General features: G+C 45.0%; 44 protein-coding genes (2 of these 44 only partly in view). 22 read left to right on the top strand and 22 right to left on the bottom strand.

Going from position 1 to position 57,671, the window contains the following annotated elements; genetic code table 11:
- A protein-coding gene (locus ACFQ21_RS04340) for a T9SS type B sorting domain-containing protein (protein WP_377575349.1) crosses the window boundary here: on the top strand, positions 1–729 show its end. The gene continues 10,965 nt to the left of window position 1, outside the view; only the last 729 of its 11,694 coding nucleotides appear in the window; its start codon lies off the left edge, out of view; it ends in the stop codon at positions 727–729.
- Between the two features lie 103 nt (positions 730–832).
- Here the strand turns inward: ACFQ21_RS04340 and ACFQ21_RS04335 are convergent, their stop codons facing one another.
- Entirely contained in the window at positions 833–1,831 is a 999-nt protein-coding gene (locus tag ACFQ21_RS04335; protein ID WP_377575346.1) for an acyl-CoA reductase, read from the bottom strand.
- An 87-nt stretch (positions 1,832–1,918) separates the two neighbouring features.
- Between ACFQ21_RS04335 and ACFQ21_RS04330 the strand changes: the two genes are divergently transcribed.
- Complete coding sequence (locus ACFQ21_RS04330) at positions 1,919–2,275, top strand: 4Fe-4S binding protein (RefSeq protein ID WP_377575344.1); 357 nt, start codon at positions 1,919–1,921, stop codon at positions 2,273–2,275.
- A gap of 86 nt (positions 2,276–2,361) precedes the next feature.
- On the opposite strand, the gene ACFQ21_RS04325 is transcribed toward ACFQ21_RS04330, so the two are convergent.
- Entirely contained in the window at positions 2,362–3,267 is a 906-nt protein-coding gene (locus ACFQ21_RS04325) for a DUF58 domain-containing protein (protein WP_377575342.1), read from the bottom strand.
- 168 nt (positions 3,268–3,435) lie between these two features.
- Here ACFQ21_RS04325 and ACFQ21_RS04320 point away from each other — a divergent pair, with 168 nt between their 5' ends.
- The 3 genes from ACFQ21_RS04320 (at position 3,436) to ACFQ21_RS04310 (ending at position 13,510) form a co-directional block, all read left to right on the top strand.
- The gene (locus ACFQ21_RS04320; RefSeq protein WP_377575340.1) at positions 3,436–3,795 is read left to right on the top strand and encodes a DUF3276 family protein; all 360 of its coding nucleotides are present in this window, start codon (positions 3,436–3,438) and stop codon (positions 3,793–3,795) included.
- 301 nt (positions 3,796–4,096) lie between these two features.
- The gene (locus ACFQ21_RS04315) at positions 4,097–12,451 is read left to right on the top strand and encodes a PKD-like domain-containing protein (RefSeq protein ID WP_377575338.1); all 8,355 of its coding nucleotides are present in this window, start codon (positions 4,097–4,099) and stop codon (positions 12,449–12,451) included.
- A 6-nt stretch (positions 12,452–12,457) separates the two neighbouring features.
- Positions 12,458–13,510: a PorP/SprF family type IX secretion system membrane protein gene (locus tag ACFQ21_RS04310; protein ID WP_377575335.1), complete on the top strand. Its 1,053-nt coding sequence runs from the start codon at positions 12,458–12,460 to the stop codon at positions 13,508–13,510.
- Positions 13,511–13,548: 38 nt separating this feature from the next.
- Here the strand turns inward: ACFQ21_RS04310 and ACFQ21_RS04305 are convergent, their stop codons facing one another.
- The 8 genes from ACFQ21_RS04305 to ACFQ21_RS04270 form a co-directional block, all read right to left on the bottom strand.
- On the bottom strand, positions 13,549–14,334 hold the full coding sequence (locus ACFQ21_RS04305) for a queuosine precursor transporter (RefSeq protein WP_377575333.1): 786 nt from the start codon (positions 14,332–14,334) through the stop codon (positions 13,549–13,551).
- A gap of 54 nt (positions 14,335–14,388) precedes the next feature.
- Positions 14,389–15,306, bottom strand: a complete 918-nt coding sequence (locus ACFQ21_RS04300; protein ID WP_377575330.1) for a ribonuclease Z — start codon at positions 15,304–15,306, stop codon at positions 14,389–14,391.
- A 67-nt stretch (positions 15,307–15,373) separates the two neighbouring features.
- Positions 15,374–15,751 (bottom strand): STAS domain-containing protein, encoded by a 378-nt coding sequence (locus ACFQ21_RS04295; RefSeq protein ID WP_377575327.1) that lies wholly within the window; start codon positions 15,749–15,751, stop codon positions 15,374–15,376.
- A gap of 98 nt (positions 15,752–15,849) precedes the next feature.
- Positions 15,850–16,812, bottom strand: a complete 963-nt coding sequence (locus tag ACFQ21_RS04290) for a phosphoribosylaminoimidazolesuccinocarboxamide synthase (RefSeq protein ID WP_377578263.1) — start codon at positions 16,810–16,812, stop codon at positions 15,850–15,852.
- A gap of 156 nt (positions 16,813–16,968) precedes the next feature.
- Complete coding sequence (locus ACFQ21_RS04285; protein WP_377575324.1) at positions 16,969–20,595, bottom strand: M1 family aminopeptidase; 3,627 nt, start codon at positions 20,593–20,595, stop codon at positions 16,969–16,971.
- A 21-nt stretch (positions 20,596–20,616) separates the two neighbouring features.
- Positions 20,617–21,501 carry an ABC transporter ATP-binding protein gene (locus ACFQ21_RS04280; RefSeq protein WP_377575322.1) on the bottom strand — a complete coding sequence of 295 codons (885 nt, stop codon included), beginning with the start codon at positions 21,499–21,501 and terminating at the stop codon, positions 20,617–20,619.
- 204 nt (positions 21,502–21,705) lie between these two features.
- Positions 21,706–24,498, bottom strand: a complete 2,793-nt coding sequence (leuS, locus tag ACFQ21_RS04275) for a leucine--tRNA ligase (protein WP_377575318.1) — start codon at positions 24,496–24,498, stop codon at positions 21,706–21,708.
- Between the two features lie 72 nt (positions 24,499–24,570).
- A complete protein-coding gene (locus ACFQ21_RS04270) occupies positions 24,571–25,446 on the bottom strand; it encodes a LysR family transcriptional regulator (RefSeq protein WP_377575315.1) in 876 nt (291 codons plus the stop codon).
- Positions 25,447–25,809: 363 nt separating this feature from the next.
- On the opposite strand from ACFQ21_RS04270, the gene ACFQ21_RS04265 reads away from it, so the two are divergent.
- The 8 genes from ACFQ21_RS04265 (at position 25,810) to ACFQ21_RS04230 (ending at position 33,713) form a co-directional block, all read left to right on the top strand.
- On the top strand, positions 25,810–26,820 hold the full coding sequence (locus ACFQ21_RS04265; RefSeq protein WP_377575312.1) for a zinc-dependent alcohol dehydrogenase family protein: 1,011 nt from the start codon (positions 25,810–25,812) through the stop codon (positions 26,818–26,820).
- A 130-nt stretch (positions 26,821–26,950) separates the two neighbouring features.
- A complete protein-coding gene (locus ACFQ21_RS04260) occupies positions 26,951–27,751 on the top strand; it encodes an alpha/beta hydrolase (protein WP_377575309.1) in 801 nt (266 codons plus the stop codon).
- Between the two features lie 117 nt (positions 27,752–27,868).
- Complete coding sequence (locus ACFQ21_RS04255; RefSeq protein ID WP_377575306.1) at positions 27,869–30,022, top strand: TonB-dependent receptor; 2,154 nt, start codon at positions 27,869–27,871, stop codon at positions 30,020–30,022.
- 26 nt (positions 30,023–30,048) lie between these two features.
- The gene (locus ACFQ21_RS04250) at positions 30,049–30,705 is read left to right on the top strand and encodes a hypothetical protein (RefSeq protein WP_377575303.1); all 657 of its coding nucleotides are present in this window, start codon (positions 30,049–30,051) and stop codon (positions 30,703–30,705) included.
- Between the two features lie 196 nt (positions 30,706–30,901).
- A complete protein-coding gene (locus ACFQ21_RS04245) occupies positions 30,902–31,348 on the top strand; it encodes a DoxX family protein (RefSeq protein ID WP_377575300.1) in 447 nt (148 codons plus the stop codon).
- 166 nt (positions 31,349–31,514) lie between these two features.
- Positions 31,515–31,922 carry a hypothetical protein gene (locus tag ACFQ21_RS04240; protein WP_377575298.1) on the top strand — a complete coding sequence of 136 codons (408 nt, stop codon included), beginning with the start codon at positions 31,515–31,517 and terminating at the stop codon, positions 31,920–31,922.
- A 19-nt stretch (positions 31,923–31,941) separates the two neighbouring features.
- A complete protein-coding gene (locus tag ACFQ21_RS04235; protein WP_377575295.1) occupies positions 31,942–32,955 on the top strand; it encodes a sensor histidine kinase in 1,014 nt (337 codons plus the stop codon).
- Positions 32,952–33,713 carry a LytR/AlgR family response regulator transcription factor gene (locus tag ACFQ21_RS04230; protein ID WP_377575292.1) on the top strand — a complete coding sequence of 254 codons (762 nt, stop codon included), beginning with the start codon at positions 32,952–32,954 and terminating at the stop codon, positions 33,711–33,713. The genes ACFQ21_RS04235 and ACFQ21_RS04230 overlap by 4 nt, the downstream gene beginning before the upstream one ends.
- A gap of 25 nt (positions 33,714–33,738) precedes the next feature.
- Here ACFQ21_RS04230 and ACFQ21_RS04225 read toward each other — a convergent pair whose 3' ends face one another.
- Complete coding sequence (locus ACFQ21_RS04225) at positions 33,739–34,143, bottom strand: response regulator (protein WP_377575290.1); 405 nt, start codon at positions 34,141–34,143, stop codon at positions 33,739–33,741.
- 140 nt (positions 34,144–34,283) lie between these two features.
- On the opposite strand from ACFQ21_RS04225, the gene ACFQ21_RS04220 reads away from it, so the two are divergent.
- The 7 genes from ACFQ21_RS04220 to ACFQ21_RS04190 all read left to right on the top strand — a co-directional run bounded on the left by ACFQ21_RS04220 (position 34,284) and on the right by ACFQ21_RS04190 (position 44,036).
- Positions 34,284–35,171: a hypothetical protein gene (locus ACFQ21_RS04220; RefSeq protein ID WP_377575286.1), complete on the top strand. Its 888-nt coding sequence runs from the start codon at positions 34,284–34,286 to the stop codon at positions 35,169–35,171.
- A gap of 106 nt (positions 35,172–35,277) precedes the next feature.
- Positions 35,278–38,343 (top strand): ATP-binding cassette domain-containing protein, encoded by a 3,066-nt coding sequence (locus tag ACFQ21_RS04215; RefSeq protein ID WP_377575283.1) that lies wholly within the window; start codon positions 35,278–35,280, stop codon positions 38,341–38,343.
- 215 nt (positions 38,344–38,558) lie between these two features.
- On the top strand, positions 38,559–40,028 hold the full coding sequence (locus tag ACFQ21_RS04210; protein WP_377575281.1) for a hypothetical protein: 1,470 nt from the start codon (positions 38,559–38,561) through the stop codon (positions 40,026–40,028).
- A gap of 132 nt (positions 40,029–40,160) precedes the next feature.
- Positions 40,161–40,748 (top strand): hypothetical protein, encoded by a 588-nt coding sequence (locus ACFQ21_RS04205; protein ID WP_377575278.1) that lies wholly within the window; start codon positions 40,161–40,163, stop codon positions 40,746–40,748.
- A gap of 81 nt (positions 40,749–40,829) precedes the next feature.
- Complete coding sequence (locus tag ACFQ21_RS04200) at positions 40,830–42,287, top strand: hypothetical protein (RefSeq protein WP_377575275.1); 1,458 nt, start codon at positions 40,830–40,832, stop codon at positions 42,285–42,287.
- A gap of 25 nt (positions 42,288–42,312) precedes the next feature.
- Positions 42,313–42,624, top strand: coding sequence for a hypothetical protein (locus ACFQ21_RS04195; protein ID WP_377575272.1), 312 nt, complete (start codon positions 42,313–42,315; stop codon positions 42,622–42,624).
- Positions 42,625–42,668: 44 nt separating this feature from the next.
- Positions 42,669–44,036 (top strand): GH25 family lysozyme, encoded by a 1,368-nt coding sequence (locus tag ACFQ21_RS04190; protein ID WP_377575269.1) that lies wholly within the window; start codon positions 42,669–42,671, stop codon positions 44,034–44,036.
- A 5-nt stretch (positions 44,037–44,041) separates the two neighbouring features.
- On the opposite strand, the gene ACFQ21_RS04185 is transcribed toward ACFQ21_RS04190, so the two are convergent.
- From ACFQ21_RS04185 to ACFQ21_RS04170, 4 genes are all read right to left on the bottom strand, one after another.
- Positions 44,042–44,725 (bottom strand): response regulator, encoded by a 684-nt coding sequence (locus tag ACFQ21_RS04185; protein ID WP_377575266.1) that lies wholly within the window; start codon positions 44,723–44,725, stop codon positions 44,042–44,044.
- The gene (locus tag ACFQ21_RS04180) at positions 44,722–45,546 is read right to left on the bottom strand and encodes a sensor histidine kinase (protein ID WP_377575263.1); all 825 of its coding nucleotides are present in this window, start codon (positions 45,544–45,546) and stop codon (positions 44,722–44,724) included. Before ACFQ21_RS04180 ends, ACFQ21_RS04185 begins: the two co-directional genes overlap by 4 nt.
- Positions 45,510–46,097, bottom strand: coding sequence for a hypothetical protein (locus ACFQ21_RS04175; protein ID WP_377575260.1), 588 nt, complete (start codon positions 46,095–46,097; stop codon positions 45,510–45,512). Before ACFQ21_RS04175 ends, ACFQ21_RS04180 begins: the two co-directional genes overlap by 37 nt.
- 81 nt (positions 46,098–46,178) lie before the next feature.
- Positions 46,179–46,706: a hypothetical protein gene (locus ACFQ21_RS04170; protein WP_377575258.1), complete on the bottom strand. Its 528-nt coding sequence runs from the start codon at positions 46,704–46,706 to the stop codon at positions 46,179–46,181.
- 312 nt (positions 46,707–47,018) lie between these two features.
- Here ACFQ21_RS04170 and ACFQ21_RS04165 point away from each other — a divergent pair, with 312 nt between their 5' ends.
- Positions 47,019–47,786: a YdcF family protein gene (locus tag ACFQ21_RS04165; RefSeq protein ID WP_377575255.1), complete on the top strand. Its 768-nt coding sequence runs from the start codon at positions 47,019–47,021 to the stop codon at positions 47,784–47,786.
- 79 nt (positions 47,787–47,865) lie between these two features.
- On the opposite strand, the gene ACFQ21_RS04160 is transcribed toward ACFQ21_RS04165, so the two are convergent.
- Both ACFQ21_RS04160 and ACFQ21_RS04155 read right to left on the bottom strand, forming a co-directional pair.
- Entirely contained in the window at positions 47,866–49,437 is a 1,572-nt protein-coding gene (locus ACFQ21_RS04160) for a hypothetical protein (protein ID WP_377575253.1), read from the bottom strand.
- A gap of 20 nt (positions 49,438–49,457) precedes the next feature.
- On the bottom strand, positions 49,458–52,190 hold the full coding sequence (locus ACFQ21_RS04155) for a TonB-dependent receptor (RefSeq protein WP_377575250.1): 2,733 nt from the start codon (positions 52,188–52,190) through the stop codon (positions 49,458–49,460).
- A gap of 115 nt (positions 52,191–52,305) precedes the next feature.
- Here ACFQ21_RS04155 and ACFQ21_RS04150 point away from each other — a divergent pair, with 115 nt between their 5' ends.
- Positions 52,306–52,440, top strand: coding sequence for a hypothetical protein (locus tag ACFQ21_RS04150; protein WP_377575248.1), 135 nt, complete (start codon positions 52,306–52,308; stop codon positions 52,438–52,440).
- A gap of 28 nt (positions 52,441–52,468) precedes the next feature.
- On the opposite strand, the gene gldC is transcribed toward ACFQ21_RS04150, so the two are convergent.
- The 5 genes from gldC to ACFQ21_RS04125 form a co-directional block, all read right to left on the bottom strand.
- Positions 52,469–52,804: a gliding motility protein GldC gene (gene gldC, locus ACFQ21_RS04145; protein WP_377575246.1), complete on the bottom strand. Its 336-nt coding sequence runs from the start codon at positions 52,802–52,804 to the stop codon at positions 52,469–52,471.
- A 102-nt stretch (positions 52,805–52,906) separates the two neighbouring features.
- Positions 52,907–53,941: a cytochrome d ubiquinol oxidase subunit II gene (gene cydB / locus ACFQ21_RS04140; RefSeq protein ID WP_377575243.1), complete on the bottom strand. Its 1,035-nt coding sequence runs from the start codon at positions 53,939–53,941 to the stop codon at positions 52,907–52,909.
- Between the two features lie 20 nt (positions 53,942–53,961).
- On the bottom strand, positions 53,962–55,392 hold the full coding sequence (locus ACFQ21_RS04135; RefSeq protein WP_377575241.1) for a cytochrome ubiquinol oxidase subunit I: 1,431 nt from the start codon (positions 55,390–55,392) through the stop codon (positions 53,962–53,964).
- A 100-nt stretch (positions 55,393–55,492) separates the two neighbouring features.
- Entirely contained in the window at positions 55,493–55,651 is a 159-nt protein-coding gene (locus ACFQ21_RS04130) for a hypothetical protein (protein ID WP_377575238.1), read from the bottom strand.
- A gap of 142 nt (positions 55,652–55,793) precedes the next feature.
- Positions 55,794–57,671, bottom strand: partial view of an acetoacetate--CoA ligase gene (locus ACFQ21_RS04125; RefSeq protein WP_377575235.1) — the 3' portion only. It continues 66 nt past the right edge of the window; the window shows 1,878 of its 1,944 coding nt (coding positions 67–1,944); its start codon lies off the right edge, out of view; its stop codon occupies positions 55,794–55,796.

Below are 57,671 nucleotides of genomic sequence, written 5' to 3'. Positions count from 1 at the left end.
ACTGCGATGGAAACTACTCCGGTTGCTTCCATACCGGTAACAAACAGTGTGCTCCTCGATTACGATGATCATACGTTCCTGCAACTTCCGGATGAATACCAGATCCAGATAACACAGGTACAGTCTTCATCATTCTGCTTGTTGTCTTCTGAACTGGTTGACTATAAAGTAACACCTCATCTCTTCGCACAGGTAGGCGTTACCAGCGAGTCTTATCCGGATATACTTACGGGTAAAATGCAGGTGACCCGATTTACCGGAGGTCAGATACCATACGAAGTCCGTATTGAGCTCGACTCAGCTTCAGTAGGTGGTCAGGCATTTCAGACGGATTGGGAAGAAGTATTGCTTAACAATAATCTACAGTACGAGAAAAACTATAGCAACATTCCGGCAGGTCGCTACAATGTTCAGGTACGTGATTCGATCGGATGCGTGATTGAAGTTGTAGGGCGTGTGCCGCTGGATACAGACATCTATATACCAAACATCTTTACTCCGAACGAAGATGGTTCAAACGATGTGTTCTTCATTCGTAATTTGCCAGATGCAGACGCGAAGCTTGTCATTACCGATCGTTGGGGTAAACAGGTATACTCAACAAACAGCTACCAGAATAACTGGGATGCAGAAGGAGTGTCCGATGGTATATATTTCTACCGCCTCAAGATAGCCGATGGATCTGCTATAACCGGTTGGGTTGAAGTACTTCGTGGTGCGAAGCCTTAGTAAACATAGCGTGTATAATTAAAACAGAAACACCGGGCTTAATAGTCCGGTGTTTTCTTTTTGTGGAGGTTGTGAATTCTGGATATATACTTGAAGCTATCCATTATAGATTCGTGAGGAATTTCAACGTATCAACGCCATCTGCATAATCCCACAAATCAGGATACTGTGCTTTGCCGAATGGTATAGCATGATTTCCATTGCCTACAATACACTGGATCTTGTCTTTAGCCTCCGTTAACTTTTTTGACAAGTCTGCTTCATCGGTATACCGTTCATAGTAGACAACTGAGATAGGAGAGACCATCCTGGCATTTTCATGAAGCATAACAAAACCATTATCCAGAAAAGGAATCAGATTTATCAGCATGATGGATTTCTGGTAATCATAATTGTTGCAGTATTTATGATGATTAATAATAGGCTGATATACTTCCCACGTTGAAAATAGTTTGTTGAATGAATACCCGGCCGGTACAAGAAGCTTGGATATATTTCTGCATCCTAATCCGAAGTAACTGAATACATCTATGCCGAGTGTTCTTAAGTCATCTTCACTTTCATTTCCGTGAAGTATAGCAACAGATGTTCTGTTCTTGCGAATGATGCTGGGATATTTACCAAAGTAGTAATCGAAGTAGCGCGCGGAGTTATCACTGCCCGTAGCGATCACGGCATCAAAATTCCTGAGCTGCTCTGCCAACTCGATCTTATCACGAAATGCAGGTTCAATGTCGTTCAGTTTTTGAATAACAAACTTCAGCAATACCGAATCTTTGGAACTTGGTTTTATCAGGGCGTTGTTCCCGCTGATCAGCACCGAAAGCAGGTCATGAAAACCAACGAGTGGTATATTTCCGGCCAGGACAAGTGCAATTTTTTTAGATTGATCACGTAAGTTGTAGGAAGAAACCCATTGCTCTAGTCTTTCCTTCTGTAGTAATTTTATGATACCATCAATTGCCATACGAACGTTCTCTTTGGTAAACCAGGGATTTTCGCGGGCAACCTGCTCGGTTAACGTTTGAAACTCAGCGTCATCTATGTTTTTTAATGTTTGTCCTAGTAAACTAAAAGCATTTATTCTTACATGTGCATTCATCAGTTGTAAACTTTTATGGAGACGTGTCCGTTTTATGGATGTTTAGATTATTTTTGTATTGGTAAACGGACCAAAATTAGATAAAGCATGGCAATAATTATTACGGACGAGTGCATCAACTGCGGTGCATGCGAACCGGAATGCCCCAACACGGCGATCTACGAAGGCGGCCGCGAGTGGAATTGGGCCGGGGGCACTAAATTGGAAAAAGTAGAATTGGAAGACGGTTCGGCAGTAGATGCTAAGGACTCACAGACTCCTGTGTCCAATGAATTTTATTATATCGTTCCTGGAAAATGTACGGAATGTACAGGCTTCCATGAAGAACCTCAGTGTGCGGCAGTATGTCCTGTAGATTGCTGCGTGCCTGATCCTGACTACGTAGAAACGAAAGAAGAACTGCTCGCGAAGAAAGCCTGGCTTCATCAGGAAGTTGCAGCGTAGTGAATGGTTATCCGTTAATCGTTATCAGTTAGTCGTATCGGAATGTAGCGACTACGTTAATAACGATTAACGGTTAATGAATTACATCATCTCATTTTTGCTCGCTTAATCAGATATGTCTGAAGAACTCCATTGAAGTCGCTTTGAACATCGGCTTCAATGAAGTCTATTTTATACTGATTGCAGCGCATCTTCAGTGCTTTGTGAAATTGATCAGCTTCCTCTCGGTAAGATTGTTTGATGTCTGCAGGATTTAGTTTCAGACGATCGCCGGTTTCAAGATCAATGAATTCCATCGGGCGATCTTCAAAGTTAAAGAGTAACTCTGTCTGGTTATCCATCACATGGAATACGATTACCTCGTGTTTGTTATGCTTCAAATGCTGCAGTGCTTTAAAGAGATCATCGGTACTCTCTTCAGAGTCAAACATATCACTGAATATAATTACCAATGAGCGCTTGTGAATCTTCTCAGCGATCTCATGAAGAACTTTAGCCACTTGCGTTTTAGTCTGCGCAGGCTTTCGATCTTCGAGATCATTCAATAACCGCAGTAATTTATCGAGGTGCGTAGGTGATGATTTTACCGGAGTGAGTTCGTGAATGGTATCTGAGAACAAACACAATCCCACGGCATCCCGTTGGCGATTCAATAGATAAGACAGTGCTGCGGCCGCATATTTACTGAACCGGATTTTTGCCCGAGAATCTGCCGGATAGAACATGGAAGCTGATACATCCAGTGCGATCAGGCATCGAAGGTTCGTCTCCTCTTCATATCTTTTTGTAAATAACCGATCCGTGCGCGCATATACTTTCCAGTCGATATGCCGTGTACTCTCTCCTTCATTGTAGAGCCTGTGTTCGGCGAATTCAACCGAAAAACCGTGATATGGTGACTTATGGAGTCCCGTAATAAAGCCTTCTACGAGCTGATGTGCGAGAAGCTCGAGGCTGCTGTTTTGGTTAATTTGATTAAGGTCTGCCTTCACGTATTTGGAAAAGCCGAATATTGTTGATTATTTGGAGATAGTAAAGCTTTATTAGCACTATAAACCGAAATCGTTAACGAAATAGTATTTGGTTAGTTTGGAATGAATGACCAAAGTACTAACTTAGTTGGAACCAAACTTGAACCTAACCCTAAAAACTGAAGGATTGTGGAAGAGAACAAGCAAAACGGCAGAGACGAAATTTACTCAGCGAAAGTAAAGGCCGGAAAGAGGACGTATTTCTTTGATGTGAAATCGACTCGCTCGAATGATTACTATCTCACGATAACGGAGAGTAAGAAACGCTTTAAAGAAGATGGTTTCTCCTACGAGAAGCACAAGATCTTTTTGTACAAGGAAGACTTTAATAAATTCCTGGAAGCTTTGACAAACACAGTAAATCACGTGAAGAATGAATTGATGCCAACCGTGGACTTCAGTCAATTCGATCACATGCATGAAGCTGAAGAACCAGCAGAAGCTTCTTCGAAGCCCTCAACGTTAGATACAGAACTTAAATGGGATTGATTTTTTTACCTAACCCGACCTATACCTAACTGAAAGCCCTTCATGAATATGGAGGGCTTTCGTTTTTTAAAGTAATTTCATTTGCATATCTCAATCTGTGTGTAGCTACTCCGTTGTGTAAATCAATACATGCGTTCTCTTGCTGATAATCTCGTTGAAAAAAGTCTCCCTAAAGGTTACATTCCCTCAAGGATCATTAATTAAACACACGAATCTGCTACCCTTATCGTGGTAGTAATTCTTTGGCAGGACTGCTTTAATGTTTAATTTCGGGCTTAAAACCTAACTGATTTCTATCGAGATGAATTTTCTTTACCCGGTAAGAGGTATACTACTGTCACCTTTTTTTGCTCTGCTACTGTTCACCTGCTCAACCAATGCATATGCGCAGGCATGCTTCGGTGTTGGTGGTAGTGGGATAACCGGTGGAGCGGTAAGTACCAGCGCTGGTCTACCATGTGCCAATATAGATGTGTTGGGCGGTCCAGGTACCGGTGCCGAACTTATGATCACTGCCGGTAATGTGATTGACGGTGACATAGTTTCATTTACAGTAGACTGGGATGACGGGACAGCACCTCAAGTAGTACCTGCAACGAAGACAGGCCCCAATACTTGGCAGGTAGTAAATCTGAAACATTACTTTCCGACAACGGGTAACGATGTTCAATGCGAATATATACCTCGTGTTGCTTTGCTTGTCAATGGAGTTCAGTGTACTCCGAACTTTGGTGCATCACCAAAATTCACGCGATGGAATGTAGATGATGAGAACTCGGGTGAACTGCGACTAGAAGAAACTACAACCAATGTAAACACATATCTCGTTTGTCGCGGAACGGAAACGACTGTCACATTTACCGACAGGAGTATATTAAACTGTGTACCCCCAGAGTATACATTACCCAACCCGATCAACCAGGCGCAACGCTGGAGACGTTTTACATACGGCACAGTAAACACCGTTACATCAGCAACAGGCGTTGAAGTAAACGGGACAGTTCAGGCATATCCTTTTCAGGGAGCAGTTGTTACCGATAACCCATCCATCGCTCCGCTTACACCAACTGTTACCTTGCCTATAACAATTCCGGCAGATGCACAGGTAGGACAGGAGTTCGAGATCACAATGGAATACTGGAATACCTGTAATCCATTTCCAGGAACTCCGGTAACAGAGACGGCAAGAATCCGCGTGGTTGATCAACCGCCGGCTCCCACAGCTAACAATAATTTAGTTTGTAACGGAGTGAGTCCGTTACCCGATTTTTCAATTACGATACCTGGTGCATTTCCGGGTTCTGTTGTTACATGGTTTCGGGATAACGCTGGTGTACCGGGAACTGTAATTGCTGGTTACACAACGGCATCCCTACCCGCATCGGCTATTGGCGTAAACAATGCTGTAGCCGGTGTATATAGAGTGTGGGCGAGCTACTATGCAGTTAATAATGCTGATGGAGTTTCCTGCGAAAGTCCACGGATACCTGTTACGCTGACGATACGGGAAGATCTACCAATCGTTCCTATACCTGCCGGGTATATTAACCAGATCTGTAACGATGCTACCATGACGCTGACATTGCCAGCGGCTGCTACCGAAACAATAGGCGGAGCTACACAATATGTATGGACCGTAGGCGGTGGTGGCGGTGTAACGTTCACATCAACGGCAACCAGTGCTACGTTTAATTTCTCAGGTATAAATTTTGGTGGCGCTGCTTCGGTAACGAGAATTATACGCGTTAACAGAAGATACACTGCTAATCCAACCTGTACATCACCGAATAGAAATTTAAGTGTACAGATTTTTGCACCAAGTGTAGGAGGGACGCTTTCAACAACCCCGGATGTCTGTGAGACAACAGGAGTAGGTACTATAAACTTAACCGGAGAGTTGGGCACCGTTCAGCGCTGGGAAGTCTCTTTTAATAACGGACCCTTTTTGCCCAATGCTGCTTTAGGCACGGGTAATTCTATAACACCCGGTATAGTAACTGCGGGTAACTATAGATTCCGCGCGGTAGTTGCCAACGGTGTGTGTGCAGAAGCTGTAAGTTCGATTGAGACAGTAGATGTTTTTCCGAATCCTACAGCGGCAAGTGTTGGTGCAGATCAATCATTCTGTCAGACCTTGTTGACTTCAACAGCATTAGGTGGAAGTGACCCTACGCCTGGCACAGGTGCGTGGACAGTAACGTCACGACCTGCAGGCTCTTCCGCATCAGCGGCAAATTTTTCAAATGCAACGAGTGGTAATTCAATCTTTACCGGAGATGTATACGGTATATATACCTTGCGTTGGACGGTAACGAGTGGATCCTGCGTAAGCTTTGCTGAATTGAATGTGGAGTTTGGTACAGACCCCGGTGTACAGAATGCCGGTACTGACAATGCCTTCTGCGGAACGAATGGTTCCCTCAATGCTACAGCTCCTGCTATAGGAACTGGCAGGTGGACACAAATTGCAGGCCCTATAGCGGGTAATACTTCTTTTGATAATGACGAGCAGGCTGCTACAAATATCGCGTTGCTGGATACGTCACCGGCTGCGTACGGCAGTTACACTTATCGCTGGACGGTGGTTAGCGGAAACTGTACACCGCGCACCGATGATGTTATCATTACTTTTAACGAACCGGGTTCTGCATCTGTACCGGCTGATTTTGTATCCTGCGTTGATCAGACAACATTAGCTCCCATTACCTTAACCGGTGCTGCCGTAGCCGGTGGTGCTGCGCAAGGTCGCTGGGAAGTTGTGAGTGGTTCGGGTACATTTACCAGCAACAACGGTAACCCGGGAGCTGCATTGCCAGCCGCCAATACGGATGATGCGTATAGACCTTCCGTTGCAGATTTTACAGCAGGCTCTGTACAACTTCGTTTTGTAGCAATCGATCCGGATGGTGCCGGACCTTGCGGAAATGTAAACAGTCCAACCAATCTTACCATTACATTCGATCGTAAACCAGCTGATGCTGATGCCGGTGCTGACTTCGCTATATGCGAAGGTGATGTTGCCAACCTGAATGCTGTGGCTGTTAACAATGGCGGTATAGGTATATGGTCTCCTGCGACTGGTGTTGCAGATGTAAATGATGAGACAACAACGGTAACAGGTCTCACGACTACAACAACATTTACGTGGACTGTATATAGTGCCATGGGTAACCTCGCGACACCACCGAACGGTTCTTGTGCTGCTACCACCAATGATGTAATCGTTACGGTAAATCCGCTGCCGGAAGCTAACGATCCAGCACCGAACGATCTTTGTGAAACCATAGCCGGTACACTTACCACTACGAATGTTACGCTCTCGGTATACGATGCTGCTATAATCGGTGCTGCTGCTCCTGCCGACAGAACGGTGAAGTGGTATGCCAACGCATTCGACCAGGTAAATGATATCAACCCGATAACAACGGTTGATATTCATGACGGTGATAAACTTTTTGTAAGAGTAATTGATATAACAACAGCTCCGCTGAATTGCCACACGCTGCAGGAAGTAAACTTCACGGTTAATCCGAAGCCTGTAGTGATGGCGACAAGTTTTTATTACTGCGAAGAAGCCCCGGCCGGTACAGGTCGTGTAGATGACATAGATCTGACACTCGCTACGGTAGGAGATGACATTACTGCGTTACCCGCAGCTGATCGTACCATTACCTGGTACACCTCACAGCTTGATGCCGAAGGTGCCGTTAACCTGCTGGCCAATCCTAATGATATAGACATCACTGCTAGCACTATATATTTCGCGCGTGTTGAAAATATACATACCGGGTGCTTCAATGTTGTACAGGTAAACCTGATTGTGAAACCATTGCCGGCTGATCCGGTGATTACCGGTAAAGGAGATCCTTGTAAAAATGGCTCAGAATTATACCGCGTAGGACAGATCGCAGGAGCAACCTATACATGGACTTACCCGCCTACGTTCCAATACCTCGGTGGAGGTGGTGCCAACGACTTTTATATACTGTTGAGTTTCCCGAATGCTGTATCCGATGACCTGTCGGTAAAGGTAACGGTTAATGGATGTGAGAGTAACGTTGTTACCAAAACAATCCAGGTATCGGATGATCCGCAGGGATATTCGATTGTGCCGCCTAACGTAGATATATGCGAGAATGGTATATACCAATTCTCCGTTTCTCCGAACAATACTGGTAGCTCAACCTATAACTGGCAGGTATTGAAACAAAGCGATGGTTTACCCGGAGGCGGTATTGTAGCCGATGGACAAACTACTGGTGTGGTACAGATACAATTCCTGAGTGAAGATGTATTTGTAAAAGTATCGGAGAGTAACGCATCCGGATGTACCGGACCTCCAACACAAATTCCGGTTGCTGTTAACAAGCGACCTACTATGGATAATGCAACTACAGCCATTTGTAGTGGTGATGTTACCGGAATTATACTTTCAGAGAACGCAACGAGTCCGGTTGTAGCAACAACATTTGATGTGCAGGTGCCTGCCGTGTTACCGGGGATAACTCCCGTAAGCGGACCAACACAAGGTGTACTGGCACCAACCGGCATCACGAACGACAGCTATAAAAATCAAACCATTGCACCGGTTCTCTCTTTGTTATACCGCGTTAAGCCGATCAGCGCAGTAGGTTGCGTGGGTGAAGAGAAGAGTATAACACTGGATATAAAAGCAGAGCCCGTGATGGATATAACCCTGGGTAAAGCTGTATGTAGTGACAACCCGATTGAAGTTACATTGAAGTCGGCTATCGGATTTTTACCAGCAGATAAATTTGTTATCGAATCTATAGTCTACGATGCAGCAGTACTGACACCGCTCACACCGTTGCCGGCAACCGGGGCAACACTTTATAATCCGGATATAATTTATAATCATCGCTGGGAAAATATTACCGGCAGTGATGCGAACGTAACCTATAACATCCGTCCTTATAATTCTACAACGGGTTGTTATGGAAATCCTGCCGTGCCGGTGGTAATAACCATTCAGCGTAAGCCGTTGGTAACTCCGGTTTCTTTACCCCCGGTTTGTAGTGGCGATGTGTTGAATATACCGCTCACATCTGTCAATGTTAATAATGCAACGTTTACCTGGACGGTGTCGCAGGTAAATGGAAATATAACCGGGGCTACCGGTTCGACAACGAATGTCATTAACGATAAACTTGTAAACAACAGTCTTGCAGTAGGCACTGTAGTATACGAAGTACGGGCAACCAATCCTTCTTCAGCACCGCTGTGTAGCGGCCCGGCCGAGTATATTACCATTACCGTAAGACCTTCTCCAGCCATTACAACTCCGCTGAATGAGACAGCCTGCTCGGATGGATATGGTGGCAATACGGTTGTTAAAGATCTTACTTCATATCATACACAAGTCAGTACAGAGCCCGGTGTAACCTATACCTGGTTTACGAATGAAAATGATTTTGCCGGATCACAGATTCCGCCTGCACAAATTACGGCATATACTCTTACGGATGCGTTGCCGGTATATGTACGCGTACTGAATCCTGCGGCAACCAGCGGATGTTATAAAGATGCAACCGTAACATTTGATGTGCGTCCTACACCGCAGCTTACGGTTGATCCGATTGAGACAACTGATCCGCGATTCAATATTACCTGTAACGGTTTGGCGAATGGTCAGATCGCTGTATGGGCACAGTATGGTACCAATCATACGTTTAGTAAAGACGGTACTACGTTTGTGCCTGCCGTGTTGTTCTCAAACCTCGGTGCCGGTAACTATATCATCTATACCAAAAATGCTGAAGGTTGCCAGGACTCTGCACCGGTTAGCATTATTCAGCCCGATCCGATTGTGGCGGGTACCCCGTCCGTTGTAGACGTGAGCTGCTTTAACGATCCTACTCCGGATGGGGAGATCCATATAGCGGCTACAGGTGGAACAGCGGCAGGTGGAGGCGATGCGTTGATCTTCTCGTTGCTGCAGGACTCCAATGTACCGTATGATGCCGTTAATGAACGCTTCATCGGACTACGGGCTACAACCTATACTGTTCGCATCGAAGACAAGAATGGTTGTACACTATATGTTCCGAACATTGTTGTGAAGCAACCGGGAGATATAGCCTTCACAATTGATATCACTTCCGATTACAACGGTTACGATGTGAGCTGTGCAGGACAAAGTGATGGCGAGATCAGTGTAGATATAGCAAACATCACCGGAGGCAACCCGGGTTATACATACGTACTGGATCAGGACCCGCTCAACCTGAGTGGCACTACAGACGGAAGCTTCCAGGGATTGTCAGCAAATATACTATATACGGTTACGGTTACCGATACCAAGGGATGTCAGAAAACGTCATTGCCTGAATTACTGATCGACCCGATACCGTTGTTCGCGGGTGTGGTTGGTTTTGATAAAGATATATGCGAAGGTGCAGATCCAACCGCGTTTCAGGAATTGTCTCAACCGTTCGGAGGTATCGGCAACTATGTATACCGATGGGAAGAGTCAGCCGACAATATAGCGTATGCTCCGGCAGCGGGTATAAATAATAATCCTACGTACGATCCGCCTCCATTAACAGACCTGATGTACTACCGCAGGGTAGTGGCTTCGGGTACATGTGCGGAAGATATTACAGATGTTGTGAAGGTAGTGGTGCATACATTGCCACAGGCAACACTCACAGCTCCGAGCGAAATTTGTGAGAATGGTTTCTTTACGCTCGATTTCAAATTCACCAATGGACAAGCTCCGTACTTCTTCGATTACTCCGATGGTACTACTACCTATAGCCTGGTGGGTGGAGAAGACAGGCCTGTGCCGATACTAAACTATACTGCAACCAAAACATTTACGCTTACACATCTGAAAGATTTTTATGGATGTGAACCGGTGTCTTATCCGCAACCTGTAACGGTAAAGATGATCAATATGAACACAAGCTTTACGGTTGCACCGGTAACACCGCAGTGTAGCGGAGGCGAATATACCTTTACCTGGACGGTTAATCCGGATGTGGAATATGTATGGAACTGGAACGATGGTTCACCGGAAGAAGTAATTCCGGCAATACCGGGGCCGGCAAGTCCGGTGGTAATGCAGGTGAAGCACATCTTTACCAGCGCCAACGTAGGTGGCAATACCGTTATACCGGTAACACTGACTGCGCGTAGCACGACCGTTGCAGCATGTATCAAACAGTCGGTAGCACAGAACATTACCATCTATCCGAATATATTCATTAACGTGGCGCCTGATCGCACACAAATATGCAGTGGTGAGAAAGTGAAATTTGTGAACTCGACTGTGGGCGGTTCGGTGCATCGCTGGTTCTATCGCACACAAGGTGGTGATCCGAGTGAAGTTCGCGAGGAGCGAACCTTTGCAACGGCAGCAACGCAGGAATATACCTTGACGAACACAACCAACCAGACGGTAGTATATGAAATCGTATACCAGGTAACGAATGGTTCATGTTCCGATGAGATCGTGATGCCGGTAACGGTATACCGTTCAATGATAGCCGACTTCAATGCTACTTCTATTACAGCGTATACCGGTGGCGAGGCCTTTGCAGATTTCCTCGATACATCGCTGCCTGTGAACGATCCGGATTTCCGTTATGAATGGGATTTCGGTACAGCTTCAACGCCAACTACATTTGATGGGTATACACCACCGCAGATTCGCTATACAGCGATCGGTGAAAAATATATTCGTCTCGTTGTTACCAATAAATTGGCAGAAGCGGCAGGTCTCTCATGCTTTAAAGACAAGTCTTTGCGCATAGAGGTATTGTTGCCTCCATTGGGTGCATCATTCAAATATACTCCACAGGCTACCTGTTTCCCGGCTGCTATAACGATCACTGAAAACAATGCTACAGGTGACCTGTACGAATGGACACTGAAAGATAAAGCAGGCAACACGCTGGTGATAACCAATGAGACACTGCCGGTATTTAAAGTCGCTGCGCCCGGAGAATATACTATATTCCTGAAGACCACGAATTCCATTACAGGGCAAACCGCTGAATCAGATAACCGTAATACACCGGTACAAATTATGGATAACCCGTATGCTGCTTTTGAAGTGGTGCCGGATTCGGTTGTGTTTGTGCCGGACGAGACCGGTATACAGATGCGTAATAATACGCTTCGTGCCAATAACTATTACTGGGATTTTAACGATGGCGGTACATCTGCCGAGTTTCAGCCGGAACATCATTATCAACTGGCGGGTAATTATCTGATCGTGCTCTCCGCTTCTCATAATTACGGTCCGAAGGATTTTGATGGCGATGGTATAATTGATGGTGACCTGATTTGTTACGACACGGCTACACAAGTAATCATCGCGAAGAAGGGTGGTCGTATTCGTATACCAAATGCTTTTACACCGAATATTACCGGTCCGAATGGCGGATATAGCGATGGACTCTTTAACGATGTGTTCCGTCCGATCATGGATGGTGTTGAAGAATTCCAGATGCAGATCTTCGATCGTTGGGGTAACCTGATCTTCGAGAGTAATGATAAAAACCAGGGATGGGATGGCTATGATAAAAACGGACGATTGTTGCCGGCAGGAGTATATGTATATAAAATTGTCATGCGTTTGTCCGATGATCAGCGCACAACACAACTAGGGGACGTAACACTTATCCGATAACACCAGATGAAGAACACGATGAAACGATGGATGGGCGTTGCTATGATTGTAATGGCGTATGGAGCAGCCGTTGCGCAAGACCCGCAGTTCTCGCAATATTACCAGGCTCCGCTATATTTGAATCCGGGCTTTACCGGTGTTACTCCGCAGCAGCGGGTGGCCATGAATTACCGGATACAATGGCCGAGTTTGCCGAAAGCTTTTACAACGTACGCAGCTTCGTATGATATATTTGTAGAGGAACTGCGCAGTGGTTTTGGTTTGTTGCTGACCACCGACCAGATGGGATCTGCCGGATGGCGCACCACAACGGCTGGGCTATTGTATTCGTACAAAGTAAAGATCACTGATAAGGTTGTTTTCTCTCCTGGACTATATTTCGGTTATGGTACCAATGGTATCGATCGAAGTAAAGTACGGTTGGGAAAAGATCTCGATGTAGAATACGATGTGCCCGGATCATCGCTTGACCCGGATGTAGCGCGCATCGGTAACAGTTCCTATTTTGATTTTGGATCAGGCTTTCTCATCTATAGCCGACAACTCTGGTTTGGTGCTTCGTTTACACACATGAATCGACCGAGTATATCCGTGTTGAATGAGTCAAGTCGTTTGCCGATGAAGACTGCTATACATGCCGGGGCGCGCATTGATCTGAGCGGAGGTCCTCACAACGGAGGACGGGTTTCGTATCTCACACCTTCGTTTATATACCGCATGCAAGGCAAATCATTCTCACAGCTTGATCTCGGTGTAAACTATCACATAGACCCGGTTTCTGTTGGACTCTGGTATCGTGGTAAGCCGTTTGAGAAGACAGTGGTTAACTCGATTGCGCAAGATGCTTTGATCTTAACCCTCGGACTATATTTCAAACAACTTTCGATCGGGTATAGCTATGATTTTACAATCTCCGAGATGGAGACTGCTTCCGGAGGTGCGCATGAAATTTCACTGGTGTGGGAATTCTCATCCAAACCGAGCAACCGCAGTTCGAAGAAGAAGTATAAACTGATACCGTGTCCTACCTTTAACAGTAAAGAAGGATTCTGGAATTAGACTGCAATATATTTTAAGTATAAAATGAAGGGCTTCTGTTACAGGAAGCCCTTGCTTTTTGTTGCTGCTTCTTCGGAAAGCTTATCTGCATTTTCTTTACCGAGGTAGTTATCGATCAGGGAATGTCCGAAGTAAATAAGTGGTGTAAGCAGTATCGCTACGGCGAATTTGTATATATAGTTCGTGATACCAATGGCGATGATCTGCTGGTTGGAGAATATTCCTGCAAAGGCAATGTATAGCACCACAAAGCTGTCAACAAACTGCGATACGAGGGTAGAACCTGTTGCACGCAGCCATAGGTACTTACTGCCGGTAGCATGGCGCAGTTTATGGAATACAAAAACATCTACAAGCTGTCCTAAAATAAAAGCTGTGAGTGAACCTATAATAATACGCTGGCCTTGTCCGAAGATCTTGCCAAACGCATAGTCAATATTGAAGTAATTGCCCTGCGGATCTTTGCTATAGGCATCAATCCACCAGCCGGCAGGAGGGAGCTTTATTGTGAGGAACAACACAACGAATGCATACGTGATGAGTATAGCGGTAAAGTAACTGATCCGTTTAACACCAGGCTTCCCGAAGTATTCATTGATAAGATCGGTGGTGATAAAAACAACCGGCCAGATAATGACACCCGCTGTCAGGTTGAAATCCATGGTAAAGCCCAGGATGTTGAGGTGCGCAGGCTGTAGCCCGACCGTTGTTTCGGCAGAGAATATTTTAACACCGATCATCTCGGCCATCAGTGCGTTCGTAATGAAGATTCCTGCCAGGATCACAAACAGGCGACTTCGTTTTTGTTCAAGTGTACTCTCCATGGGTATGTATATATCTGCTTGAGCAGAGGGTCTTCTGTTCTACGTTCAAATATATTATTCCTGTAAAGTGAACTCGTCACCTTCCAGGGCTAACTGTACATTTGGAAAAATCGGTTTAGCCTCTTCCAATATAGGAGCCAGATCTTTATAGCGTGCTGAAAAATGTCCGAGCAGCAGTTTGCTTACGTTGGCCATTTTAGCAATGATCGCTGCCTGTGCCGCGGTGCTGTGCAGGGTGTCATTCGCTTTCGATTCTTCATCGGTAGCGAATGTAGCTTCGTGGTATAGTAAATCTATACCCTTGATCTGGTCAACCATGGTAGGTTGTATGGCTGTATCGGAGCAATATGCATAGCTTCTGGATTTTCGGGCGGGCAATGTATGATCTTCGTTCTTATACTTTACATTTCCGTTTTCATCGAGTACATCTTCACCTCGTTTCAAAGAGGCGATCTGCTGGATCAATATACCGGCAGGCAATTTATCCTTGTCGATACGTTTCTGTTTAGGCTTTTCGCGAAACAGAAAACCCGAGCAACGAATTTTATGACGAAGCGGTATAGTCTCAACCGTTACAGCATCATCTTCAAAAATGATTTTGCGCTCATCTTTTTCAAGACGGTGAAAGATGATCCTGAAAGACGGTGACGACTGCGAGTAGCGAAGTTGCGTGGTAATGATCTCATCGAGCCCGCGGTGACTATATAAATGCAGATCGTTGGTTCTGCGTTGCAGGTGCATGGTAAAGATCAGTCCCATAAGACCGAGGTAATGATCGCCATGCAAGTGACTGATGAAAATATGATTGATGCGATGGTAGCTTACGTCCAGGCGCATCAGTTGCATCTGGGCGGCTTCACCACAATCGATCATAAAATACCGGTTCTGAATTTCCACCAACTGTGCACTGGGGTGCCGACCATAAGCCGGCATGGCACCGCTGGAACCGAGTATCGTAACTTTAAAGCTCATGCCTGAAGAAATAAAAAGACCAAAACCCGGAGAGCTTTGGTCGTGTAGACGTTACGTTGCTAAAAGATTAATGATCTCCGCTCTTAAGATCTTTTTCAATCTCGTGCATATAAACAGCATCTATAGCTTCTTCAGCGGTAGGAAGAATGTTGAGTACACTGTCAAGCTGCGAGATTTTGATAAGCTTCAGAGTATGATCAGAAAGCGAAGCCAGTACAAAGATACCTCCGTCTTCCTGCATAATGCGGTTTCCCACGAGTAAAGCACTGAGACCGGATGAATCAGTATATTTTACATCGGCCAGGTCCAGGATGATGTTCTTCATGCCCTCTGCGTGCAACGTGATCAACTCTGATTTAAGGCCGGGTGCTACACTGGAATCCAGCTTTTCTTCATGCAGCTTCAGCATGCAGTACTTCTCTTGCTTGTCTATAGTATATTTCATCGCTGTATATAATTTTCTTGTATGCGTCCTGATGGAAACTACGATGATCCGTCTTGTGTCTTCAGGACTCACCAATATGTCCACCTTTATTTAAAACTTCAGATTTTCTGACTTTCCAAGTTAACGGAATTTATTGAATTGAGAATGCTTTGCTCAATTCTTTGCGTGATGCCGGTATAATCAACAGAGTCCAGTGCTTCGCCACGTACCTGTTGGTAAAGTTCCTTGTAGCGGGCAGAAATTGAATTCACAATCTCGTCCGTCATTTCAGGTATTTGCTGTCCGTCTTTTCCCTGGAAACCATTTTCAATAAGCCATTGACGAACAAATTCCTTCGAAAGTTGCTTCTGTGGTTCACCGGCTTTCTGGCGCGCTTCATAACCTTCCTTATAAAAATAGCGTGATGAATCCGGAGTGTGTACTTCATCGATCAGGTAAATCGTGCCCTGATGTTTACCGAATTCATACTTGGTATCTACGAGAATGAGCCCGCGCTCGGCTGCCAGTTCGGTTCCCTTCTGGAAAAGTTTAAAGGTATATTCTTCCAGTATTTTATAGTCGCTCTCGCTTACAATGCCGCGCTTCAGAATGTCTTCCCTGGAAATATCTTCATCGTGTCCTACATGCGCTTTGGTAGTAGGGGTGATGATCGGAGTCGGAAGCTTGTCATTTTCTTTCAAGCCTTCCGGAAGCGGTACACCACATACCGATCTTTTCCCGGCTTTATACTCACGCCATGCATGGCCGGCCAGGTAACCGCGCACCACCATCTCCACCGCGAAAGGCTCACACCGGAAGCCAATGGTAACGTTCGGGTCAGGCGTAGCAATAACCCAGTTGGGAACAAGATGTTTGGTAGCCTCCAGGTTAAAGGCAGCAATCTGGTTTAAAACCCTTCCTTTATCCGGAATGGCGCGGGGCAGAATAACATCGAAGGCCGAGATCCGGTCGCTGGCAACCATCGCCATACGATCTCCGAAATAATAAACATCGCGAACTTTGCCCTTATAAAAGCCCGTTTGCCCGGGAAATTTGAAGTTGGTTTCCTTGATTGCCTGCATACTCATGTACTAGATCGGGGGCAAATTAACGAAAGAATTCGAAGATCGGAGCGAACATTTACAAAGGGATTTGTCTTTCTTGATGCCCTATAAAACGAACGATACCAGGTGTTTGAAGCCTGGTATCTTGTATCGTGATGTTTCCCCCCGGGGAAATTATTTGCTTTCCACGGTTTTCATATTGTCATCCGGAATGCGGTCGATCAGTTTATTGTACGGATCGATGCCGGCCTTAACCGGCTTGCCCTTCACGGTAAAGGTAAACGTATGCTCGCCTTCGTCAAGCCAGTGCTTCTTTAAATACAGCGGCACTTTCTTTACCATACCCTTTTCATTCTTGCCATCATCGGTAAAGATGCCGATGTCGATCAGGTCTTTGCCGGTGCCTTTACCGGTTTCTTTTCCAAGACCATCATAGTACAGCTTACGCGTTTGTACGGTGAGTGTGACTTTATACTCATCATCTTTCAACGGTTCCGATACTGCTTTTGTAATCCGGTTCTCGTACAACGCTATCTTTTCGAACGAGTCGTCTATGAAGTATTGCAATGAATCCGGAGTGGCCGCTTTGATATAGCTATACCATTCGCGCGATGTGGCGAACGGAGGTTTCTGGCGGAAGGCAGCCGTATCAATGAATTTACGGAACGCACCATTCAACCGCTCTTCACCAATCAGGTCTTGCAGCGCATAGAGTATAAGCGATCCTTTTTCATACCATATATACGAACGCGAATCATTCTCCAGCAGGGTGGCTTCAAACTTATCTTCGCCAGAACGACCGCGCAGGTAACGATCAAGACTATATTTTAAACGGTTCTGCATGCAGTCAACACCATACTCGTGGTGCAACACCATGAGTGACGAATATTCTGCCATCGACTCCGATATCTGGTTCGCTCCACGTGTAGCAGAAGGTGTTACCTGGTGGCCCCACCACTGGTGTGCCACTTCGTGAGCCGTAACATAAAAGGTATAGTCTGTATCATTCGGATCGCTATAGTCGGCAACCCATCCGAAGCTTTCGGTATAGGGTACTGTATTCGGAAATGACTGCGCGAAACCAGCGTAACGCGGAAACTCCAGTATACGCATCTGTTTATATTGATACGGACGGAAGTTACTTGAGAAATAATCCATCGATGCCTTCACAGAATTTACAAAGCGATCGAGGTTATAGGCATGATCAGGATGATGGTATATTTCGATGTTAACAGCTTCTCCATTTTTACCTTTCCATACATCGCGGTGTACGGCATAGCGTGCAGAGGATATATTGAAGAAAAGATCCATCTCACCATCCATTTTATAGTGGTAATACTTTCTTCCGTTCTCAACCCATTCTTTCTGAAGATAGCCGGGAGCCAGTGCGATCTGGTCTTCATCGGTGCTAACAGTGGCTTCGAACGTTACATAGTCTGCATCATCATTGAAGAGTAAATTACTCAAACCATGCGGATCGGTTTGAGGCGGAAGGGTATAGTCTTTCTTCGGCAAGCCATGCTTTTTTCGTTCTTTGTCACTGTCGAGCGGATCGCCCGGGTATCCGAACGAAGGAAATATGCTCAGGTCAAAGAAGGTACCGTTGTAAACAATTTGTCTGCCGAGACCGCTGTTTGTAAAACCTTTATAGCCAGCGTCCATCGTGATGTCCATCGTCATGGTATCGCCTGGGTGCATCGTCTTCGGCATTTTGTAAATGAAGAAGCGGTTCACTTTGTCTTCCATCAGGAGCTGGGGCTCGCTTCCATCAATCGAAAGTTTTTCAATAATGGTATGATCCACCGGACTGCTGATGTTGAGGATGAGTGAATCGATTGGCTTTGTACTTTTATTCACGATCGTAAATATACCGGAAGCTTTTGTGGTGCGATCTTTTGGGTATATATCGATGTTGACTTTTACATCGGTTACTTTCGGCTGCGCTGCGAACTCATACTTCTTGTATTTTTTTTCAAAGTCAGCACCGATGTTCCGGCTTTCCTTCGCAGTGTAGTAGTTGTTGAGTACGCTTACGTTGTAGTATATAAATATACCGCTGCCGATCCACAGCACGGTAAATATTGTGAGCGATGTAGCCGAGAGTCCGCTAAACCGTTGTTTGGCAATCTGCCAGCGTGTTACAAAGCTCGTTTCAGCTCCACGATTCCAGAAAAGGTTACCAATGACTACAAATATCGCCCCGAGACTTAGCCAGTATACATTGAACCATGTGGTGGACTTCAGAAAATGTCCAAAGCCATTCATGTCGGATATTCTGTATTCCGGAATATAGCTGTAGAAGAAAAGATTATAGTTAAGCTCGGCAAAATTACGCAGGCCGAACAACGCAACCCATATACCGATGGATACCACGTGCCCGATAAATTTATTGTTGATCAGGATGTGTACGATGAATGCGAGCATCACCAGCTGAATGTACTCTGGGAATTCGATCAGGTACAGATCGGTAAAATACATGCCGAACTCAAAATTGAAATATCCTTTTACAACCTGGTTCAGCACTCCGCAGATCACCACAAGATTTACCAATACAAAGCTGATCAAGACAAGCGAGAGAAATTTAGAGCCATATACAACCCAGTTAGGAATCGGTAAGGCATCGGCAATGTTGGAGTAATTCACGCTTTTATCGCGATGTACCACTTCACCGGTATAGAAGATTATAATGATAAAAACAAAGATGATATAGTTATAATCTTTTACCTCAAGCATGTAGTACGTTAGCGGGAGGGAAGGTGTACCAAAGATGGGCGAGCCGAACCAGCCATCCAGGAAGAGGAACAATACACCGGCCAGTAATATGGCGATAAAGTAAAAGTCTTTTATAATGTTACTGAATTCCAGTAATCCCAACCGGAACGTCTTACGGAGATATATACTTTGTGAATATACTTTCTGAACAACCGGGAGATCGGACAGCGATCGTCCTTTGCGTTCAATCTCGTCATCTTTTCTAATCTTGCCGGCAGCTACTTCGAGCATGCTGCGGAACGAGAACCGGAAGAAAGTAAAAGCAAACAAAAGCAGACTGATGCCGATCCACAGCATACGGTTCAGAAGGAAATTACCTTCCAGCGGAATCAGTCCTGTATTTTGTTCAGTAGGTGTCCAGTACTTGGTAGCGTTGATATAGGTGGTGAGTGCATACGGATCGAGTATATCTACAAGGTCTTTGTTGTCGAGATCCTGCGTAAGTGCGTTGGCGAGCAGGTACCCGATAAAGAGAATTACACTTCCTACATACGTCACTACAATTTTTCGTGTGAGTGCCACCAGTGCAAAGAACACTGTGCCTGTAAAGAACAGGTTGGGTATATTTAATACCAGCGTGTTGTAGATATAGTGATAGAGTATAAACGGACCAAAGCGCTCCGGTTCCACTTCACCCGTGGCGACACCCAGCGGCCCACCAAGCCAGGTACCAACGTGATATCCGAAGCTGATAAAAATAAGAATGACAAATGATCCGAAGAACCTGCCGAGTAAATATGATTTCTCGGTGATGGGGTAGGTAAAGAAGTAATCCTTGGTGCGGTATTCAATATCACGATATACCGGTACACCCATCACAGCAGAAGCGATCAGGGTTTCAAATATACTGAGTATGATCATGAAGTAGCCGATGGCATACGCCGAGTTTACATATACTTTCTCGGACGCAGGACTGTTTCCATATATACCGCTCACAAAAGCGAAGAGGAACAATACAAAGAAGTATGCATAGGTAGCAGGCCGTTTAAAGCGATACCTTACCTCGAAAAGAAATATTTTCCAGTACATAAAGATGTTGGTAAGGTTAGGTTAAACGGTAATGGTATCCATCTTCTCCGCTATCTTTGAGAAGTATACATCTTCCAGGCTGGCTTCCTCCGGCTTGAAATCATCTGGACGAAAATCGTTGATTATATGTATCTGTGTTTTACCTGCTTTGAGCTGGGTAGAGATTACGTTGAATGAATTACGGAAGAAGGATAGTTCGTTCTTCTCTATAATGCGGCTCCATACTTTGCCTTGCAGCGATTCAACCAGGTCGGCCGGGTGTCCTTGTGCTATAACTTCACCGAGACAAATAATAGCCATGTTGCTGCAGAGGTTTGTTACATCTTCTACAATGTGGGTGGAGAGTATAACAATAGTATTCTCACCAATCTCGCTAAGTAAATTATAGAAGCGGTTTCGCTCGGCCGGATCAAGACCTGCTGTTGGCTCATCTACAATAATAAGTTTAGGATTGCCGATGAGTGCCTGTGCAACACCAAAGCGTTGTTTCATACCACCGGAGAATGTACCGAGGTTCTTGTTACGAACATGAATGAGATTTACTTTTTCCAGCAGTGTATGTACAATTTCCTTGCGCTGTTTTTTATCTACTATACCTTTCAGATCGGCAATGTGATCGAGCATCGTTTCGGCTGTTACACGCGGATATACACCGAACTCCTGCGGAAGATAGCCGAGTACTTTTCGTACTTCATGTTTCTCGCGCAGTACATCGAGGTTGCCCAGCGTAATGGAACCACTGCTGGCCTCCTGTAATGTAGCGATAGTACGCATGAGTGAAGATTTACCGGCACCGTTAGGACCGAGCAGTCCGAACATTCCCTGGTTAATGGTAAGCGAAACGTTCTTCAAAGCCTGTACGCCATTGGCATACGTCTTCGAAAGGTTGTCAATAACAAGCTGCATGGATAAAGATTAGGTTAAGAGTTAGTTTGGTGGCGGCCAATATTTTTTAAGATAGACAGTCCACAGCAAACGTCCAACGGTTTGCATGACGATGGGGATATATTTTTGTTACAGGCTGATATTTAATTTCTGTATTTTCTGTACAAAAAAAAGAGGCTACCTTTTTACAGCAGCCTCCGGTATGTATAATTATGTGAATGGTATCTATACCACCACGTTTACAATTCTGCCGGGTACAACGATTACTTTTTTCGGAGCTTTACCTTCCGTCCATTTTTGAACGGCTTCGGACGCAACGACCAACTTCTCAATGTCTTCCTTCGGCATATCAAGGGCGAAGTTCATTTTTACACGAACCTTTCCATTGATAGAGATCGGGTATTCGAATGAACTCTCAACCAGGTACTGCTCATCAAATTTAGGGAAGCTCGCATTCAACACAGAGGTTGCATGACCGAGTTTCTCCCACAGTTCTTCCGTGATGTGTGGTGCATACGGAGAAAGTGCGATCACCAGCGGCTCCAGTATAGCGCGCTTGTTACACTTCATTGAGCTCAGTTCATTGCAGCAGATCATAAACTCACTTACCGATGTATTGAACGAGAAACGCTCGATATCTTCTTCAATCTTCCTGATGGTTTTGTGCAGGATCTTCAACTCCTCGCGCGTAGCTTCTTCATCGCTGATCACGAAGTTCTCATTCTTGTCGTGGAAGAGATTCCAGAACCTGCGCAGGAATTTATATACACCATCTATACCGTTGGTATTCCAGGGCTTCGATAATTCCAGCGGACCAAGGAACATCTCATACATACGCAGCGTATCAGCACCGTAGTTCACTACAATGTCATCCGGGTTAACCACGTTGTATTTTGACTTCGACATTTTTTCAATTTCTGTTCCGCAGATATACTTGCCATCTTCGAGTATAAATTCGGCATCGCTGAAATCATCACGCCATTTCCTGAATGCTTCTACATCCAGTACATCATTGTCTACCATGCTTACATCGGCATGCAACGGTGTTACATCGTATTGTTTACGCAAGCCATGCGACACAAACTTGTTGGTGCCGTTAACGCGGTATACAAACTTCGACATACCTTGTATATGCCCCTGGTTGATCAGCTTCTTGAAAGGTTCTTCAGCATCTACATAGCCTAAATCTTTCAGCACCTTGCACCAGAAACGCGAGTATAGCAAGTGACCTGTAGCGTGTTCGCTGCCGCCCATATACAGGTCTACATCTTTCCAGTAATCTATTTTGTTCTTGGCAGCAAACTCGTTTTCATTCTTCGGATCCATATAGCGGAACCAGTACCAGCTAGAACCAGCCCAGCCCGGCATCGTAGTCAGCTCATACGCATGGCCTTTATAGTTCCAGTCTTTGGCGCGGCCCAGTGGAGGTTCACCATTCTCAGTAGGTTTATACTGATCGATCTCCGGTAAAGTTACCGGCAGATCTTTATCGGCTACGAGCTTCGGTATTCCTTTATCGAAATATACCGGGAACGGCTCGCCCCAGTAACGTTGTCTTCCGAAGATCGCATCGCGCATCCGGAAATTTACCTTGCGTATACCTATACCAAGTTCTTCTACACGCTGCAATGCTTTTTCGATGGCTTCGTTCCATACTAATCCATTCAGAAAGTCTGAATTGATCATCGTGCCCGATTTCGGTTCGAAGTTATCTTTCGTTATATCACTGGTGGGGCCTTCCAATACATCAATGATCGGCAGGTTGAAATGTTTGGCGAATGCATAATCGCGTGTATCGCTGGATGGTACCGCCATTACAGCACCGGTACCATAGCCTGCCAATACATAGTCGGCAATCCATACCGGTACTTTTTCATGGTTGAACGGGTTGATCACATACGCACCGGTAAAGGCACCCGTAATTCTTTTTACTTCGCTCATGCGATCGCGCTCACTGCGGTTCTTCGCGATCTCTACATACTTCGTCACTTCTTCACGTTGTTCCGGTGTGGTGATCTTGTCCACAAGCTCGTGCTCCGGAGCAATCACCATGAAGCTTACGCCATATATAGTATCAATGCGCGTAGTGAATACACGAATGGACAAGTCCTGTGCAGCGTCAACTTTAAAATCAAGTTCGCAGCCAACGCTTTTACCAATCCAGTTGCGCTGCATTTCTTTTACCGGCTCGGGCCAGTCGATCGTATCCAGTCCTCTCAGCAGGCGTTCAGCGTATGCAGTAATGCGCATACTCCACTGCATCATCTTGATGCGTTCTACCGGGTAGCCACCGCGTTCGCTTACACCGTCTTTTACTTCATCGTTGGAAAGTACTGTGCCTAATGCAGCACACCAGTTTACCATGGTTTCGCTCAGGTATGCAATGCGATACTTCTGCAGAAAATCTTCTTTCGCTTTCTCGTTAAAACTTTTCCATTGTTCAGCAGTTATAGCCGGCGTATCTTCATCGGTAACAGCCACTATATTTTTATTGCCGTTCTTTTCCAGTTCAGCGATCAGTGCAGTGATGGGTTCTGCTTTTCCTTCAGCGCCAGCTTTTTTATTATACCATGCGTTGAACAATTGCGAGAAGATCCACTGTGTCCATTTATAGTATGCCGGATCCGATGTTTGCACTTCGCGATCCCAGTCGTACGAAAATCCGATCTGGCGTAACTGGCGTTTATAGGTCTCTATATTTTTAGCCGTTGTAACAGCAGGATGCTGCCCGGTTTGTATAGCATATTGTTCAGCAGGCAACCCGAAAGCATCGAAGCCCATCGGGTGCAATACATTAAATCCTTTTATGCGCTTGTAGCGAGAAACAATATCGGAGGCAATATACCCGAGGGGGTGTCCAACGTGGAGGCCGGCTCCGGAAGGGTAGGGGAACATATCGAGTACATAATATTTAGGTTTGGAAGTATCATCCTTTACCTTGTAAATACCCTCAGCGGCCCATTTATCCTGCCACTTCTTTTCAATGCGTTTGATCTCGTCTTTGCTGTAATCGGCCATGTTGTAGTTCGTTCTGTTAGGCGAACGGCAAAAATAAGCCTTTTGTGAAAATTACCGGCCTGAATGAAAGGCTTACTGCATACTTTTTTGAAAGGCTTCGATCATGGTTTTCAGCGCCTTATTGCTTTTATTCCGCTTTCGCAGCATGCCTACGGAAACAGGTTTGAGCGAATCGAGCGGACGGAACGAAACATGCGGATACTCTTCCTGCAGGGAAGCCGGGGCAAAGGTTAGTCCGAGTCCCTGGTGAACAAGCAGCACACGCGTGCGCGGAGATGACAGTTCGCTGACGATAACAGGCTCGCGATCGTTCCACTTCAATTGTTGCATAACGGCATCGTGAAGCCAGGGCTGGTCCTGGCGTTTGTATAAAATGAACGGCTGATCCTGCAGATCTTCGCGCGATAATGTTTTACGTTTTGCTAAAGCATGATCAGCCGGCAATACAACATGATATTCTTCCTCGGTGATAGCAGTCCATTCAAGAGCGTCATCCTGTACCGGACCAAACACTAATGCGAGGTCGAGCTGGTTTTCTTTTACCTGTTGTATCAGCGTGGAAGTGCAATGTTCGGTAAACGTTACCTGCATCTCCGGGTATACCTGCTGAAACTGTTGTATCGTTTGGGCTATACGCAGCGGACGTATACCGGGCACAAGTCCCATCGCTAATTTACCAGCTTTCTTCTCGCGTATCGCGCGGATGCGTTCTTCGGCTTCTTCAACCTTCTCGAATATTTCAAGTGTATATTGATAGAGTAATTTTCCGGCATCGGTAAGTTCATTGCCTTGCTTGAGCCGGTGAAACAAAGGTATACCAAGCGATTCTTCCAGCTCTTTGATCTGCTGACTCAGCGGAGGCTGCGATATATTCAGTCGCGCAGCCGCCTTGCGAAAGTTCAACTCCTCTGCCAATACTTTAAAATAACGAAGATGCTTGAGTTCCATTCTTTTTTCAGATCAATGCGATAGGAATTACGAATTACAAAGATAGCATTGTCGCGACCAGTACTGCGTTCTTTGTAAAAGGTTCTAGCTACCAGCTGCGAGCTTCCAGGGTGTTACTGCTTAACGAGATGTTACCGCTCCCTGGCTAAGTTGAAGTAAAAATAGAATATATACTTAGATAATTGTGTAACATCTCAAACACACCCACTTACCAAACTCACACGTCTGGAAGCTAGTAGCCCGCAGCTTAGACGGCACTCCAAACACACCCTCTCCCAACCCCACACCTCTGGCAGCTAGCAGCTCACAGTTTTTTAAAAAAGCCTGCGCTATTGCAATCAGGCAGTCATCAACTTAATAAATATGAAGTCATTACAACTAAAATTCCCCGGTTCGTTAGAAGGTATCCAATGGACTGACGCTGCTGCTCCTGTTGTAGGAGAGTATGATGTTTTGGTGCGCGTGAAAGCGACATCGCTTAATTATCGTGATTATGCTTTTATTATCGGAAAGTATCCGGTGGTAAAGCCGCTGCCTGTGGTGTTGGGCTCGGATGCGGCTGGTATTGTTGAACGTGTGGGTAGTAAAGTTACGCGCTTTGTACCGGGCGATCGCGTGATCAGTTTACTGCGACAACGCTGGTATGGCGGTAAGCTGGATGCTTTCAAAGCTTCGCTTCAGTTGGGGGCATCGGTAGATGGTGTCTTTACCGAATATATATCGTTCCATGAACAAAGTATAGCCAAGGCACCTTCAACATTGTCGTTTGAGGAAGCGGCTACGGTGCCAACGGCCGGGCTAACAGCTTTTCGTGTGTTGACGCAGTCGGGTATACAGGCGGGCGATACGGTGCTTATTCAGGGTACGGGCGGTGTGTCGCTATATGCACTGCAGCTTGCCAAGCGCATGGGACTGCGCACGATTGTAACCACCGGTAAAAAAGACAATGAAGAGTTTTTGAGACAGCTTGGCGCGGATGTGATTGTCAACTATAAACTACATCCGCATTGGTCACAGCAGGTATTGGAATTGACGCATAGCCGCGGGGTTGACCTGGTGATCGATGTGGCCGGTGGTTCATCGGTACAGGAATCAATTCATGCAACGGCTGTCAATGGGGAAGTGGCGCTGATCGGATTCCTGGAAGACACCAAAACAGCGATCGACCTGGTGAGTGTGATTCGCAGAAATATACGGTTGCAGGCCTATACTACCGGAAGCCGCGAAGACCTGGAACAGTTTGTAAAGTTCCTCGAAGTAAATCCGGTTCGGCCGGTTATTGCCGGGGTATATGACGATTATTATACCGCGTTCAAAGTCTTTGAAGGCAATAAAACTCCCGGAAAGATCATTGTACGCACGCCCGGGGTATAAATTTCGGTAACGGTTCATTACAGTTGGTCGGGCATGTTCTACAGTTCAGTAAGGTCTTTTTGAGGATGTGGGAACGGAAGTGAATTTTTGACTCATGATTCACACAAACCCAAATAAAAACACATCCTATATGAAATCATTCTCTTTACTTCTGCTGGTAACATTCCTGACCATTTCTTTTGCAAACGCTCAGTTCGATGACAAATTCTATTTCCCGGTAAAGGCGTGGAAGCCGATGGAAGGTATTGCGTTCGAAGAAGTCAGCATCAAGACAGATACCGTTACACTCAATGGTATATTTTTGAAACCAACCGGCAAACCGAAAGCAACCGTGCTGTTCTTTCACGGAGCCGGTGGTAATGTCTCAACCTATACATTCATGACCAAGCCACTGGTTGATCGCGGCTTCCAGGTATTCATGATCGACTTCCGCGGCTATGGTAAATCTACCGGCAAACCTACGCACATCAATGTTGCTCAGGACGGACAGGTTGTATTTGATTACCTCATCAATCGTAAGGATGTAAAGAATACTAAACTCATCGTATTCGGAGCTTCGTTAGGTTCGCAGATCGCTACCAAGATCGCGAAAGACAATCAGTCAAAAGTAAATGCATTGGTGCTGGAAGGTTCACTCAGTTCATTCACCGATATAGCATTGCTATATGCTCCGGAGGAACAACATGCTGTGATCAAACAATACCTCGTGTCGCCTTATGCAGCGAAAGAAGACGTGAAGGCTTTAACCAACATGCCGAAGCTGATCGTGCACAGCAAAGAAGATAAAGAAGCACCCATCGTTGGCAGTGAAATAATCTATAACAATGCGGTTGGCCAGAAAGAGTTCTGGACATTTGAAGGACAACACCTGGGCGGTATGAAGGCTGATGCCAATACCTATATCACCAAAATCGAAGCACTCGTAAAATAAAAGCAAAAAATTCAGGATGGGCTTTCTACAGTTCATCCTGATCTCCTTACAGTTCAGTAACTCCTTTTTTCAAAGGACTATTCTTTCCAGAATCTTTACAGCATAATCCTCTCAACGATGAAACTATTCTACTCCGCTTTTCTCGCATGCACACTGGTAACGGGCTATAGCCAGACCCGCATCTCCGGTAAGATAACAGACGAACGCGGTGTCGCTGTACCGCTGGCCAACATTGTACTCGTAGATACTTACGATGGTACTACCTCTGACACCGAAGGCAACTTTGAATTCACCACCACAGAAACCGGCACCAAAATATTGCTGGTGAAATTTATAGGCTACAAAGATTTTCAGCGTGAAGTTGTGCTGGAAGGAAAGCCGGTAAACATAGCAGTGCCACTCGAAGAAATGATCAACGAACTCGAAGCCGTGATGATTACAGCCGGTGCTTTTGCAGCAAGCGATGAGTCGCGAAGAACCGTTTTCAAAGCGCTGGATATAGCGACCACTGCCGGTGCAACAGCCGATATAGCAGGTGCACTGAATACATTGCCCGGTACACAAAAAGTAGGGGAGAGCGGCAGACTCTTTGTACGCGGTGGTGATGGCAACGAAGCAAAGACCTTTATTGATGGTATGATTGTGCTGGATGCGTATAGTCCTTCTGCACCGAATACACCGTCACGCGGTCGCTTTCTTCCTTTCATGTTTAAAGGTACAAGCTTCAGCACCGGTGGATATTCTGCCGAGTACGGTCAGGCACTTTCTTCTGCACTTGTACTCGATTCAAAAGATCAATCAGAAATGACGCGTACAGATATAGGTATACTTTCGGTGGGTGGCGATGTAGCACACACACAGGCCTGGTCAGGCGGATCCATCATTGGTAAAATTCAATACACCAACATCCGTCCGTATTTCGGTTTGATCAATCAGGAAGTAGACTGGGAAAAAGCTCCGGTATCGCTGGAGGGCAGCAGTGCGTTTCGTCAGCAGATCGGTAAAGATGGCATGCTGAAAGTATACGGTAACTTTAATCACACAAACTACTCCCTTTACCAGCACAGCATCGATGACTATAATTCAAAATTCCTGTACGAGTTAACGAATAACTACCGCTACCTCAATGGTTTTTACAAGCAGTCTTTGAATGATAAGTGGATGGTACGCGGAGGTGTTTCCTATACCTATCAGCAAAATGACGCTTTCGCGGATCACGATAATATTGTTGAGACTGAAAAAGGTATACATGCCAAAACAGTGTTTGAAGGATCGCTCTCCGATAAAGTGGAGTTGAAGACCGGTGTTGAAGTATTGCAGCGTTCGTACGATCAGGAGTACATCATCAGTGATGGTGATGATTATGCACGCTCGTTCGATGAAACGATTGCCGGAGGTTTCGCGGAGGCCGATCTGTATACCAGCAATAAATTTGTAACACGTGCCGGTGCCCGCTTGGAGTATAATGACCTGATGAATCAGTTCTCGGTAGATCCGCGCATTTCACTGGCCTATAAAACCGGAACGTATAGCCAGGTATCATTTGCCTATGGTAAATTCCGCCAGACCGCGAAGAACGAGCTCGTGCGCATAAACCCTACGTTAGATCCTGAAAAAGCTGAACACTTTATTCTGAACTACCAGCGCATTGAAAACAACCGTACGTTCCGCGTTGAGACTTACTACAAGAAATATAGCGACCTGGTAAAATACGAGAACGGAAACGCTGCTGCAGTAAACAATGCAGGTTCTGGCTATGCGAAAGGTATAGAGTTGTTCTGGCGCGATAACCGCTCCCTGCGCAATACCGACTACTGGATTTCGTACTCGTTCCTGGATACCAAACGCAATTACCTGAACTATCCATACCGCTCAACACCAACATTTGCTTCGAAACACAACTTCTCGGTAGTATATAAATATTTTGTGCAGTCCATTAAGAGTCAGTTGGGCTTTACCTACTCCTATACTTCAGGTCGCCCGTATAACAACCCTAATGCTGATAAATTCAATGGTGGTAAAACACCGGCTTACAGCGATCTGAGTTTTAACTGGAGCTACTTGCCAAAGCCATACCTGATCGTTTACCTGTCGTGTACCAACCTGCTGGGGCGTGATAATATTTTCGGCTACGAATATAGCACACAGCAAAATGCAGAAGGTATATATAACGGCAGACCGATCCGCCAGGCAGCACCGCGATTTCTTTTCGTAGGTATATTCATCACTTTGTCAAAAGATAAATCTGTAAACCAGTTACCAAGTCTATAAATCGTAAACCTTAAACACATATATACATGAAAACATTAAACATCATTCCTTTCCTGATCGCTGTGGTGATCGTATCTGTATCCAACCTCGTATTTGCCAATGACAGCAAGTACATGGAAGCGATGCAAAAGAATATACACAGTGTTTATACAGCACAGTCTATTGCAGACCTCCAGACCGCTGTCAATACTTTTGAACGTATCGGTGCAGCCGAGAAAACAAAATGGGAACCATTCTATTATGCATCGTTCGGGTATATTATGATGAGCACAAAAGAAAAGGAAGCAGCTAAAAAAGATGCATACCTCGACTTGGCAACAACATCATTGAACAAAGCGAAAGAAATTCTTCCCAACGATTCAGAAATAATTGCGATGGAAGGCTTCATCAACATGATCCGTGTTTCGGTAGACCCTGCTTCCCGCGGACCACAATATGCAGCGCTCACCATGCAAACCCTGAACAAAGCTATAGCGATCGATGGCAACAACCCGCGTGCGTTAGCATTGCTGGCACAAATGCAATTGGGTATTGCACAGTTTTCCGGTTTATCGACAGCCGAAGCATGCGCTACAACCGATCGCTCCCTCGAAAAATTTGCTACCTTCAAATCAGACAACCCGCTGGCACCACAATGGGGACAGCAGATGGCGGAAGGAATGAAGAGTAAATGTCAGAAATAGCTTCGAGCTATGAGCCCTGAGCCACGAGAGGAAAAAGCCACAGGCTTCTGGCTGCCAGCTGCTGATAGATTATGTTGCTGACTGCTACATAGTAAGTACACATCAACGAATTACAGTCAACAGCCGTAGCCTTTAACTCGCAGCTCAAAGCTCGCAACTTAAAAAAGTACTACTAATAAAGATAAATCTCCATGCTATGGCGCCTCTGTTTGTGTTGATTGGTTCGTTTGGATTGTTCTGGTTTGTTAACCGGTTTGTGTTGAAAGAAAAGCATTCGGCTAGTTTCATGGGGCGTGTGGCCCTGGCGTTGATGTTGCTCATGACGGGATCGGCACATTTCTTCAAGACGGATGTAATGGTACAGTCTATGCCCGATATACTTCCCTATAAAACGGAGTTGGTATATTTCACTGGTATAGTGGAACTGCTCGCTGCCATCGCACTGCTGTTCGATCGCATCGCGAAACTAACCGGTATACTTCTCATTGTATTCTTTATATGTATACTTCCCGCCAACATCATAGGCTCACTCAAACACGTAGAACTGGGCGGCATGGAAAACGGACCGATGTACCTGGTGTTTCGCATTCCTCTCCAGGTGTTTTTTATCGGGTGGGCGTATTGGTTTTCGGTGAGACATTGAGTAAGTAGCTGCTAGCTGCTAGTAGATGTCGGTGAGGTTTAACTTGTAACTATAAATATAATTTTCATAATGGCAGCGGGCGCTGCAGTAACGTCTCGCAGCTCAAAGCTCGAAACTTCTAAGTAAAGTTCGCAGCTTTTCTTGCAGCCAGTAACCAATTTAGCGTATGACAGTCGAATCAAAACTCATGTGTGGAATTATACTGATCACGATTCCGTCTATTGAATATGGCGGGTATTTTTTGTTGATGGTATTGTCGGGTAAGTTTACCAAAATTGAATTCAATGCTTTCCAGAAGTCCATGTTCAGGGCAGGGCATGCGCATGCCGGTGTTATTGTTATTCTGTCGCTGGTATGCCAGTTGCTCGCAGATCACGTAGCCCTACCGTTGGGTGCTACGTGGTTTGTGCGGGCTTCAATTCCGGCATCCGCGTTGCTTATCTCCGGAGGATTTTTCTTTTCATCGATGAGTCCCAATGCAACCCGTCCGAGTAAACTTGTAGCATTAATTTATACCGGTGCATTGCTATTGGCAGCCGGGCTTATTACGTTAGGGGTTGGATTACTCATATAAAGCACAAGGACTATAGCGTATGGCCATCGACCGGAGTCTGGTTATTAAGGAAATGAAGAGTGTTTTCGTTCTGATCATTCTCGGGATGCTGTTTGCATGGTCGGGACTGGGATGTAACGAATGTACTTTTAATTCGCCTCGCTTCTGGAAGATAGGCTCGCTCAATGCCCTGATGTGGGTCGCGCTCTGGAAAGGTAATTCATACCTGGCCAATTTTATTTCCTGGAAATGGCCGTGGATCAAATTTCCGATGAAGCGCTTCATCATCGGGCTCATCGTTACCATTGTATACTCGCTCGCGGCCATGTATGGCATCATCGCTTTATACTCGTGGAGTCTGCAGGTAGCGATCAACTATAGCACGGGGTATTCTATTCTTATTACGATCATCATTTCCCTGTTTATGCACGGAAGAGAATTTTTAATTAACTGGCGGCAGGTCGCGATCGATGCAGAACGCCTTCAGAAAGAAAATATAGCGGCTCATTACGAGAGTCTCAAAAGTCAGATCAATCCGCATTTCCTCTTTAATACATTAAACGTTTTAACCAACGTGGTATACGAAGATCAGGATAAAGCTGCCAAGTTCATCAAGCAGTTATCCGAAGTATACCGGTATGTATTGGACACACGCGATCGCGAGGTGGTAACGCTGGACGAAGAGTTGAAATTCCTGATGTCTTATTTATACCTGCAGCAAATCCGTTTCGGGGACAAACTGAAATTGAATATTCAACTGGAAGGCGTGAAGAGTATGGTGGCTCCGCTCGTGGTACAGATGCTTATTGAAAATGCCATCAAGCATAATATAGTATCGGAAGAAAACCCGCTGGAGATCCACGTATATACGATGGATAATTTTATAGTGGTGGAAAATAACCTGCAGAAGAAAATGGTATTTAGCGAAGAGTCAACCGGTATTGGTTTGGAAAACATCTGCAAGCGCTATGAGTTTCTCAGTAACACCCCGGTAGAAATTATTCAAAACGATAAGTTTATAGTAAAGCTTCCTGTTATTCCTGTTCACGCATGAATGTATTGATTATAGAAGATGAGCCGATGGCGGCACAACGGCTGGAGAACCTGGTAAAAAGTCTCGAACCTGCCGTTAATATTCTGAATAAGATAGATACGGTTAAGCGTGCCGTGTTGTGGCTGAAAGACAACCCCGTTCCTGATCTTATCTTCATGGATATACAACTGGCCGATGGTATCAGTTTTATGATCTTCGAGCAATGTACTATCAAGTCGCCTGTGATCTTTACTACTGCGTATGATGAGTATGCACTCAAGGCATTTAAGGTCAACAGTATTGACTATATCCTGAAGCCGGTTGATAAAGACGAACTGGCCGGAGCACTCACCAAGTTCAGGGCGCTTACCCGCCAGGAGCCGGAGACAAACGTGTTGCTGAGCAACATCGAGCAGACTATACAGATGCTCACCAAAAAACATAAGTCGCGGTTCGTTATTAAAGTAGGGGAGCATCTCAAGACCGTGGAGGTTGAAAATATACTCTATTTCTTCAGTCAGGATAAGACAACGTTTTGCTGCACGACCGACAACCGGAACCTGATTCTCGATTATACCTTGGAGCAACTCGAAGAGATGGTAGACCCCGCACGTTTTTTCCGGATCAACCGAAAGTATCTTATCGCTGCCACGGCCATGCAGGACATTATCAGCTATACCAACAGCCGGCTAAAGTTATTGTTGAAAGGATCGCAGGATCAAGACATTATTGTAGCACGCGAGCGTGTGCAGGAATTTAAAGACTGGCTGGACCGATAAGAAAAATAGCGGGGGAGATATACTGTTAATTTTGGTTGATGATCTTCTTAAGATCTTCTATATCAGCTTGTTTGAGAGGCTTGGTGATATACTGAATAACATTTTTATTCTCGAATACGAGGTCACGGTCTTTAATGTTATTCGAGCTGGTGAGCACCACAATGCGCGACTTGGAAGTGACCTTTTCAGGGAGGTCCATAAATGTTTTCAGGAAAGAGAAGCCGTCTGTTTCAGGCATGTTCAGGTCAAGGAAGATAATGTCCGGGGCAGGTTCACCGTTGATGTTCTTGAGCCAGTCGAGGGCTTCGTTGGCTGACTTGTAAAGTACCAACTGGTTTGAGAAGTTGTACACTTCCAGGAACCTGCGCTGGATGAAGAGATCTATATCGCTGTCATCAATCAGGAGTGTCTTGTCAACCAATCTGGCCATAACATTTTTTAGAATGTGCATTACTAAATTTAATAAAAAGTAACCGAAGGCAGAAAAAATTACCCGCTATCCTTCAAAATTAATTTTCATACACATGAAAAATGTGTTAAACTTGGAACTCAAAACCTAAGCTTCACACTATGAAATTGAATCGTCTTACTAACTTCTGTGTATGTGTTGTGCTGGCCGCAGGGTTAGCTTCATGCGGATCTTCTACCAGCGATAAAGACAAAAACGCTGCTGATTTTCAGTCGGCTGACAGTCTGAAACAACAAATCGAAGAAGTAGTTTACAATATACCTTCTCCATCCGAAATACCTTACCTGTTACAAGCTACCGGTGCTGAATTCAATGAGAGTCTCATCAATTCACGTACAAAAGTTGATCAGTATGCTTCACGCACAGACAAGGCTGCATTAAACCTTGGTGTTTATGCTGCTGATATCGGGTACCTGGCTTCTTATGAAAAAACACAGGAGGCGATCGATTACCTGAATGCCTGCAAAACACTGGCAGATAACCTGGGTGTGATCGGTTCATTCGATGTTGAGATCCTGAAGAGATTCGAGACGAACATCGGTAACAAAGATTCATTAACGCATTTACTGGATGCTGCTATCAAGAAGACTGAGAACTTCCTGAAAGATGATAGCCGTAACAAACTGTCGTCACTGGTAGTAGCCGGTAGCTTCATCGAAGGCCTCTATATTTCAACCGGTCTTATCAAAACATATCCGAAGAACCTGTTGCCGGAAGATAACCGTAACCAGGTACTTACTCCGCTGATGCGCATTATACTTCAGCAGAAAAAATCAGTAAGTGAATTGCTGAAGATGTTGCAAACTGTTGAACAGACTGAGCCTGTAACAACTTTGGTTGGTGATCTTACTGCACTTGAAAAAGCATACGCTGCCTTGAACATTGAAGAGCAAATCAAAAACAACCGCGGTGACCTCGTGTTGTCTGACAAGAACCTCGAAGAAATTACAAAGGTGGTTGAGAAGATGCGTAAAAATATAACTGAATAAACTGTAAAAGTTTATGTAAGAAGAATACAAAGGGACTGGTTCAAGCCAGTCCTTTTCTTTTGGTGCCTGTCTTTCGATTATATTTAGAATCATGTAATTCAGTTTTATGAGTGAACCTCTACTTAAAGCCATTCTGCGGTTGTTCGCGGTAGTTGCTAAAGAAGATCAAGTTACCCACCAGGAGCGTGAACAGATCCGGAAGTTTTTGCAGGATCACCTCAGTCGTTCGGCTGTTGATACCTATGTAAAAAAGTTTGATGGCTATGTAGAAGCGTTGCCTGCAACGGGTGAGCTAGGCGTAGAACTGCAGCGCATCGAAAAGCTTTGTTCGGAAGTAAACCAGGAGCTTACGCAGAAACAGAAAGTAGTTATCCTGCTGGAGCTTCTCACCATTGTGCATGCTGATGAACAGATTACCCCGCGCGAAGAGGAACTCGTTAATGCCATTGGTGCAAACCTGAAAATATCACAGAACGAGATCGAAGCGATCAAGGTATTTGTAGACGGTAAAAATGCTGCTGCGCTGGACCACGACCATATCCTGATCATTGATGCCATGCCGGAAGGCTCGCTGAAGAAGGCGCATCACATCCAGCGTTCCGAGCTGCACGGATTTATAGCGATAGTATATATCGAGCAGGCTGAAATATACTTTATCAAATACCATGGCGGTTCAGATGTATACCTGAACGGTGTGCCGGTAAAGAGCGGCAAGATCGGTGTGCTGGGTGTAGGCAGTATGCTGCGCTGGGACAAAGATGAACCGGTATATTACGGAGACCTGCTGAACCGCTTCAAGAAGTTTGGTGATTTTCCACGACTATCGTTCGAAGGGAAAGGCATTAGCTTCAAATTCAAGAACGGAAGGTTAGGACTGCGTGATGTACATTTAGCAGAAGAGTCGGGTAATCTTATCGCGTTGATGGGCGCGAGCGGTGCCGGTAAATCGACTTTGTTGCATGTGTTGAACGGATCGGAGAAACCGTCACAAGGACAGGTGCTCATCAATGGTCTGGATATACATAACAACCCACAGGCTATAGAAGGTGTGATCGGTTTTGTACCGCAGGACGATCTGTTGATTGAAGACCTCACGGTATATGAAAATATGTACTATGCCGCGAAGTTGTGCTTCAGCAATAAAGCAGAAGACGAGATTAACAAGCTGGTGATGAAAGTACTCGAAGATCTTGGACTGGAAGAAACCAAAGATCTGAAGGTGGGCTCTCCGTTGCGTAAAACCATCAGCGGTGGTCAGCGCAAGCGACTGAATATAGGACTTGAATTATTGCGTGAGCCCGCGGTGCTGTTTTGTGATGAACCGACAAGTGGTCTTTCGTCACGCGACTCGGAAAATATCATCGATCTGCTCAAAGAACTTTCGTTGAAAGGCAAGCTTGTGTTTGCTGTAATTCACCAGCCGTCATCGGATATCTTCAAGATGTTTGATAAACTTCTTATACTCGATACCGGTGGCTACCAGATATACTATGGTAACCCGGTTGACGCTGTGGTGTATTTCAAGAAGAGTATAAATCTGGTGAACAGTGAAGAAGGTGAGTGCCACGACTGCGGCAATGTAAACCCGGAGCAGATCTTCAACATCATTGAAACGAAGGTGATCAATGAGTACGGACATTTCACAAATGAACGGAAGATCTCGGCCGAGCAGTGGAATGCTATCTATAAACAAAATTACCGTCCGTTTGCCGTGGAGACTTCGAGCGAAGTGCCGCATTCGACTTTGCGTATACCCACCCGGTTGAAGCAGGCGCATTTGTTTTCGCTGCGCGATATACAGGCCAAGATTCACAATCGCCAGTATATGATTATCAATTTGCTGGAGGCACCGGTGCTGGCTTTTATACTGGCGTTCATCGTGCGCTATTACAACGTGGATGATTCTGTAAATATAGGCTATGTATTCGGCAAGAACCTGAATATACCCGCGTACCTGTTTATGAGTGTTATTGTTGCACTCTTTATGGGATTAACGGTGAGTGCCGAAGAGATTATTCGCGATCGCAAGATTTTGAAGCGCGAAGCCTTTCTGCACCTGAGCCGCAGCAGCTATATCCTGTCTAAAATATCCATCTTGTTTATACTCTCCGCTATACAGACGTTTACGTTTGTGCTGGTGGGAAATTATGTGTTGGAGATACAAGGGATGTTGTTCCATCACTGGTTTATACTCTTTACAACGTCATGTTTTGCAAACCTGCTGGGACTGAATATATCCTCCGGTTTTAACTCCGCTGTTACGATCTATATATTGATTCCACTGCTGCTTATTCCACAGTTGATTCTGAGTGGCGTGGTAGTGAAGTTTGATAAACTGAATCCTGCGATTGGTAATACTGCAACCGTACCGCTGGTAGGGGACCTGATGGCTTCACGCTGGGCCTTCGAAGCAGCCATGGTGTCGCAGTTTAAGGACAACAGCTTCGAACGCGAATTCTATCGGTTTGACAAAGCGATGGCTAATGCAGACTATAAGAAAGTATATTTGATACCGGAGATAGAGAGCAGACTCCAGCATACCATCAACAATTATAAATCAACCGATCCGCAGGTACGAAGCAAAGTGGAGAACAACATGGTGTTGATGCAAAGCGAGATCAAGCGTGAACTCGAAGAGACCGGACAAACGCTGCCCGCGCTGGATAATCTAACCCTGGCTAAATTTGATTCTGCTGTGTACACCGCTATATCTGACTACCTGGTAAATCTGAAGCGATACTATATCAAACGGTATAACACAGCGGATGAACAGCGTGAGAGGAAGATATTCAATTATACCAGCACTCCGGAAAAAGAAGACGCTTTCAGCCGTTACCGCGAAGCGTATCATAACGATGCCATTACCGAACTGGTAAAGAATACATCGGAGACACACCGTATCATTGAGCAGGATGGTAAGCTGATCCAGAAGATATACCCGGTTTACAAAGAGCCGAACCCGGAGCACGCGATTGATTTCAACGCGCAGTTCTACATGCCGCAGAAACATTTTCTGAATCGTAACATCGACACATTCTTTTTCAATACCGGAGTGATCTGGTCCATGTCGCTCACGCTGGCACTGATGCTATATTTCGATGTGCTGCGCAGGGTTATCGATGGCATCAGTAATATTTCCAATCCATTGTACAGGCGAAATCCTAAATCCTGAAACGCAACGTTCAGGGCATCCCATAAAGTAATAGCGACCAGAACCGGTCGCTATTTTTTTTGCATCCGGGTAAAAATACCTGTTTTTGAAATCAGGTAATTATGCTCTGTATCCCGCCATGCTTTTCAAACATCTTTGATCTATCAAAAGCTTTTGACCGAAAGGCGCAAACCGAAAAGCCTTAACAGAGTAGGTGTAATTATATTTTTATAACGATGCCATCCACTATTCCATACGATCCTTCCCTGGTGTTGGGTAATATTGTTCACCAGGAGCGACTTGATAATCTCACCGCCATCAGCGCATTGCAAGCTCCGGTTGATGCTGCCGAAGACACGTTGAACTCTTTCATATCCATGAAGCGGAGCATTGATATGACGATCCAGGAGTTGATCAATATGCAGATTGATACAACCGAGTTAATTAAAGAAAGTGCCGAGGTTGGTAAGAAGATACAGGAATCGGCTATAGTCTATGCCAAGGCCAAGCTTGACGCCGAAACCAAGATGCAACCACTACGCGCCAAAATTATAGGTGTGCATGATGATATTGAAAGTCCCATAGACTATAACAAGACCGACATCAAGAAGATGCAGCTTTCGGCCGACTCACTGAAAATGAATGTGCAGTATTTTGCCTTTGACGAGAATCAACAAAGCTCCGATACGCACGCTGCCACTATCAAATCGTTTGTGAGTGAAGAAGTAAGCTATATGGGCGAATCATATCAGTCGCAGGCCAGCAGCGCTGTGCAGGCACAAATGAATAGCCAGCACTCGCGGCATAGTATATCCGGTACACTGGTAATCAGCGTTACATGTACACATCGTGATGCATCACTTCTGGCTCCTTTTATACTTGATGTTGATAAAGCTGTGCGCGTTTGGAATCGCGTCTATAAAAGTGATATGATCAAAACGGATAGCATTACGAACATGGCGCAGATTGCAGCGCAGTCGGGAACAGAAAAAGAAAAATCACTCACCATTCTTTCCGGTGCTACGTACGGTTCATGTTTTATAGGCATGGTACATATACTCGATACAACGGACACGCGTTCGAGCGAAGCGATGTATTCTGTAGCGGCTTCGTTGCAAACTCAATTTAAGGTTGGTAACTGGCTGGCAAAGGCGTCCGGAGGAATGGGTGTCGATAGCAGTTTCTCCAATGACGCCAAGAACTTATTGAGTTCGCAGAATGTGACATCGCATTGTACACTGGTAGCCATGGGATCTATACCTTCCATTAAGTCCAATACCGTGCAGATGGGAGTGAAGGGATTCGCGGATGATGACGGGGCAAAGTCCATGGCGGCTGTTCAGAAACTACAGAATGCAACGGCGACTGAAAATGATTCGGTGGATTCTTCCGCAGAAGCTGCCCGCACCGGCGGACAACTGGTAGCAATGAAGAGCTCGCAGATATCGGCTACACTAAGTGCGTTGTCGGATATAGATAAGCAATCCAACAAGGTGATCGACACGAATTCGATGATGGATGCGCTGGAAGACTATATCAATAAATGTCTTCAGGGAAATGTAGGCGTACCGATCAATTACTATCTCAAGCCTATAACCAAATCGCAGATCGCACAGATGTGGATGACTAAATACTATCCCGGACAGTATCTGGCTATATCGGGTGATGATAGTGCTCCAGCAAATAACAATGCACCTAAGTCTTGATATTCATTAGCTAAAATATAGGTCATTCATTCTATAGAATAGAACGGAGTTCCTTGAAAATCCTTCAAGAGAGTAAAGCGTGGATGCCGAAAAACGATATGAGTAAGCTGAAAAACTAAAATCTTAAATACAATGGAAGCGTCTAAATTAAATCAAAACAAATGGGGTGTTTGTGGTTTTGTCGCTGCGATTCAGGCGGCCTCTGATACCGGTGTTGTTAATTTGCTAAAGGACACAGACTATAATACATTGTTCCCGGTGATCGATAAATTCTGCGGCAGCAATGCCGATATTGAGAAAGAGCTTTTGGATTTCTCTGCGGTGTTTGGTGTGCAGTATGCCTATAAAAATCTGGCAGAGGTAGTTGGCAAAATGAAAACTGATACAACGTTGCTGGGAGATAATATGGGAATTGCAATGACTGCCAACGGAGTAAGCAGGCTTTGTAAAAGTCTTGGGCTGAAAAATTCAGACTTCCATGGCACGACCGCCACAACCAACTCGCTGGCGAGTAACCTGAAAAGCAAAAAGACGATATATGGCTTGGGACGAGCTACTGGTAAACCAGGCGGTTATCGAAATGGTCTGCTGCACTGGGTATATATTGATTCCAATGGAAATTTGTTGACCTGGGGGCAATCTGTTTCCCCCGATAAAACTGTCGATTTCTTGACCTCAAACGGGTACGATAAAGTTACTCACTATATACCGCTCAATTAAAGAATACCTATATCATATACCCGCCTGCTAAGGCATTGGCAGGCGGGATGTTTTACTTTTCTTTTACGAAAGCAAAAAAACGTGGCTTCATCCATACCATACGATCATCCGTCCCTTGTTCTCGGAAATATAGTGGATACTTCTATTCTGAACCGGATGAAGAAGATTGGTAGCCTTCAGGCGAAGACCGATGCTGCCATGGATAAACTGAACTCGCACATCGCCATGAAACGGAGTCTTGGTATGATGCTGAATGAGTTGGTGAACCTGAATATTGATGTAGCGGATGTAAATACCAGGATCGCGGAAGTAGATACCGCTATTACGCAGGCTGCTGTCGACTATATGACAGTACGCCTTGCCAATGAAACGGGCATTCAGCAACTACGCGAAGAAATTACTGAGCAAGAGGTAAGTGATACAATGGAGAGTCCGATTGACTATACCTTGAGCAGTATAAAGCGATTGCCGCTATCTTCTGAATCACTGAAATTGGATGCACAGTATTTTTCGTATGGGAGCAACGAAGAAGACGCTTCCGCCAGTATAGAGAACTACATTCGCGAATCAACACGAAATATAGGAGCAAAGTCTGATGAGGTAGCAAAAGCTGCAACGGAACAGATAAGGCAGCAACGCAAAAATCACAGCCTTGCCGGTACACTGATCATCACAGCAAGTTGTACACATCGGAACGTAGCCATCATCGAACCGTTTATACTCGATGTCGATAAAGCTATACAAACCTGGAACGCAATATATAGGGATGAGCCGATCAACGTTGATGAAGAAGAAGGTGTCCAGACAATAGCAAAAGGTTCCGAGGCAAGTGGAGATAAATCGCTCAGTATACTTTCCGGAGTTGCGTATGGGTCAAGCTTTGTAGGCATGGTACATATACTGAACAAGACACTCACCGATTCGGCATCGATGGTCTCGCTGGCATCTGATATACAGGGCAGGCTAAAGATCGGGAGCTGGCTGGAAGATGCGTCCGGAGGTTTTGGTGTTGATTCATCCATCGCCAATGAAGTAAAAAATTTACTCAGTACACAGAATATAACGTCTCACATCAGTGTGATTGTTATGGGCGTGCTGCCTTCGATTGCCTCAAAACAATTGAGCCTGGGGTTGAGTAAACTGGTTGATTCCGATTCTGAAAAAATGACTAATTATTTATCAGCTATATCTGCTGCAACCAGCGCAGAAGCAGAAACACTGGAGACAGGAGCTACCGGTGCCAGGACAGGAGCGCGGTTGTTGAACATGCAAAGCGCAACTATAAAAAGCGTAATGCAGGGGCTGGATAAAATTGACCAGGGCGCAAACCAAATGCTTGATATTAATTCGATGATGGCGGCCTTCGAAAATTACCTGGATCAGATCAAAGCGAAAGACCGTGACGTTGGTGTGCCCGTGAGTTTCTACTTAAAGAATATCAATCGAAAGCAGTTAGCGAAGTTGTGGCTGGATAAATATTATCCCGACAAGGAAAAGCCTGCTGCGAACAACGTGCCTCCGGTAACTGATGTAAAATAAATTTCTTTTAAACTATATACCTGTTATGAATCATCGTGATAAAACTGAAGAAGAGATATCCAGAATTGTAGGTCACGTTTATGATGGTTCTATAGCGTTGCTGAGTGCGTGTATTTTGATTATTACGTTGTTTGAGGTTGCAGATAAACGCCAGGCATATTTTATAGATGAAGTGCTTTGTGTTTCATCTCTTTTCTTTACAATCTCCATGATGCTGTCATACTTTTATTTACGGGGAGTTTGTGGTATTCGGTATCGCATTATTGCGAACGTCATTTTTGTCATCGGCCTGGTTAGCATATTGGTAGCCGGTATATTTCTGATCATGGAATATTAGCAGTGTATGTTTTTATTTTCAGTGTTACTCTGTAATAATCTGGTATGCGTGCTTTTACCGAAATAGAGAAGAGGTTTATTCGCAGGCTTGTTTCCATGCCGGCCGATGGTGTCTTTTCGATCAGTCAGCTACTGGCGCAAACACTGTTTACGAAACGCTACAGACGTGCCCTTATTCTTCAGACGGAAGCGCGGTTTGCTGTGCTTTACATCCATGCAGAAATCTTTAAGGATGAAAATCTTCGGAAAAAAGAAACTGCTTTATTCCTGGATATACTTTCTTTGATACGTTACCTGCGCGATCAGCGGTATATATCTTTGTTCATCGGCACCACAACCCGGCTGAAGCCGATGTACTTTTGGCAGGATGTTGTTACCTATCCCGTTCCTAAAAAGGATAAAGTTGTGTTGAATGATAATGGCTACTATACTGCGCATCCTGAATTTATTTGTGATAAGAATGATCGCGTTGTATACCAGGGAATTTTATTTGATACCGATGCATACGACATGATGGCTGAAAACCTGGTGGGATCAGTATATATATCCCGCGCGCTTCGAGAGCTTGTGCAGCGAAATTTCAGATCGAAGGAAGATATCCGGTTTGAAAAATTGAAGCGTGTACTGATGGGATGTATCGCGGTAATGAGCTTGTTTACTATATCTGTCGTGATAGCGGCCTTCCGGTATAATGTTCCGGAGCGTGGAGTACAGGAGCCAATCAATACAGAGATCATCATACACGATACGGTGTCGCAGCACGATGAGCAGATTGATCATTCTGATTACAACACTATATCCACGCTATACGGCATTGATGTCTCAAAATATAATGGAGATGTGATAACAGAAATTAATGCAGAGGATAGTCTTAGTTTTATGATCTGTAAGGCTACAGAAGGCGTAACGATTACTGATCCTGATTTTTTGAGCAACTGGCAGGCGATGAAAACGAAGGGAATGATCAAAGGCGCCTATCATTTTTATCGTGTAAATGATGATCCGCGTAAGCAAGCTAATCACTTCTGGAAAACAATACAAAAGATCGATTCACTGGATATAGCCCCCATTGTGGATATTGAGCAGGGAAGTATAGCACGTTCTGGAGTTGTAGATATGATGAAACTGGAGCGTGAGCTGTTTCAGTTCCTGAACTATATAGAAACAAAAAGCGGCCGTATACCGATGATCTATACGGACCTCAGTTTTGCGAATACATATCTGAAACACGATGTCTTTGCACGGTACCCATTGTGGCTTGCCGAGTATACCAGTGACGATGTTCCTGTTGTACCCCACACCTGGAATAAGAAAGGGGTGAGGATATGGCAAAAGAAGGACAGCTATAACATTGCATCGCACCCGACAGACTTTGATGTTTTCTTTGGGAGCAAGACTGAATTATATAAATAGGGTCATCACAATGTATACCGGTCAACATCCACAAGATTATTTTTCAATGCAAAAACCACCAGGCCCGCTGTATTTCTTACGCCCGTTTTTTGTAGCAGATTGTTCCGGTGTCCATTAACCGTTTTTACACTGATATATAATTTCTCCGCGATCTCTTCTGCTGTTAGCTGGCGGCATACCAGGTCGAGTATTTCCTTTTCGCGTGACGTGAGATAGGTTGTGTCGTTAAGTGATATCTTACTTTTCTTTTTTTTTGAAAGACCATTCTGAATGGCATACATCGTGCGTTCGTTCAGGTAAAATCCTTTAATGGTTACTGCATGAATGGCTTCCCGTACTTCTTCGGGGTCGGTATCTTTTACCAGGTAGCCGTGCGCACCTTGCTCGATGAGATGTGAAATATAGTCTTCGTGTTGATGAACAGACAAAATTATAATTTTGATTTCCGGGTATGCAGACCGGATATGTATAGTCAGATCAATTCCGTTTAATGCAGGTTCTTTATCCGTTGGCAAGCCGAGGTCGAGCAGTATTACATCGGGTTTCTCAATCGCTTCCTTTAACAAAGTAACAGCCTCAACGCCTGTACTGGCTTCCAGGGTAACTTTCATTCCGGTCCACTCGTGAATAATAGCCTTCATTCCTTTTCTAAAAAGCAATTGGTCTTCAATCAGTCCGATGCGTATCATACTCGTGGTATATTTTCGGTGTGATGAGAATTTTGCATTTCCTTTACAGGCAGTATGATGGTTACAGCCATGCCCGTGGTATGTTGCGTTGTGAATGACACCGAGCCATTCAATACCGCCACTCTGCTCTCAATATTCTTTATGCCTAGTCCTTTTGCCGGTTCTGTCGTTTGAAACCCGCGACCGTCATCACAATAGCGTATATGCAGCGCGCTGTTAATCAGCTGAAATGTGATTGCTATACTCTTGGCGTTGGCATGTTTGATTGTATTGTTGATCAGCTCCATCAAGATTCTATATATACCCAGTTCCACTAAGGCAGGAACACGCTCGAAAGCTTCGTAATGTAGTGTCATATCGATGCCGCCTTGTTGTAGTATAGATGCTTGTCCCTCCATGACGTGAATCAATCCAAAAGTCTCCAGGGCAGGAGGAATTAACTCGTGGCTTATTCTCCTGGAGCTGTTCAACGCTGCAATTGTAAGTTCCTCTAGCGACACCAGGTAATTTCTTTGTTCATCGGAATAACATCCGGATTTGTTCAGTTGAATGAGGTTCATTTTTAGCATGGAAAGCACCGCGCCCACTTCATCATGCAGGTCGCGTGAAAAACGCATGCGCTCTCGTTCCTGTGTCTGAATGTTGCTTCGTAAAAGATCGAGTTGGTAATGATGTTTCAGCTCCTCAGTCTTTAGTCTTTCTTTTAGCAACGTATTCCGATATCGGGTATATAGCATAATGATAAAAATAACAGTCAACAGGAAACCCATTGTGCCGATCAATACTAAATGGAAGATAGCTTTTTCCTCTGCAGCTCCCATAGTGCTATTGATAGTAATATATTATAAAGTATGATGATAAAACCATGAATGCTCCAGATCGCCCGGTTGAGGTCTTTGGATAGCCCCTGTATATACTGACCAAAGGAAAATATCAGCAGGCATGTAGCCGAGTATATCAGGATGGCGTAAATAATCAGGCGGATCGATCTGCTGCCTGCGTAGGTGTCACCTTTTAAGGAACCAAGAAGATAGCGTAAGGCATAGAGTATAAATGCCGAACTGGCTACGCTTCTGCTGATGGTGTTATACCGGTATATTTCATGTTTATTGAATATAAAAGGTGTAAGCCATATAATAGTAAAGATGAAGCTTAACAAAAGCGCAGTTTTTTTGGATAAGAACGTTGTAATCGATCTGAAGAACAGCGTAATCAAAATAAACTCTACTAAGGTGTGAATGTGAAACAGCGGCATATTGTTCAGACTCAATGTCCAAAGTATTTTACTTACTATTTCCAGTATGAGCGTAACAATCACACTAACCGATAGCCAGTAGAAGGGAGGCGGTATCTTTCCGGGCAAGAGTTTCATAACAATAAAAGGAAAGGACACAGATATACTGCACGCCCATAGAACCAGTTTGGTGAATGAAATTTCCACCGGTGTTTGCTTTTATTGTTTTTGAACTTTACTGCTGCTGTTACTAATATATAGCGGACTTCCGGAGTCGCATGTGTTGGGACAAGGACTTGTCAGATCAAAAATGAAATCTTGCTCCCGGGAATTGGGAGCGATCATGTCGACCCCGGTCTCCAATACACCAACCATGAGTAGCTTGAACTCTTTATTCTGGGTGGAATCATTTTTACCAATAGCGAGGTATAAACGTATACCGATGGCCGGCACCTTCGAAGATTCAGCTTCTTTGATAAACTGTTTCAGATCTTCGATGGGGATGAAAAATCCCTGAAGCGCTTTGAGCGAGTCGATGACACAATTTTTTCGTTTGTTGTCGTTGGATGTTAGCTGGTTGATAAAACTCTTCCAGTCTTTTCGCCATTCAATCGCTAACGACTTGGGAATTTTATTGGAATTTTTAGGCTGAGCATACACGTGAACCGATGGTAACATCGTAACGATAAGCAATAAAAGAATGATGGTGCTGGCGCGTGCAGCGTTGAGGTAGATTGAGTGTAGCATGATAACATTTGTTATATGCTAATTTATAAATTAGAACGGATAGAATATACTCTGTATTTTTTTGTTTGTGAAAACTTTATACTGGATATATACTATATATGTTTTAACGTTTAAGTGAATGTTATGATAAACCAGCGCACCGGGCGCTGCGGACTTTCGTGAAAAATGTATATTTTATAGATCCGGGATCTGTTTGTTGCGTGACTTTATAGAGCTGTGTCGTGTTTTGGAATCCCTTTGATATCCCTTTGATATAAAAACGCGTCTTCGAGTGTTCAGATATTTGTACATTTGAGTTTAACCAAATGATCAATGTTCTTCATCATTTCCAAATTAGTCAACAACCTGATATTGCCGCTTGCTATTATAATGTTACTGCTGGTTCTTTCGATTGTATTGAAGAATCCGAAGTGGAAGAAGCGTCTGCAATACAGTGGAGTAATCCTGCTGTTCCTGTTTTCAAATGATTTTCTGGCTAATGAGGCGATGCTGGCCTGGGAGATCAAGCCGGTTGCATATAAAGATATGGCGCCCTATAAATTGGGAATTGTACTGACCGGAACCACTATTCCGGGACTCGAACCGAATGACCGTATATATTTCAGTCGCGGGGCCGATCGTGTTACCCATACTGTTGAGCTATACAAGAAGGGATTGGTTGGTACAATCCTGATCAGCGGTGGCACGGGCCGTTTGATTGCCGAAGACGAACCGGAAGCCGATAAATACAGGCGGGCTATGATGATGATGGGAGTTGATTCTACCGATATCATTATCGAGAATGAGACACGCAACACAGCTGAGTCTGCACAGCAGGTAGTAAAGATGCTCGATTCACTGAAGTATAAACCGGAGGAATGCCTGTTGATTACATCTGCTTTTCATATGAGACGTTCGCTTGCCTGCTATAAAAAAGTAGGTTTGAATATCCAGCCTTTTACAACGGATTTCTATTCGCATCCGCGGGAATATTATCCCGATGCTTTTATTATACCCAAGCTGGATGCGCTACATGTGTGGCATAAATTATTCAAGGAATGGGTCGGGATGGTTGCCTATAATTTTGCAGGGTATATCTGATGGAATTTCGATCTAGACTGTGCAAAAAAAAGAAAGCTGCCCTGCGGCAGCTTCTTCGGTTTAGGTTGTGTTATATCTTTTACTGTGGACTTACTGGAAGGCCAGTGCCTTTGTATAGTCCCAGATTTACTTGCGGAACTGTAGATCCAAATTTAGCATTTATTGCGTTAATAAAAATATTGGCAACATACGCATAGCCTCTGCTGTTCGGATGGATACCATCTTCCGAGAAGGCCCCGGTAGGAGGAGTCAGTGTAGGTGTAATCGTCACGCCACTCTTAACCTCGGCTGTAGCTGTTACAAGGGCTGAGAATGTTGCATTCACATCTGCCAATGCCAGGCGACTGTTGCTCTCTACAGTTCCTTTAATAATGTTGTTGAGGGCCGTAGTACGCGTGCGTATCTCGGTAACTTCCGTTGAAGTAAGTATATATTTATCTTCAAGCGGTACCGTAACACCATATACCATTTGTGCATTACCACCCACGGTAGTACCCAATATAGCTCCGGCGGATAAAGGTACGAGATCCGTATTTTTAGTCTGACGTGCTTTTGCATACGGTAAAAGTGCTGCAGCTTCTCCCTGCATATAGGGGCTGAGATCGGTAAGTGTCTCATCGGTTAACAAGATTGAATTTTGTCCTGCGGCATATGATACCTTGCGCAGATCACGTTCTGCTGCAGTGATGATACCCAGGGACGCAATCTGATCCAGAAAGCCATTATAGTTATTTGCTAAGTTCGTTGTAACAGTAGCTGCGGTGGCAGCATCCAACGGTATGGCATTCCATTTCACGGTTGTAAAATGTGGAATCGTAGCCACATCCGGTATATTTCCAACCACACCTTTCAGGTTTGAATTGGAACCGAGTATACCATTCAGTGCAAAATTATACTGCGCAGAGAAATCATCAATAGAAGTAAGTCCTACAGGACCTGATCCACCCGCTACAGCGTATGCGAGTACATCGCCATTACCTGCCCAGAACAGGAAGAATGTTCCCTGCGCTCCGATGGCATCGCCTAATATAGTGGAGGTTCCGGGAACAGAGGCAAAGCGTGCATACAGTCCGTTGTAAGCCGGGTTAGCTTGAGAATTAGGACCTCCTGTTGCAGCGGTAAGTATTTGTCCGAGAATTATACCGGGTACGCCAAAGTTATTCAGCTTCGATTTATCACCGGTATAGGCAGTCGGTAAATCTGCAGTGTTGTAGGGAGCCGGTACTCCGGGATATCCGGCTGGTGTAGGGCTTGCTGTTTTCGAGCCGCTTCCATCAGCATCAAACAATACCAGTCGTCCTAAAATTACACCGGCACCTACGTTCGAGTTGGTGGAGTTGAAACCGTTCACTGAATTTATATCCGGCTGGTTGAAAGTGGCCGAACCGCCAGCGCATTCAAACTGCTTGTTCAGAATTTTACCAAGCGAGTTGTTTTGTCCTTCGGTAAACAAGGCACCCGCCTGAAAGCCGGCCGTGAGAGCATCGCCAATCACAACAAATTTAGAGAAGTCAGCGGAACCAGCCGTTGCATCTTCACACGAAGTGTCTGTTGTTGTTTCGGGTGCTTGCAGATCTATATCTTCCTGCGAGCATGCGCCCAGCAACAGAAGCAATGAAAGTGTATATCCTCTATAATTAATCTTTTTCATGGTAAGTCAAGGTTTGGTTCTTACTTAAAGAATTCGTCAAAGGTCAATGATATATAGTACATCTGGCCTACGAATGGTCCACCGAAGTTAGTTCTGTAGTCACCGCCAAACAGGTTTGTACCACCGAGCTTCGCTGTCGTTTTGATGGAAGATATTTTGTAGCTCAGCTGTGCATCAAATACACCAAACTCAGGAATTTCAGCTTCCCCGAAATCAGACTGCCACAGGAAATTTTCCTGCCAGCGGTACGTAACGTTAAAGCCTAAGTTCTTGGTAACTTTACGATTGCTTAAACCAACTGAGAATTTATTTTCAGGTGTGTTGAAGCCTGCGCGGAAAGAGCTGTTCGCATCACGGTTGTCTTCGAACGTAGCGTAGTTGTAACCACCGCTCAAGGTATATCCTTTGAATAAGCTATAGTTGATACCAATACCGATACCGTATGAAGTAACATCATCCGGGAAGTTTACATACGGAGAATATATAGTTCCCGCAGCAACGGTTTTACCCTGGTGTGTTGTTGCTTTCTTCAATGCATAGTTGTCGCCACCGATGAAGTCCGTATAGGTTGTGTAGTATCCCGTAAGGTCTACAAACACTTTGTTGCTGAAGGTTCCGCGATAACCAACTTCCCACGACTTCAATTGCTCCGGACCAACGTATGGTATATTTGCTTCTACGAGTAGAGAAGGATTACCACCACTTGTAGTTCCGTCTGCATTTAATGTACCACCGGAACTTCTGAAGGCACGATATGAAGCTTCGGTATAGGCGCCACCATTATGTAATCCATAACGCGATGCATTGGCTTCTGTACTTCCCAGGAGGATGTTTGTACCTAAATCAAAGTATATAAACTGGGCTTGTGTATCCGGGTTGCGAAAACCAGTCTGGTAAGAAGCCCTGATGTTATGATTTTCGCTGAAGGTATATACCGCCGAGATGCGTGGTGTAATGCGGCCATCGAAGTTTTCGTTCTTGTCATAGCGAAGTGAACCGGTAAGTTTCAGAGCCTCTGCTATAGTTTTGGAGATCTGTCCATAGAAACCAAACTCGTTAATGGTAATGCGTTTGAAATCAGTTCCGTCATCCGGATCTTCATTGAAGATCGTTCCATCGGAGAACAAGCTATATTGACGGAAGTTACCGCCTACCTGTATCTCGGCAAATTTGATCTGGTCAGCAAAGTTATAGTTGAACTGGGCGTGATATAGTCTGGAGTTATCTTTGAATTTAGCTCCGGGAGGGTTGCGCTGGAATAAATCGTTGCGTACGGATTCAAGCAATGAATTATACTCGGCACTTCCTACAGCTGGTCTGTTACGATCAGCAAAGGCACGTGCTGCTGTGTGACTTCCGCCCGGTATACCCTGGTCTATAAAATATCCCTGCATAGCCAGTACATATTCCTGCGCCCAGGTTTGTGAAGGCTTGATGCGCTCATTTACATAAGAACCTAACGCAGCTACGTTGTATGAATCACCTGCGTTAGTCTCCGTCATATAGGCACGCACGAAGAAGTTGTTGTTACGTAATTCCAGTTTATGAAACTGTTGTGTGAAGTCGCGCAATGCATATTTCTGTGAGCCCTGGTATACGGAGCTACCACCACCGTAACGATAGTTATAGAGTATCTCTAAGTTATCAGTAATGCGATAGTGAAGCGCTACATCACCTTTTATACTTTTAGCATCGCGGTTATCAAGCAGGTCGCCTTCTTTCCAACCGGTTCTGTGAATGTTACCAACGCTGGGTACACCAGTGGGCAGTTCAATTTCATCACCATATAGGTTTAAGCCATCAAAATCAGGAGTACCGCTGAGGTCCGTTTCTGACGATGGTCTGTTGACATCTGTTTTATAGTCGTTACCATACCAGTCTTCGGCATCAAGCAATGACAGGTTTATCTTAAACGCGAACTTGTTGTTGAATGATTTTGCATAGCGTATAGCTACGTTATAATATGGAAATGCTTTATCCTGTGCATCGGATGTTGTAGCACCTCCTTTGAATTGCACACTCAATCCCGGGTAGTCAAACGGACTCTTGCTGTTCATGAGCAACAATCCGTTAAATGCGTTTGGTCCGTATAGGGCAGAAGCAGCTCCCGGAAGTAACTCCATACTTTCCATATCCAGTTCACCTATACCTACAATGTTACCGGTAGGGAAGTTGAGCAGGGGAGCTGAGCAATCCATACCATCAATGAGCTGTACAAATCTTGTGTTTGCTATCGTAGCAAATCCGCGTGTATTGATCTGCGGAAAATTTAAACTGCTGGAAGTCATCTGTACTCCTTTTACCTGCGCGAGTCCTTCATAGAATTCAGGAGCAGCGGTTGCCTGTATAGCCAGGCGATCAACGTGTTCAACCGCAGTGGGTGCTTTTGTAAGACTCTCCGGATAGAAACTTCCGGTTACAATTACTTCTCCCAGAACACTTTCTTCAGGCTCTAATTTTACATCCAGTCCTGTGGTGTTGGCATCGGTGATCTGCAGCTCGATCTTCCGATATCCAGCATAAGAAATTTCAAGCGTAAGCGGAGGCTGACTGTTTACAGACAACGAAAAATTTCCTTCCACATCGGCTGTGGTCCCGGCAACAGTTCCCTTTACTTTGATACTTGCCATAGGCATGGCTTCGCCCTGAGCATCTGTTACCTTACCCGAGATGGTAGTCTGCGCAAAGACCATCGAGCCAGACAACAGCATCACTAGCACGGTCGCTAACGAAGCCTTGTAAAAGTTTTTCATAGATACAATTTGGTTTGGTTCTTAGGATTATGACTTCCGTTTTTCAGAAACCCGAAATAGTATGCATACCGAGTTTCTTATCGAAAAGTACAAAAATTCTACAAAAAACAAACGTTTGAAATCACTTGTTGTAACGCTGGACCAATTAAAGGAGGGAAAAGAAGAGGTTTTTCAGGCTTTCTTTTTAAAAGAAAAAGTATCAGAAAAGACGAGTGGAGCGGTAAAAATCCGCGACTCTATCTATACCTGATACTTTTCTGACAGCGGGAGGGTGCTGTTTATTCGTCTTTTGTATTCTGGATGTGCTTTACAAGGCGCTCACACAACGCGTTGATCTCGTTCGCTATATATTCATCACCCGTAGCGGTAAGAGCACTTTGTGCCAGACCACCAATGCAATCAATATAAAAACGCTTCATTTCGTGCACGGGCATATCCTTCGTCCACAGATCGATGCGAAGTGTATTCTTATGCTTATGATCCCAAAGTGCCACACTCATGGACTTGGTTTCCGAAAGGCCTGGATCCGGCTTATCAGTAGCATCCCACAGGATTTTATCCGGCACATTATTATGATCCAGCTCGACAGAGAAATTTATGGTTGACTTTTTCATGGGAGCAAAAATAAAGAATTGTGTTGAAGTGTTGAGGTGTTGAAGTGTTGAGGTCGGACGGTATTTAACATCAATACCTTAACACATGAACACTTCAACACATCAGTAACTTGTTTCATCCAGCTTCACCTTCCCCTTAAACGTCCAGAAGACGAAGGTGGTGTAGGCAGCTACCAGCGGGACTCCGATGGCGGCTACGGTGAGCATGATGCCGAGTGTTTTGTTGGAGGAGGCGGAGTTGTATACGGTGAGGCTGTTGGCTGGGGTTTGTGGTGAATAAATTATGGTCGGGTATAATTCCAGCGATACTATGATCAGGGCTACACTGATGACTACTGCGGAAGACAGGAAGGCCAGCAGGTATTTTCGTTTGGAGATCTGGCGCGTGATGTTGGCAATGGCGAGGACCATGATCACGGGAAGTATAAACATGCCGGGACTATCATGAATCTGATCGACCAGGTGTGGTATATATAGCAGGGTATAGAAGGATGTGATGACAAAACTGATCACAAAGAATATGGTGGTTCTGCGTACGATGATGGTGAGCTTGGCGTATAACCGGTCTTCTGTTTTCATAACCAGGTATATAGCTCCGTGCATCATAAACAATGCGAGTGAAGTTATACCGACCATGATCGAGTAGGGGTTGATAAAGTCTGCGAAGTCGCCACGGTAGATGTGGTCTTTATCAAGTGGTATACCGATGGCTACATTGCCGAGTATAAATCCTAACAGAAATGCAAGCAGTCCGCTGGAGAGACAGTAACTGATGTCCCACATCTTGCGCCACCAGAGCATCGGTTCTTTACTTCTGAATTCGATGGAGACTGCACGAAAGATCAATGCTACTAGAAATATCATGAACGGTATATAGAACGCAGAGAGGAGTGAGGCATAAACTTCCGGGAAACCGGCAAACAGTGCACCACCTCCGATAACCAACCATACTTCGTTACCATCCCACACGGGGCCTATAGCATTGAGTGCCGTGCGTCTGCTGGTTTCTTTGTTGAAGAATAAATGCAACGCACCGGCACCGAGATCAAAGCCATCGAGAATGGCGTAGCCGGTAAATACTGCTCCGATCACCAGGAACCACCACGTTGGGAAATCTATACCTGCAAATGTGTTCATGCGTTATTCGTTATACGCTGTTATATACTTTCTGAATCTTTACCACGCGTTGCCGGTGTTGCTTCCGTGGGATGTTCGGATGTAAATGATCCTGCCATCTCCATGTGTCGCGGACTGTGTTCGTCATCGTGATGATCGTACGGGCCGTGTGTTATTTTTTTGTTCAGCAGGTATATAAATAAGGCGAAGAGCAGTATATATACCAGTGTGAACATGATGAGCGAGAACATAACCTGGTTGGCCGTGACGGCTTCCGATAAAGCATCGGAAGTTCGAAGCAGTCCATAGACTACCCACGGTTGTCTTCCGACTTCAGCGGTATACCAGCCTACCTGGTTGGCTATCTGAGGTAACAATACGGCCCATACAAAGATCCACAACAGCCAGCGCTTATCGAAAAGTGTTCCGCGCCACCACAGGTAAACAGAATATAGCGACAGGGCGATCAACGCCATACCGATGGCAATCATGAGGTGATACGTTTGAAAGACAAAGTTTACAGCCCCCGGACGTTCATTCTCGGGAAAGCTATTGAGCCCGCGAATGGGCTTGTCAATATCACCATGCACAAAATAGGACAAGCCTCGGGGTATAGCTACACCGGTCGTAGTCTGTTCTTTCTTATTTACCCATCCGAAAAGATATAGGTCTGCCGCTTTCAATGAATCGAAGTGACCTTCCATCGCTGCAAGCTTGGCCGGTTGATAGTGTGCTACAACATCAGCAGATTTGTGCCCGGTAAATAACTGTAGCAGTGAAGTAACTGCCGCCACCGATAAAGCAATCTTGAAAGATGCTTTGGACAGCTCTATATATTTACCCTTTAATATATACCACGCGCTTACACTCGTAACGAGAAATGCGCCTGCGAGAAATGCCCCAGACCAAACGTGCGATATTCGTTCGATGGAAGAAGGATTGAACACCATCGCCCAGAAGTCGGTGATCTCAGCACGAGCTTTCATGCCTTCACCAACAATGTGATAGCCGGTTGGTGTTTGTTGCCAGGAGTTTGCTACTACGATCCAGATGGCAGAGAACATCGAACCCAGTGTTACCATGATCGTAGAGAAGAAATGTACTCTTGGACTTACACGATTCCACCCAAAGATTAATATACCGAGGAAACCCGATTCAAGAGCAAATGCAAAGATACCTTCTGCTGCCAGTGCACTTCCAAAAACATCACCAACGTATCGCGAGTATACAGCCCAGTTGGTGCCGAACTCAAACTCCATAACGATACCTGTTGCTACGCCAATGCCGAAGATCAGTGCGAATATTTTTACCCAGAAGCGTGTCATCTGCTGGTATATTTCCTGGCCGGTGCGCAGGTACATTCCTTCCATGAACACCATCACCAAACCAAGTCCTATACTCAGTGGCGGATAGATGTAATGGAAAGCAATTGTAAAAGCGAATTGTATGCGGGAGAGAATTTCTACGTCCATCGGGTTTTAAAGCTACACCACAATGACGAAGCAGCAAAGGGAAATCGCAGTAAATGAGATTAAGTTTTGAAATAGATTACAGGATACGTTTGCAATAATTTTATCCTGCAGGATGATGGGGACAGCTAAAGAGTATATTAACGTAGCGCTTTATTTCGGGTTGATTGCTTTCGTGTTTTTTGTTGAGATCACGCTCGCGCACGCACGCCCATGATAATTTCTTCACGGTAACTTTCATTCCTTTAAACGAGTAATTCACGCCAGGCTTCTACATTTTCTGTCTCATACGATAGGCATATTCCCATCGCTGCAGCGGTGTACGTGCGAGCAATGCTTCATCCTTCAGTTTGTACTCTTCGTCAAAGGTTGTTTTGATTACTTTGGTCATACACTGCGGATGATTAATTTTTATTCTGGTTTAATCGGATAAAGAAATCCATCGACTCCGGGTTTTTCAACGCACCTGCGTTTACAACCTGTTTCGGATCTTTCCCCATCAGTATCTTTTTAACTGGTGTTTCGGTTTTCTTTCCGCTGATCGTATACGGTATATCCGACACGGCAATGATTTCGTCTGGCACGTGCCGTGGACTATAGTCACTTCGAATGGTTGTGTTGATCTTCTTTTTAATATCAGCGGTCAGTTCAACATTCTCCTGCATCACCACGAACAACGGCATCCAGAATTCTCCGTCTTTTTTCTCGATGCAGATAATGAGGCTGTCTTTTACTTCTCTTACTTTATCGACTGCCCGGTATATTTCGCTGGTGCCAATGCGCACACCGGCACGATTCAGCGTTGCATCGGAACGCCCATAGATAATCACTCCGTTATGTTCGGTGATCTCCGTCCAATCACCATGGCGCCATACTCCGGGGTACATTTCAAAGTAACTTTCCGCATAACGTTTATAGTCGGGATCGTTCCAGAAATATACCGGCATGGAAGGCATAGGTTTGGTGATTACCATTTCTCCGACTTGCCGTGAAAGCGACTTGCCATCTTCATCAAACGCCTCCAGTCTGCATCCTAACGCACGGCATTGTATCTCTCCAGAATATACCGGTAGCGTTGGCATACCGCCTACAAATGCACTGCACACATCGGTGCCTCCGCTCATCGAGGCAAGCCACAGATCGTGCTTTATTTCTTTATATACCCAGTCGAAACCTTCCGGTGGCAATGTACTGCCGGTAGAACTGATCGATCGGAGAGAGCTGAGGTTAAAGTCTTTTGCAGGATGTGTACCACCTTTGATATTGGCAAGTATAAAACCTGCGCTGGTACCGAAGTGATGTATACCGGCATCTTGTGTGAACTGCCAGAGTATATTTAGGGTCGGGTAGGCCGGACTGCCATCGTATAGCACCATGGTAGCGCCTGCAAGTAAACTACCGTGAATATAGTTCCACATCATCCAGCCGGTAGTGGTATACCAGAAGCAACGTTCACCAGGCTTAAAGTCGTTATGGAAGGTGCCGTACTTGAGTTGCTCCAGTAATATACCTCCGTGGGAATGTGTAATTGCTTTTGGTAAACCGGTAGTTCCGGAGGAGTATAGAATCCAGATCGGATGTGCAAATGGAACGCGTTCAAACTCAAGCTTTGCTGTTTTGTTAGCTGTAACTTCTTTCCATAATGCGATAGGTTTAGCAGAAACGGGTACTATATCTTTTGAAGAAACGATGATGACTTGTTCCAGCGATGGCAGTGACTTGATAAGTTCTTGTATCACCTCTTGCTTGTCAAACATCTTTCCGTTGTATTGATAGCTGTCGGTAGCGATGAGTATTTTGGGCTCGATCTGTGCAAAGCGATCGATCACAGCATTTGTCCCGAAGTCTGGCGAACAACTTGACCACACTGCCCCCAACGCATTGGTTGCCAGAAACGCAATAGTTGCCTCCGGACATCCCGGCAGGTAAGCCGCTACGCGATCACCAGCCACTACGTTGTGAGCTTTGAGATACTGTTGAAGAGAAGCTGTTTGCGCTGTAAGTGAGTCCCAGTATATTTCCTGTATTGGTTCTGCTTCATTCTTGAAGATGATCGCAGGATGCTGTGTGTTTGCCTTACGAAATATATGTTCCGCATAGTTGAGGCTTGTGCCTTCGAACCACCGGCAATGCGGCATGGAGCCTTGCACCACGTGCGTATAGGAACCATCGTGTATAACATCGAAGTACTGCCATATACTTTCCCAGAAAGCCTCGATGTTATCAACGGACCATTGCCATAGAGAATGATAGTCGTTGAAGTGCAACTGCTTCTTCTCTTT

Source organism: Ohtaekwangia kribbensis (genome assembly GCF_042676245.1).
GTDB classification, from domain to species: Bacteria; Bacteroidota; Bacteroidia; order Cytophagales; family Cyclobacteriaceae; genus Ohtaekwangia; species Ohtaekwangia kribbensis.
The sequence above is the reverse complement of the archived record's forward strand: the minus strand, read 5'-3'. Positions and strand labels throughout refer to the sequence as shown.

Bases quoted from the DNA above. Each gene is read 5' to 3' on its own strand.
- ACFQ21_RS04195 (WP_377575272.1), top strand. From the start codon at position 42,313: ATGAATCATCGTGATAAAACTGAAGAAGAGATATCCAGAATTGTAGGT.
- ACFQ21_RS04265 (WP_377575312.1), top strand. From the start codon at position 25,810: ATGAAGTCATTACAACTAAAATTCCCCGGTTCGTTAGAAGGTATCCAA.
- ACFQ21_RS04135 (WP_377575241.1), bottom strand. From the start codon at position 55,392: ATGGACGTAGAAATTCTCTCCCGCATACAATTCGCTTTTACAATTGCT.
- ACFQ21_RS04185 (WP_377575266.1), bottom strand. From the start codon at position 44,725: ATGATACGCATCGGACTGATTGAAGACCAATTGCTTTTTAGAAAAGGA.
- ACFQ21_RS04205 (WP_377575278.1), top strand. From the start codon at position 40,161: ATGGAAGCGTCTAAATTAAATCAAAACAAATGGGGTGTTTGTGGTTTT.
- gldC (WP_377575246.1), bottom strand. From the start codon at position 52,804: ATGAAAAAGTCAACCATAAATTTCTCTGTCGAGCTGGATCATAATAAT.
- ACFQ21_RS04175 (WP_377575260.1), bottom strand. From the start codon at position 46,097: ATGAAACTCTTGCCCGGAAAGATACCGCCTCCCTTCTACTGGCTATCG.
- ACFQ21_RS04170 (WP_377575258.1), bottom strand. From the start codon at position 46,706: ATGCTACACTCAATCTACCTCAACGCTGCACGCGCCAGCACCATCATT.
- ACFQ21_RS04235 (WP_377575295.1), top strand. From the start codon at position 31,942: ATGGCCATCGACCGGAGTCTGGTTATTAAGGAAATGAAGAGTGTTTTC.
- ACFQ21_RS04240 (WP_377575298.1), top strand. From the start codon at position 31,515: ATGACAGTCGAATCAAAACTCATGTGTGGAATTATACTGATCACGATT.
- ACFQ21_RS04230 (WP_377575292.1), top strand. From the start codon at position 32,952: ATGAATGTATTGATTATAGAAGATGAGCCGATGGCGGCACAACGGCTG.
- ACFQ21_RS04210 (WP_377575281.1), top strand. From the start codon at position 38,559: ATGCCATCCACTATTCCATACGATCCTTCCCTGGTGTTGGGTAATATT.
- ACFQ21_RS04290 (WP_377578263.1), bottom strand. From the start codon at position 16,812: ATGCAGGCAATCAAGGAAACCAACTTCAAATTTCCCGGGCAAACGGGC.
- ACFQ21_RS04315 (WP_377575338.1), top strand. From the start codon at position 4,097: ATGAATTTTCTTTACCCGGTAAGAGGTATACTACTGTCACCTTTTTTT.
- ACFQ21_RS04180 (WP_377575263.1), bottom strand. From the start codon at position 45,546: ATGGGAGCTGCAGAGGAAAAAGCTATCTTCCATTTAGTATTGATCGGC.
- ACFQ21_RS04300 (WP_377575330.1), bottom strand. From the start codon at position 15,306: ATGAGCTTTAAAGTTACGATACTCGGTTCCAGCGGTGCCATGCCGGCT.
- ACFQ21_RS04165 (WP_377575255.1), top strand. From the start codon at position 47,019: ATGTTCTTCATCATTTCCAAATTAGTCAACAACCTGATATTGCCGCTT.
- ACFQ21_RS04225 (WP_377575290.1), bottom strand. From the start codon at position 34,143: ATGGCCAGATTGGTTGACAAGACACTCCTGATTGATGACAGCGATATA.
- ACFQ21_RS04295 (WP_377575327.1), bottom strand. From the start codon at position 15,751: ATGAAATATACTATAGACAAGCAAGAGAAGTACTGCATGCTGAAGCTG.
- ACFQ21_RS04255 (WP_377575306.1), top strand. From the start codon at position 27,869: ATGAAACTATTCTACTCCGCTTTTCTCGCATGCACACTGGTAACGGGC.
- ACFQ21_RS04155 (WP_377575250.1), bottom strand. From the start codon at position 52,190: ATGAAAAACTTTTACAAGGCTTCGTTAGCGACCGTGCTAGTGATGCTG.
- leuS (WP_377575318.1), bottom strand. From the start codon at position 24,498: ATGGCCGATTACAGCAAAGACGAGATCAAACGCATTGAAAAGAAGTGG.
- ACFQ21_RS04305 (WP_377575333.1), bottom strand. From the start codon at position 14,334: ATGGAGAGTACACTTGAACAAAAACGAAGTCGCCTGTTTGTGATCCTG.
- ACFQ21_RS04270 (WP_377575315.1), bottom strand. From the start codon at position 25,446: ATGGAACTCAAGCATCTTCGTTATTTTAAAGTATTGGCAGAGGAGTTG.
- ACFQ21_RS04250 (WP_377575303.1), top strand. From the start codon at position 30,049: ATGAAAACATTAAACATCATTCCTTTCCTGATCGCTGTGGTGATCGTA.
- ACFQ21_RS04220 (WP_377575286.1), top strand. From the start codon at position 34,284: ATGAAATTGAATCGTCTTACTAACTTCTGTGTATGTGTTGTGCTGGCC.
- ACFQ21_RS04280 (WP_377575322.1), bottom strand. From the start codon at position 21,501: ATGCAGCTTGTTATTGACAACCTTTCGAAGACGTATGCCAATGGCGTA.
- ACFQ21_RS04260 (WP_377575309.1), top strand. From the start codon at position 26,951: ATGAAATCATTCTCTTTACTTCTGCTGGTAACATTCCTGACCATTTCT.
- ACFQ21_RS04160 (WP_377575253.1), bottom strand. From the start codon at position 49,437: ATGAAAAAGATTAATTATAGAGGATATACACTTTCATTGCTTCTGTTG.
- ACFQ21_RS04190 (WP_377575269.1), top strand. From the start codon at position 42,669: ATGCGTGCTTTTACCGAAATAGAGAAGAGGTTTATTCGCAGGCTTGTT.
- ACFQ21_RS04285 (WP_377575324.1), bottom strand. From the start codon at position 20,595: ATGTACTGGAAAATATTTCTTTTCGAGGTAAGGTATCGCTTTAAACGG.
- ACFQ21_RS04330 (WP_377575344.1), top strand. From the start codon at position 1,919: ATGGCAATAATTATTACGGACGAGTGCATCAACTGCGGTGCATGCGAA.
- ACFQ21_RS04215 (WP_377575283.1), top strand. From the start codon at position 35,278: ATGAGTGAACCTCTACTTAAAGCCATTCTGCGGTTGTTCGCGGTAGTT.
- ACFQ21_RS04245 (WP_377575300.1), top strand. From the start codon at position 30,902: ATGGCGCCTCTGTTTGTGTTGATTGGTTCGTTTGGATTGTTCTGGTTT.
- ACFQ21_RS04335 (WP_377575346.1), bottom strand. From the start codon at position 1,831: ATGAATGCACATGTAAGAATAAATGCTTTTAGTTTACTAGGACAAACA.
- cydB (WP_377575243.1), bottom strand. From the start codon at position 53,941: ATGAACACATTTGCAGGTATAGATTTCCCAACGTGGTGGTTCCTGGTG.
- ACFQ21_RS04310 (WP_377575335.1), top strand. From the start codon at position 12,458: ATGAAGAACACGATGAAACGATGGATGGGCGTTGCTATGATTGTAATG.